The organism is Pseudomonas sp. B6002 (assembly GCF_013385985.1).
Classification (GTDB): Bacteria; Pseudomonadota; Gammaproteobacteria; order Pseudomonadales; family Pseudomonadaceae; genus Aquipseudomonas.
In genome coordinates, this window is the sequence record NZ_JACAOY010000014.1 from 113,400 (window position 1) to 171,070 (window position 57,671).

At 62.7% G+C, this 57,671-nt stretch carries 49 protein-coding genes, 1 tRNA gene and 1 pseudogene (2 of these 51 cut by a window edge); 23 read left to right on the forward strand and 28 right to left on the reverse strand.

The features are described 5' to 3' along the window. From uvrC to HX792_RS19470, 3 genes are all read left to right on the forward strand, one after another. Positions 1-296 carry the end of an excinuclease ABC subunit UvrC gene (uvrC, locus tag HX792_RS19460; protein ID WP_176997608.1) on the forward strand. Its footprint begins 1,528 nt before the window's first position, so only the last 296 of its 1,824 coding nucleotides appear in the window; the start codon falls outside the window, past its left edge; it ends in the stop codon at positions 294-296. 32 nt (positions 297-328) lie between these two features. Next, positions 329-889, forward strand: a complete 561-nt coding sequence (gene pgsA, locus HX792_RS19465; protein ID WP_105700203.1) for a CDP-diacylglycerol--glycerol-3-phosphate 3-phosphatidyltransferase — start codon at positions 329-331, stop codon at positions 887-889. Positions 890-949: 60 nt separating this feature from the next. Next, positions 950-1,025, forward strand: a tRNA-Gly gene (locus tag HX792_RS19470). Positions 1,026-1,146: 121 nt separating this feature from the next. Here the strand turns inward: HX792_RS19470 and HX792_RS19475 are convergent. After that, positions 1,147-1,887 carry a 3-oxoacyl-ACP reductase family protein gene (locus tag HX792_RS19475; RefSeq protein WP_176997609.1) on the reverse strand — a complete coding sequence of 247 codons (741 nt, stop codon included), beginning with the start codon at positions 1,885-1,887 and terminating at the stop codon, positions 1,147-1,149. 102 nt (positions 1,888-1,989) lie between these two features. Here HX792_RS19475 and HX792_RS19480 point away from each other — a divergent pair, with 102 nt between their 5' ends. The 3 genes from HX792_RS19480 to HX792_RS19490 all read left to right on the forward strand — a co-directional run bounded on the left by HX792_RS19480 (position 1,990) and on the right by HX792_RS19490 (position 3,505). Then, a complete protein-coding gene (locus HX792_RS19480) occupies positions 1,990-2,592 on the forward strand; it encodes a TetR/AcrR family transcriptional regulator (protein ID WP_176997610.1) in 603 nt (200 codons plus the stop codon). An 82-nt stretch (positions 2,593-2,674) separates the two neighbouring features. Next, positions 2,675-2,977, forward strand: a complete 303-nt coding sequence (locus HX792_RS19485) for a toxin-antitoxin system YwqK family antitoxin (protein WP_176997611.1) — start codon at positions 2,675-2,677, stop codon at positions 2,975-2,977. Positions 2,978-3,076: 99 nt separating this feature from the next. Further along, positions 3,077-3,505 (forward strand): tetratricopeptide repeat protein, encoded by a 429-nt coding sequence (locus HX792_RS19490; protein ID WP_176997612.1) that lies wholly within the window; start codon positions 3,077-3,079, stop codon positions 3,503-3,505. 109 nt (positions 3,506-3,614) lie between these two features. On the opposite strand, the gene HX792_RS19495 is transcribed toward HX792_RS19490, so the two are convergent. Then, positions 3,615-4,529, reverse strand: coding sequence for a LysR family transcriptional regulator (locus HX792_RS19495; protein ID WP_176997613.1), 915 nt, complete (start codon positions 4,527-4,529; stop codon positions 3,615-3,617). 135 nt (positions 4,530-4,664) lie between these two features. Between HX792_RS19495 and HX792_RS19500 the strand changes: the two genes are divergently transcribed. Genes HX792_RS19500 through HX792_RS19510 form a run of 3 tightly spaced genes read left to right on the forward strand, consistent with a single transcriptional unit; the run spans position 4,665 to position 8,746 of the window. Then, entirely contained in the window at positions 4,665-5,759 is a 1,095-nt protein-coding gene (locus HX792_RS19500; protein WP_371319370.1) for an HlyD family secretion protein, read from the forward strand. Beyond that, positions 5,749-7,302 (forward strand): MDR family MFS transporter, encoded by a 1,554-nt coding sequence (locus HX792_RS19505; protein ID WP_176997614.1) that lies wholly within the window; start codon positions 5,749-5,751, stop codon positions 7,300-7,302. Before HX792_RS19500 ends, HX792_RS19505 begins: the two co-directional genes overlap by 11 nt. A gap of 1 nt (position 7,303) precedes the next feature. Further along, positions 7,304-8,746 (forward strand): efflux transporter outer membrane subunit, encoded by a 1,443-nt coding sequence (locus HX792_RS19510; RefSeq protein WP_176997615.1) that lies wholly within the window; start codon positions 7,304-7,306, stop codon positions 8,744-8,746. On the opposite strand, the gene HX792_RS19515 is transcribed toward HX792_RS19510, so the two are convergent. From HX792_RS19515 to HX792_RS19635, 25 genes are all read right to left on the reverse strand, one after another. Further along, positions 8,667-10,040, reverse strand: a complete 1,374-nt coding sequence (locus HX792_RS19515; protein WP_176997616.1) for an ATP-binding protein — start codon at positions 10,038-10,040, stop codon at positions 8,667-8,669. The two genes, HX792_RS19510 and HX792_RS19515, sit on opposite strands and share 80 nt — an antisense overlap. After that, positions 10,016-10,681 (reverse strand): response regulator transcription factor, encoded by a 666-nt coding sequence (locus HX792_RS19520; protein WP_176997617.1) that lies wholly within the window; start codon positions 10,679-10,681, stop codon positions 10,016-10,018. Before HX792_RS19520 ends, HX792_RS19515 begins: the two co-directional genes overlap by 25 nt. A 75-nt stretch (positions 10,682-10,756) precedes the next feature. Beyond that, complete coding sequence (locus tag HX792_RS19525; protein WP_176997618.1) at positions 10,757-11,179, reverse strand: hypothetical protein; 423 nt, start codon at positions 11,177-11,179, stop codon at positions 10,757-10,759. Positions 11,180-11,202: 23 nt separating this feature from the next. After that, positions 11,203-11,967 (reverse strand): hypothetical protein, encoded by a 765-nt coding sequence (locus tag HX792_RS19530; protein ID WP_176997619.1) that lies wholly within the window; start codon positions 11,965-11,967, stop codon positions 11,203-11,205. Positions 11,968-12,027: 60 nt separating this feature from the next. Next, positions 12,028-13,083, reverse strand: a complete 1,056-nt coding sequence (locus HX792_RS19535) for an ABC transporter ATP-binding protein (RefSeq protein ID WP_176997620.1) — start codon at positions 13,081-13,083, stop codon at positions 12,028-12,030. Continuing rightward, on the reverse strand, positions 13,080-14,672 hold the full coding sequence (locus HX792_RS19540) for an ABC transporter permease (RefSeq protein ID WP_371319371.1): 1,593 nt from the start codon (positions 14,670-14,672) through the stop codon (positions 13,080-13,082). The genes HX792_RS19535 and HX792_RS19540 overlap by 4 nt, the downstream gene beginning before the upstream one ends. Further along, a complete protein-coding gene (locus HX792_RS19545; RefSeq protein ID WP_176997621.1) occupies positions 14,673-15,686 on the reverse strand; it encodes an iron ABC transporter substrate-binding protein in 1,014 nt (337 codons plus the stop codon). A gap of 252 nt (positions 15,687-15,938) precedes the next feature. Continuing rightward, a complete protein-coding gene (locus tag HX792_RS19550) occupies positions 15,939-17,612 on the reverse strand; it encodes an ABC transporter ATP-binding protein (RefSeq protein ID WP_176997622.1) in 1,674 nt (557 codons plus the stop codon). Further along, complete coding sequence (locus HX792_RS19555; RefSeq protein ID WP_176997623.1) at positions 17,609-18,490, reverse strand: ABC transporter permease; 882 nt, start codon at positions 18,488-18,490, stop codon at positions 17,609-17,611. Before HX792_RS19555 ends, HX792_RS19550 begins: the two co-directional genes overlap by 4 nt. Before the next feature lie 3 nt (positions 18,491-18,493). Next, positions 18,494-19,444, reverse strand: coding sequence for an ABC transporter permease (locus HX792_RS19560; RefSeq protein WP_176997624.1), 951 nt, complete (start codon positions 19,442-19,444; stop codon positions 18,494-18,496). Continuing rightward, positions 19,441-21,072: an ABC transporter substrate-binding protein gene (locus HX792_RS19565; RefSeq protein ID WP_176997625.1), complete on the reverse strand. Its 1,632-nt coding sequence runs from the start codon at positions 21,070-21,072 to the stop codon at positions 19,441-19,443. Before HX792_RS19565 ends, HX792_RS19560 begins: the two co-directional genes overlap by 4 nt. Positions 21,073-21,099: 27 nt before the next feature. Then, positions 21,100-23,532: a TonB-dependent siderophore receptor gene (locus HX792_RS19570; RefSeq protein ID WP_176997626.1), complete on the reverse strand. Its 2,433-nt coding sequence runs from the start codon at positions 23,530-23,532 to the stop codon at positions 21,100-21,102. A 320-nt stretch (positions 23,533-23,852) separates the two neighbouring features. Further along, positions 23,853-24,902: a hypothetical protein gene (locus HX792_RS19575; protein WP_176997627.1), complete on the reverse strand. Its 1,050-nt coding sequence runs from the start codon at positions 24,900-24,902 to the stop codon at positions 23,853-23,855. Between the two features lie 12 nt (positions 24,903-24,914). Beyond that, positions 24,915-26,723 (reverse strand): hypothetical protein, encoded by a 1,809-nt coding sequence (locus tag HX792_RS19580; RefSeq protein WP_176997628.1) that lies wholly within the window; start codon positions 26,721-26,723, stop codon positions 24,915-24,917. Between the two features lie 3 nt (positions 26,724-26,726). Beyond that, positions 26,727-27,977 carry a hypothetical protein gene (locus tag HX792_RS19585; RefSeq protein ID WP_176997629.1) on the reverse strand — a complete coding sequence of 417 codons (1,251 nt, stop codon included), beginning with the start codon at positions 27,975-27,977 and terminating at the stop codon, positions 26,727-26,729. 26 nt (positions 27,978-28,003) lie between these two features. Continuing rightward, positions 28,004-28,921, reverse strand: a complete 918-nt coding sequence (locus HX792_RS19590) for a hypothetical protein (protein WP_176997630.1) — start codon at positions 28,919-28,921, stop codon at positions 28,004-28,006. Positions 28,922-28,983: 62 nt separating this feature from the next. Then, positions 28,984-31,347 carry a hypothetical protein gene (locus tag HX792_RS19595; protein WP_176997631.1) on the reverse strand — a complete coding sequence of 788 codons (2,364 nt, stop codon included), beginning with the start codon at positions 31,345-31,347 and terminating at the stop codon, positions 28,984-28,986. Positions 31,348-31,357: 10 nt separating this feature from the next. Beyond that, entirely contained in the window at positions 31,358-32,497 is a 1,140-nt protein-coding gene (locus HX792_RS19600) for a hypothetical protein (RefSeq protein WP_176997632.1), read from the reverse strand. Then, positions 32,467-33,912, reverse strand: coding sequence for an alkaline phosphatase family protein (locus HX792_RS19605; RefSeq protein WP_176997633.1), 1,446 nt, complete (start codon positions 33,910-33,912; stop codon positions 32,467-32,469). The genes HX792_RS19600 and HX792_RS19605 overlap by 31 nt, the downstream gene beginning before the upstream one ends. Next, the gene (gene eboE, locus HX792_RS19610; protein ID WP_176997634.1) at positions 33,902-35,122 is read right to left on the reverse strand and encodes a metabolite traffic protein EboE; all 1,221 of its coding nucleotides are present in this window, start codon (positions 35,120-35,122) and stop codon (positions 33,902-33,904) included. The genes HX792_RS19605 and eboE overlap by 11 nt, the downstream gene beginning before the upstream one ends. Continuing rightward, the gene (locus HX792_RS19615; protein WP_176997635.1) at positions 35,119-36,003 is read right to left on the reverse strand and encodes a TatD family hydrolase; all 885 of its coding nucleotides are present in this window, start codon (positions 36,001-36,003) and stop codon (positions 35,119-35,121) included. The genes eboE and HX792_RS19615 overlap by 4 nt, the downstream gene beginning before the upstream one ends. A 39-nt stretch (positions 36,004-36,042) precedes the next feature. Next, positions 36,043-36,726 carry an EboA domain-containing protein gene (locus HX792_RS19620; protein WP_176997636.1) on the reverse strand — a complete coding sequence of 228 codons (684 nt, stop codon included), beginning with the start codon at positions 36,724-36,726 and terminating at the stop codon, positions 36,043-36,045. Beyond that, on the reverse strand, positions 36,723-37,607 hold the full coding sequence (locus HX792_RS19625; protein WP_176997637.1) for a UbiA family prenyltransferase: 885 nt from the start codon (positions 37,605-37,607) through the stop codon (positions 36,723-36,725). Before HX792_RS19625 ends, HX792_RS19620 begins: the two co-directional genes overlap by 4 nt. Then, positions 37,604-39,475 carry a 3-dehydroquinate synthase gene (locus HX792_RS19630; protein ID WP_176997638.1) on the reverse strand — a complete coding sequence of 624 codons (1,872 nt, stop codon included), beginning with the start codon at positions 39,473-39,475 and terminating at the stop codon, positions 37,604-37,606. Before HX792_RS19630 ends, HX792_RS19625 begins: the two co-directional genes overlap by 4 nt. Positions 39,476-39,964: 489 nt before the next feature. After that, on the reverse strand, positions 39,965-40,909 hold the full coding sequence (locus HX792_RS19635; RefSeq protein ID WP_176997639.1) for a LysR family transcriptional regulator: 945 nt from the start codon (positions 40,907-40,909) through the stop codon (positions 39,965-39,967). A 109-nt stretch (positions 40,910-41,018) separates the two neighbouring features. On the opposite strand from HX792_RS19635, the gene HX792_RS19640 reads away from it, so the two are divergent. Beyond that, positions 41,019-42,518: a CoA-acylating methylmalonate-semialdehyde dehydrogenase gene (locus tag HX792_RS19640; RefSeq protein ID WP_176997640.1), complete on the forward strand. Its 1,500-nt coding sequence runs from the start codon at positions 41,019-41,021 to the stop codon at positions 42,516-42,518. 84 nt (positions 42,519-42,602) lie between these two features. On the opposite strand, the gene HX792_RS19645 is transcribed toward HX792_RS19640, so the two are convergent. Next, on the reverse strand, positions 42,603-43,529 hold the full coding sequence (locus HX792_RS19645) for a GlxA family transcriptional regulator (protein ID WP_176997641.1): 927 nt from the start codon (positions 43,527-43,529) through the stop codon (positions 42,603-42,605). A gap of 122 nt (positions 43,530-43,651) precedes the next feature. Between HX792_RS19645 and HX792_RS19650 the strand changes: the two genes are divergently transcribed. The 13 genes and pseudogenes from HX792_RS19650 to HX792_RS19705 all read left to right on the forward strand — a co-directional run. After that, positions 43,652-44,446, forward strand: a complete 795-nt coding sequence (locus HX792_RS19650; RefSeq protein WP_176997642.1) for an SDR family oxidoreductase — start codon at positions 43,652-43,654, stop codon at positions 44,444-44,446. 284 nt (positions 44,447-44,730) lie between these two features. Continuing rightward, positions 44,731-45,357 carry a response regulator transcription factor gene (locus tag HX792_RS19655; RefSeq protein WP_176997643.1) on the forward strand — a complete coding sequence of 209 codons (627 nt, stop codon included), beginning with the start codon at positions 44,731-44,733 and terminating at the stop codon, positions 45,355-45,357. A 172-nt stretch (positions 45,358-45,529) separates the two neighbouring features. After that, on the forward strand, positions 45,530-46,594 hold the full coding sequence (locus HX792_RS19660; RefSeq protein ID WP_176997644.1) for a fimbrial protein: 1,065 nt from the start codon (positions 45,530-45,532) through the stop codon (positions 46,592-46,594). An 82-nt stretch (positions 46,595-46,676) separates the two neighbouring features. After that, the gene (locus HX792_RS19665; RefSeq protein ID WP_176997645.1) at positions 46,677-47,735 is read left to right on the forward strand and encodes a fimbrial protein; all 1,059 of its coding nucleotides are present in this window, start codon (positions 46,677-46,679) and stop codon (positions 47,733-47,735) included. A gap of 155 nt (positions 47,736-47,890) precedes the next feature. Next, positions 47,891-48,955, forward strand: a complete 1,065-nt coding sequence (locus HX792_RS19670) for a fimbrial protein (RefSeq protein ID WP_176997646.1) — start codon at positions 47,891-47,893, stop codon at positions 48,953-48,955. Positions 48,956-49,214: 259 nt separating this feature from the next. Further along, positions 49,215-49,763: a fimbrial protein gene (locus tag HX792_RS19675; protein ID WP_176997647.1), complete on the forward strand. Its 549-nt coding sequence runs from the start codon at positions 49,215-49,217 to the stop codon at positions 49,761-49,763. Between the two features lie 54 nt (positions 49,764-49,817). Continuing rightward, positions 49,818-50,558 (forward strand): molecular chaperone, encoded by a 741-nt coding sequence (locus tag HX792_RS19680; RefSeq protein ID WP_176997648.1) that lies wholly within the window; start codon positions 49,818-49,820, stop codon positions 50,556-50,558. A 75-nt stretch (positions 50,559-50,633) separates the two neighbouring features. Further along, a complete protein-coding gene (locus tag HX792_RS19685; RefSeq protein ID WP_176997649.1) occupies positions 50,634-53,144 on the forward strand; it encodes a fimbria/pilus outer membrane usher protein in 2,511 nt (836 codons plus the stop codon). A gap of 309 nt (positions 53,145-53,453) precedes the next feature. Next, positions 53,454-53,987, forward strand: a complete 534-nt coding sequence (locus HX792_RS19690) for a fimbrial protein (RefSeq protein ID WP_176997650.1) — start codon at positions 53,454-53,456, stop codon at positions 53,985-53,987. A 337-nt stretch (positions 53,988-54,324) separates the two neighbouring features. Continuing rightward, positions 54,325-56,460 (forward strand): annotated as a pseudogene (locus tag HX792_RS19695) (fimbria/pilus outer membrane usher protein); the annotation flags it as partial. Positions 56,461-56,591: 131 nt separating this feature from the next. Further along, the gene (locus HX792_RS30395; protein WP_371319374.1) at positions 56,592-56,777 is read left to right on the forward strand and encodes a hypothetical protein; all 186 of its coding nucleotides are present in this window, start codon (positions 56,592-56,594) and stop codon (positions 56,775-56,777) included. Between the two features lie 30 nt (positions 56,778-56,807). Beyond that, positions 56,808-57,533 (forward strand): molecular chaperone, encoded by a 726-nt coding sequence (locus tag HX792_RS19700; protein ID WP_176997651.1) that lies wholly within the window; start codon positions 56,808-56,810, stop codon positions 57,531-57,533. Continuing rightward, a protein-coding gene (locus HX792_RS19705; protein ID WP_371319372.1) for a fimbrial protein crosses the window boundary here: on the forward strand, positions 57,530-57,671 show its 5' end (the start). Its footprint extends 878 nt past the window's final position; only the first 142 of its 1,020 coding nucleotides appear in the window; it begins with the start codon at positions 57,530-57,532; its stop codon lies off the right edge, out of view. The genes HX792_RS19700 and HX792_RS19705 overlap by 4 nt, the downstream gene beginning before the upstream one ends.

Here is a 57,671-nt window from a genome sequence, read left to right on the forward strand (position 1 = left end):
CCGCCCATGAGTTCACTTTGAAGGGCGACTCACCGGCGCTGCATTTGATCCAGCAGATCCGCGACGAAGCCCACCGCTTCGCCATTACCGGCCACCGCGCCCGACGTGGCAAAACCCGGCGAACCTCAACCCTGGAAGGGGTGGCGGGGGTAGGGCCGACACGGCGGCGTGACTTGCTTAAACATTTTGGTGGCTTGCAGGAGCTATCCCGTGCCAGCATTGACGAAATAGCCAAAGCACCCGGTATCAGTAAAAAGCTCGCTGAGTTGATTTATGCCAATCTGCACAGCGAATAGAATGCCTTTCCACCTCGTAGCCAGTTGTGCCGATGAATATCCCTAATCTGATCACCGTTCTACGCGTCCTGCTTATTCCGATTTTCATTTTGCTGTTCTATTTGCCTTACGAATGGAGCTATGCCGCCTCCAGTTCGGTCTTTGCATTTGCCGCGGCGACCGATTGGCTCGACGGCTACCTGGCACGCCGCCTGGAGCAGAGCACGCCGTTCGGTGCGTTCCTGGACCCGGTGGCCGACAAACTCATGGTCGCTGTCGCCCTGGTGTTGCTGGTGCAGGAACACGGCAACCTGTGGTTGACCCTGCCGGCTGCCGTGATCATCGGCCGCGAGATCGTCGTCTCGGCCCTGCGCGAATGGATGGCCGAAATCGGCGCCCGCGCCCACGTGGCCGTGTCCAACCTGGGCAAGTGGAAAACCGCTGCGCAAATGCTGGCACTGGTGATCCTGCTGGCCAACCCGTCGGACTTCTCCTTCTGGGTCCTGATTGGCTACGCGCTGCTGCTGATCGCGGCCGGCCTGACACTGTGGTCCATGCTCCAATATCTGCGCGCTGCCTGGCCTCACCTGCGCACCACCGTTGAAAAGAAATAAAACTTTTTTGAATCAAGCGGTTGACGAGTTCTGAGATTTCTATAGAATGCGCATCACCAAGCGGGAATAGCTCAGTTGGTAGAGCACGACCTTGCCAAGGTCGGGGTCGCGAGTTCGAGTCTCGTTTCCCGCTCCAAGCATTACGAAAAAAGCCACTCTAACGAGTGGCTTTTTTTTGCCTGCGATTTATGGAAGGAGACGCTTTGGCGTCTTTTTTTGTTTTCGTGGAAATCTCTGACACACAGCGCGCATCGGCCTCAAGCGTTCACGCCACCATCGACCAGCAAACCTGCACCGGTGATCTGCCGGGCGCCAGGGCCGGCAAGGAAGGTGACCGCCGCCGCAACGTCTTCGCTGGTGCCGTAGTGGCCCAGCGCGATGCCGGCCTTGCTCGCAGCCGCTTTCTCGCTGTCGGCGGGGTTCATGTCGGTGTCGGTGGGGCCTGGGTGAACAATATTGACCGTAATGCCGCGCGGCCCTAGGTCGCGGGCCAGGCCTTGGGTGAAGGCGATCAGTGCGGATTTGCTCATGGAGTAAATGCTCAGGCCGGCTGCGGGAACCTGCTCGGCCAGGCAACTGCCCAGGTTGATGATACGACCGCCGTCCGGCAGGTGCGCCAAGGCAGCCTGGCTGGCGAGGATGACGGACTTGATGTTGACGTCGATCACCGCATCAAGCGTGGCCAAGTTCAGGGTTTCCAGCGTGCCGTACTGAAAAATGCCGGCGTTGTTGACCAGTATGTCCAACCCGCCGAGCGCCTCTGCAGCCTGGTCTACCGAGTTCTTCACCGCTTGCGCGTCGGCGCTGTCGGCCTGCAAGGCGAAGGCCTTGCGCCCGGCCGCCTTGATTTGTGCCACAACGGCTTCAGCCTTTTCCCGCGAGCGTTCGTAAGTAATCACCACGTCGGCCCCTTCTGCTGCCAGTGCCAGTGCAATCGCCTTGCCGATACCACGGCTTGCGCCCGTTACCAGGGCGCGTTTTCCGTTGAGAGTGGTCATGTGAACTGCCTTTCTGTGTTGATCGTTATATAAATATGCTGAGGTTGTTCCAGGGCTGTCAATCAATTACTGTGGTGATCGATACAGAAATAGGAGTTATCCATGTCTACCCGAGGTCGTCCACGCAATTTCGACCGTGATCAAGCGCTTGATGCCGCGATGACGCTGTTCTGGGAAAAAGGCTACAGCGCAACGTCGATTTCAGAGCTGTGCAGCGCGATGGACATCGGCTCCCCAAGCCTGTACGCCGCGTTCACCAGCAAGGAGGCGCTGTACGTCGAGGCGGTGACGCGCTATCGGGAGGTCGTCACCCCGTCGATCTGGAAACCGGTGTATGAGGTTTCGCCTGTGCGTGAGGCGGTTGAGCAGTTCCTGATGGAGTCCGCTGACGTGCTCACATTGAAAGGCCGGCCGGGTGGCTGCATGGTGACCCTGTCAAATGTCGGCAGTGAAGGGCCGCAATCCCTTGGCTGCTGGGTACAGGATCTGCGTCAAACAGGCGTGATGAAACTTGAAGAGCGAATCGCCGAGGCTGTTACCGAGGGAGAGTTGCCCGCCGACACCGATGTTCAGACCTTCGCCAGGTTCATCATTGGCGTACAGCAGGGCATGTCGGTGCAGGCTCGGGATGGGGCCTCTCGCGAAAGTTTGCAGCACGTGGTGCGGTTGGCGATGACGGTCTGGCCAGTGTGTATTGAAGGCTGAGCTAAGGTACAGGGCGCCGGCAATTTTTTTTAACAGGCAGGCTCTTCACGACTGAGTTGTATGAACCGGGAGCGTTTCAGCCATGGACAAAAAAATGAATGATTTAGACATTGCAGAAATCCCTTATGAGAGTGGAGTGATTCATTTCAGATACTCCCGCTACCTGGCAAACGATGGTAGCCGCTGGGTTCGCCACGGACTGTTCAGGGCCTTCCATGAAAATGGCAGCCTGGCTTCAGAGGGGACTTATGTAGACGGCGTCGAACAGGGAAATTGGATTGACTATCACGAAAACGGTGCAGTCGCCGCGAAAGGAGCTTATGACAAGGGACTGGAAGTAGGAGAGTGGGCGTTCTGGGGCGCTGATGGGATGCGGCAGTGTTGACGGTGTGATTGCAGTACATACGGTCTGGTTAAGTTGATGTGATCAAAAGCAATCTGGCGTTAGCGTTGGTTTCCTGTGATTTTCTAAAGGGATTTGGATATGAGCACTCAACTTGATAGCGCCCTGCACGAGCAAATAAAACAGCATTCACGCGTGGGTGACGCGTTGGCTGAACAAGGAAGGTACGAGGCTGCAATCGCCGAATACAACACTGCGTGGCAGTGGGTGCCTGAGCCAAAAAACGACTGGGAAGCTTCAACCTGGATTCTGGCGGCAATAGCCGACGCCTGTTTTCTGTCGGGCTACAAGGGGTCTGCGCGTGATGCGTTGCAGTATGCGATGACCTGTCCTGGTGCCATCGGTAACCCCTTTCTGCACCTGCGGCTTGGGCAGGTTTATCTCGATGAAGGGCAAGAGGACCGTGCGGCAGACGAGTTGATGCGGGCCTACATGGGCGCTGGAGCAGACATTTTTGCCAATGAAAGTCCGCACTACTTCAACTTTCTAAAAACACGCGCCACTTTGTAAACAAGTACACCCCGCCCCCATCCTGTAGTGAGCGGACTCGCCCCGCGCCGCGGTGTACCTGACGCCCAAGGTTCATCTGACACACCGCGGCGCGGGGCTAGCCCGCTCACTACAAGCCTTCGGGGTTGGCATCCTGTTGCTGTAGCGCATCGGCCAGGAAGTCGAGGAACACCCGTACCCGTGGCGGCAGGTGGCGGCGGCTGGGGAACACGGCGTTGAGAAACAGGTAGTCGTTGGCGTAAGGCTCCAGCAGGGCGATCAGGCGACCGTCGCGCAGGTCGTCCTGAATATCCCACAACGCCTTGAGCACTATGCCGCTGCCGCCCACCGCCCAATCATGGATCACCTCGGCGTTGTTGCTGAGCAGGGTGCCCTTGATCTGCACCTCCAGCCCATGGCCGTTTTCCTGGAAGGTCCAGCGATCAAAGATACGCCGGCCACGCACCAGGCGCAGGCAGTCGTGGTGCAGCAGGTCCTGGGGCGTCTGCGGCGTGCCGTGCTGCGCCAGGTAGTCAGGTGACGCGCACACCACGCGGCGGCTGGACAGCAAGCGGCGGCTGACCATGCCGGTGTCGCTGGGGTTGTCGGTCAACAGGCCTACATCCAAGTCGTCACCCGCTACGTCGGCGGGTGAATCGGAGAGCAGCAGTTCTACGGTGATACGCGGGTAGCGCTTGGAAAACTCGGCAATCAGCGGTGCAATTCGCCGTCGGCCGATTTCCAGGGGCGCACCTACGCGGATATGCCCGTGGGGCGTCTCCAGCCGTGTGCCCACTTCGGCCACCGCCGCGTCCAGCTCGTCGAGAATGAACAGCCCGCGCTCGTGCAGCAGCGCACCTTCTTCCGTCAGGCTGAAATGCCGCGAACCCCGGTTGATCAGCCGCACGCCCAAGCGGCTTTCCAGACCCGACAGGCGCCGGCTCACGGCAGGCAGTGAACTGTGCAGGCGCCGTGCCGCCTCCGACAGGCTGCCCGCCGCCACGATGCGCACGAACAACCGCAGGTCACTGATCTCGTTCGCCATACTTCCTTCCTTTTTTTGCAAGGATGCCTTGATTTTTTAACGGCTACCCAGCCGCTCGCATCCTCATCAGACTGCCACCAACCCCGCTCTTAGCCAAGCCTTGAGCCCGATTCTGTTCATCTAGCGAGCCTCACCGTGAGCCATCTCAATTCTCACTCCGAAGACACTTCTGTTTCCACTGGACGCAAACAATGGGCGCGCCTTGCGCTGTTTCTGGTCGCTCTCGTGATCATCGCCCTGGTGCTGCTTCAAGGGTTTTATTACTGGCGCGATGGGCGCTTTATCGAAAGCACCGACGACGCCTACCTCAAGGCCGATTCCACCGTGATCGCGCCCAAGGTCGGCGGTTACATCAGCGCACTGCTGGTCAACGACAACCAGCCGGTCAAGGCCGGCCAACTGTTGGCGACCATTGACGACCGCGACCTGCACAACGCCCTCGACGACGCCCGTGCCAACGTCGCGGCGGCAACGGCGGCCGTTGCGCAACTGGACGCCCAGGTCATCGCGCAGGCTTCGCTGATTCGCCAGGCCGATGCTCGCGTGGCTGCCGCCTCGGCGACGTTGAGCCTGTCGCGGCGCAACGACACGCGGCGCCAGGCAATGGCGCGGGTCGGCTTTGGGTCCAACGAGCAGGCCGATAACGCCACCACCGACGCCAAGGCGCAGAGCGCCAATCTGGAGGGGTTGCAAGCTGCTGCGCTGAGCGCCCGCCAGCACGTGGATGTTCTTGCCCGTCAGCGAGAACGTGCAGTGGCGCGCCGAGACGCTGCCCAAGCCCAGCGTAACCAGGCCGAACTAAACCTGAGCTACACCCGCGTGGTGGCGCCGGTGGACGGCACCGTCGCGGCACGCAGCGTGCGCAGCGGGCAGTTGGTGCAACCGGGCACACAGTTGATGGCGCTGGTGCCGCTGGCACAGGTGTATGTGGTCGCCAACTTCAAGGAAACCCAACTGCTCAATGTGCACCCCGGTGAGTCGGTGCGGGTCAGCGTCGACACCTTTCCCGACCACGACCTGAGCGCCACCGTCGACACCCTGGCCCCGGCCAGCGGCGCGGAATTCAGCTTGCTGCCACCGGACAACGCCACGGGTAATTTCACCAAGATCGTGCAGCGCATCCCGGTGAAGATCGTTTTCAGCGACGCGGGTGAACTGGCCGGGCGCCTGCGCCCGGGCATGTCCGTGACCGCCGCCATCGATACCCGGGCGCCACGCCATGAACCATGATCCTGTGAGCCTGCGCACCTGGGTGGCGGTGGTCGGCGCCGCGCTCGGCGCGTTCCTGGCGATCCTCAACATCCAGATCGTCAGCTCGTCCTTGAGCGATATCCAGGGCGCCATCGGTGCCGGCTCCGATGAAGGCGGCTGGATCACCACCGCCTACCTGGTCGCGGAAATCATCGTGATCCCCATGAGCGGCTGGCTGGCGCGGGTCTTCTCGACGCGCACGTACTTGCTGACCAACACCGTGCTGTTTTTGATCCTCACGGTGGCCTGCGCCTTTGCCAAGAACCTGGGGCAGATGATCGTGGTGCGCGCCATGCAGGGCTTCGCCGGGGGCGTGCTGATTCCCTTGGCGTTCTCCATCATCATGACGCGCCTGCCGCCGTCCAAGCATGCGATCGGCCTGTCGATCTATTCGGTCTCGGCGATCTTCGCCCCGTCCATCGGGCCGGTGATCGGCGGCTACTTCAACCAGACCTTCGGCTGGCAGTCGATCTTCTACGTCAACCTGCTGCCCGGCTCGATCATGCTCGGCCTGTTGTGGTTTGCCCTGGACGCCGAACCGCGCCAGCTACACCTGCTGCGCACGGGGGACTGGTGGGGCATTCTCAGCATTGCGATTGGCCTGGGTTGCCTTGAAACGGTGCTGGAAGAGGGCGAGAAGGATGACTGGTTCGGCTCGCCCTTCATCGTGCGCCTCAGCCTGATCGCGGCGGTGGCCCTGGGCGTGTTTGTGTGCGTGCAACTGCGCCGGCGCAATCCGCTGCTGCAATTGCGCCTACTGGCGCGGCGCAACTTCGGCCTGGGTACCTTGGCCAACTTCTTCTTTGGCCTGTCGATGTACACCTGGGTGTACATCATTCCCCTGTATTTGGCGCGTATCCATGGCTACAACTCCGAGCAGGTCGGCTATGTATTGATCTGGATCGGCATCCCGCAATTGCTCATGCTGCCGCTGGTGCCCGCGCTGATGCGGCGCTTCGACCCACGCAAGCTGGTGGCGGTGGGGTATTTGATCCTGATCGCGGGCAGCTTGCTGGCCACGAACCTGTCGATGAGTTTTGCCGGCCCGCAGTTCATTGCCTCCAGCTTGATCCGCGCCCTGGGCCAGGTGCTGGTGATGACGCCACTGTCGGCCATCGCCGTGGCGGGGATCGAGCGCGAACACGCAGGCTCCGCCGCCGCGCTGTTCAACATGACCCGCAACCTCGGTGGCGCCATCGGCATCGCAGTGTTGCAGACCTTCATGAGCAACAGCGGCAAATACCATTCCGACGTAATCACCCCGCAGGTGTCGTTGCTCAATGACGCTACCCGGCAACGGCTCGATGCGTTGACCCAGTGGTTTCTTGCGCGCGGCATCAGCGACCCGGAACTGGCCCGCCATCAGGCCATCGTCGACGTCGGCCGATTGATCCGCCGCGAGGCGTCGATCCTCGCGTTCAGCGACACCATCATTTTGCAGAGTGCATTGCTGGGGCTTGCCTTCCTCGCCGTGCTTTTGCTGAAAAAAACCAGAACCGGCAACACCGGTGAGGCGCACTGACATGAATACTTCCTTCACACCCTTCACCCTGTTGCTGATAAGCCTGGCGCTGGCCGGCTGCACGGTCGGCCCGGATTACTCGGCGCCCCAGCCACCCGAAGAGCAACACTACCTCGCCAACTCGCGCCAGGAGGTGCAACTCAACAGCGGCCAGGTGCTGCGTGAAGACTGGTGGACCTTGCTGGGCTCCCCCGACCTCAACCGCACCGTCGACCGCGCCCTGGCGCAGAACGGCGCGCTGGTGATCGCCCGCGCCAACCTGGCCAAAGCCCGGGAAGGCGTGGCGATGGCCGACGGTGGGCGGTTACCGCAGGTCGATGTCGGCGCCAGCGCGGGTCGGACCAAGGTCGGCGCCACGGCGTTCGGGCCTCAGGCCGAGGACTTTCCGTTGTTCTCGGCCTATGGCGGCGGGCTGCGCGCCACCTATGACCTGGACCTGTTCGGCGGCGAGCGGCGCCAGGTTGAAATGGCCTCGGCCAATGTGCAGGTGGAGCAACAGGCACTGAATGCAGCGCGCCTGGAAGTCGCCGGCAACAGCGTGGGCGCCGTGCTGCGCATGGCCGTGCTGAACGGGCAGGTCCAGGCCGTCTCCTCGGTGATCGAGGCCGATCAGCAGACCCTCGACCGCGTGCAACAGGCGGCCAAGGCCGGTGTGGCTTCAACCTTGGACGTGAGTTTGGCGCAAAGCCAGCTTGACCGAGACCGCGCACGCCTGCCGGTGCTGGCCCAGGCACTGGCGGTCAATCGCGGCGTGTTGACCACCCTGGTCGGCGCCACCGAAACGCGCTGGACCGCACCGGACTTCGATTTGGCCTCCCTCCAGCTGCCTGAACAGGTCCCCGTGGCGGTGCCCTCTGAGCTGATACGCCTGCGCCCGGATATCCGCGCTGCCGAGGCCCGTTTGCAGGCAGCCAACGCCTGGGTCGGAGTGACCACGGCAGACCTGTACCCGCACCTGACCCTGAGCGCCAGCCTGAGTGACGAAGCCTTGTTTTCCGGCCCCGCCAGCTCTGCCTGGAGCCTGCTCGGCGGGCTGGCCGGCCCGGTGTTCCATGGCGGCACGTTATCGGCGCGCCAACGGGCGGCCGAAGATGCCTACCAGGGCGCATTCGCGGCCTATCAGCAGACGGTATTGCGCGCGTTTCAGCAGGTCGCTGTCAGCCTGCACGGCCTGCAAAACGCCGCGGATGAAGCGCGTGCCGAGCAACAGGCCCTCGACTCGGCCACTGCTGCGCTGCGCCTGACCCAACAGGCGTATCAAGTAGGCAGCGCTGGCCTGCTGCAAGTGGTGCAGGCCCAGCGCACCCAACAACTGGCGCAGGTGCAATGGGTGCAAGCCCGTGGCAAGCGGTACCAGGAGACCGTCAATCTGTTCCTGGCGATGGGCGGTGGGCAGGGAGCCACACCGTCACACACAACCCCCGCTGCGCCCCCTCATCGCTGAACGCCAACGCCACCCGTGCCCCCGTGCGGTCGGCGATGGCCTTGACGATCGACAGCCCCAACCCGGAACCCGCTTCGTCGGTGCCCAGGCTGCGGTAGAACGGGTCGAACACGCGCGCCTGTTCCTCCTCGGAAATGCCGGGCCCCGAGTCCTTGACCAGCAGTTGCACGGCGCCCGAAACCTCGGCCACCGACAGGTCGATACAGCCGCCCGGCGGGGTGTAGCGAATGGCGTTATCCACCAGGTTCTTCACCAGCGTGAACAGGTCCATGGGGTTGAACAGCACCTGCACGTCTTGAAGGCTGACCACGCCAATGTCGATCTGCTTGCGCTCGGCCAACGGCAGCAGGTCTTCCAGCACCTGCCGATAGACCTCATGCACCGACAGGCTGGACTGGGGGCGCTGCGCCGCCGACTGAGCGGTGGCCAGGCTGAGCAATTGGTCGATCAATGCACGGCTACGCTCAATGCCGCGGGACAGGGGTAAAAAGCGCTCGCGGGTGGCGGCAGACATGGCGGTGGCCGCCAACCGGTCGGCCTGCAGGGCCAGGGCGGTCATGGGTGAGCGCAGTTCGTGGGCGGCATCGGCGACAAAGCGGCGCTGGCTGTCCATGGACTGCTCGACGCGCGCCAGCAAGCGGTTGATCGCCACCACAAACGGGCGGACTTCGGTGGGCAGGTGGTGCTCATCAATCGGGTGCAGCGCCTGTTCGGCACGTCCGTCGATTTCCGCCGCCAGCACGCCGATCGGGCGGAACAGCTTGCGCACCAGATCGCCGACCACCAGCAACAGCACCGGGAACAGGATCAGGAACGGCAACAAACTGCGCCACGCGCTTTCGCGGGCGTCCTTGTCTCGGGCGTCCTGCTCCTGGGCTACGGCAATCCGCTTGCCTTGCGTGGTGGTGTGCACCAACACGCGGAACGCTTCACCTGCGACGGTCACTGTGGACAGGCCATCGGCAAGCGTGGTCGGAAAGGGCAGGGGCAGCGCTTCATCGGTGGTGCCCGTGGCGTGTTGACCATCGCCCAGGTATTGAATGATCACCCGCGACTCTTCGTCGTCGCCCTTGATGGCGGTGCCGGGGTGGGGGTATTGCAGGCTCATCTGCTGGCGGTCAAACAGCAGGGCCACTTGGCGCAAGGTGTCGTCCTGCTGTTCATGGGTTTCTTCAAAGGCCGAGACAAACGCAAACACACTGGCCAGCAACGCCACCAACAGAATCGCCAGGGACAGCGTCACCGACAGCCGTAGTTGTACCGATTCACTCAAGCGTTTTTTGAAACCATCCATCCCATGCCCCTGACGTTCTTGATCACATGGCTGCCCAACTTGCGCCGCAAGGCGTGAATCAGGAACTCGATTGCATTGCTTTCCACTTCGTTGCCCCAGCCATACAGACGGTCTTCCAGTTCACTGCGCGAGAGGATCGCGCCGGGGCGTATCAGCAAGGCCTGCAGCAGGGCAAATTCCCGGCTCGACAGCGCCACGCCGCGCTGCTCTTCGGTGCTCGCCTGTTTGGTCAGCAGGTCCAGGGACACCACGCCATTGCCCAGCAACGACAACGCGCTGCCGCCTTTGCGCCGCAGCACCGCACGGATGCGCGCGAGCAGTTCCGCGATGTCGAAGGGCTTGAGCAGGAAGTCATCGGCACCGGCGTCGAGGCCGCGCAGGCGGTCATCGAGGCTGTCGCGGGCGGTGATGATCAGCAGCGGAACCGGGTTGTTGCGCGAGCGGATAGTGTCGAGTACTTCCAGGCCGTCCTTGCCGGGCAGGCCCAGGTCCAGCAGCACCAGGTCGTAGGGGTGGGTGTCGAGGGCGGCCAGGCCCGTGAGGCCGTTCTTGACCCAGTCGGCGGCGTAGCTCGCATCGCTGAGCGCGCGCTGGATCGCATCGCCAATCATCGGGTCGTCTTCGACCAGCAGTATCCGCATATCGCACTCCGCAGAAATTGCACACGCGGCGAGGTGATCGCCGCGTGTGTATTGAAGCACCTGTACCGGCAAGCGTCAGCCTTTCATCTGGTCGAAAGCCTTGAGCAAGTCATCCATTGCGGCCTTGCAGTCGGCCTGGATCGGGTTGCCGTCACGCAGCGCCGAGAGTGCGCGGTCGATGGCTTTGTCCAGCACATGCCAGTCGCTGGCGGCACGCGGCTTGATGCCGGCTTCGGCGGCGTCCCAGGTGGTTTCCAGGTCCTTGATACGGGTCTTGGCTCCTGCCAGGTCATTCCTGGCGACGAGGACCGAGACATCCACGGCGATGTTGCGGAACGCCGACAGGTCGCCCAGTTGGGATGCCTGGCTTTGGCTGGTGGTCGGGTCGGTGCCGGCCTTCGGTTTGTCGGCGGGTTTGGAGCAGCCGGTGGCGATGCCCAGCATCAGAATGGCGGAGGCGATGGCAACGCGGCGAATCAGGTTGTGAAAAGGGCGCATGAGAGTTTCCTTGGGGTGAGTATTCAGTGGGAAAGGGTTTTGCGGTTGCCGACGCTGACCTGTGCGACGGCCACCAACAGCACGATGACGCAGAGGAACAGCGCGCTGGTCCAGTTGGCGCCCATGCCCAGGCCGCCGTAGGTCTTGGCTTGGGTGAGCAGGTCGCCGAGGGACGCGCCCAGGGGCCGGGTGAGGATGTAAGCCACCCAGAAGGTCAGCACGCTGTTGACGCCCAGGCGCCAAGCCACCAGCGTGGCGGCGATCAAACCGGCGAAAATCACCGCGCCGAGGGTGAAACCCAGGCCCAGTGCTTCGGTGGCCAGGTCTCCGGCGGCGGTGCCCAGGGCAAAGGTGCAGAGCACCGTCGTCCAATAGAACCACTCGCGGCGCGGCGTGACGATGTCGCGGATCGACAGGCTGCGTTCGGTGCGGTACCAGACGCTGAAGTTGAGTGCGAGCAACACCGAGAATATCGCCGTGCTGGCGTACAGGCTGACGTCGAGTTTGTCGGTGAGGATGTCGGTGATCTGCGTGCCGACGATGCTCACCAGCACCACGGTCAGCCAGTAGATCCACGGGGTGTAGGCCTTGGTGCGCAGTTGCCAGAACAACGCGATGGCGAGCAGCGCAGCCATGCCGAGGCTGGTGGGGCCGGCGCCGAAGCCGGCATCGACGGCGAGGTAATCCGCGCCGGTTTCGCCCACGGTGGTGGACAAAATCTTGATCACCCAGAAGGACAGCGTCACCTCGGGTACTTTGTTCAGCCAACGGGCTGCTGTGGCATTCATCGGGTTACCTCTCCTGGACGGCGCGGCGGTCGGCGCAGGAGAGAAGGTAAGCCCCGAAACTTAGCTGGGACTGAGGGCCGGCGCTTTTTTCAACACATGGGCCATGCCCACGGTGGTGAGGTGCACCACGCTCCCCATGGGTGGCGCCTGCAGGCCGGAGCTGCGTACCAAAATCGCATGGTCATGCCCGTGCAGCTCGACGGTCAGCGTGCAGGTATTGCCGCCGAACTCACGTTCGGTCACCACGCCTCGGCAGCCAGCGCCATCGGTGGTGCTCAACAGCAGTTGTTCCGGGCGCAGCATGATCCGTGTGGTGGCGTGGTTGAGCTTGCTGTCCACGGCCACACGTCCCAGGTCGCAGTGAGCCCAGCCGTCTTCAACCCGGGCGGGCAGGATCACGGCGTCGCCAAGAAACAACGCGGTCTGCTCATCGACCGGGTATTGGTACAGGTCCATCGGATGGCCAGACTGCACCAGCCGGCCCTGGCGCATCACCGCCAACTGGTCGGCAAATGACAGCGCTTCGCTTTGATCGTGGGTCACCAGAATCGTGGTGATGCCAGCCTCGCTCAGCAACCGCGCGACCATCTTGCGCATCGCCGAGCGCAGCCCGGTGTCCAGTGCGGAAAAGGGCTCATCCAGCAGCATCAGGCGCGGTTGTTGCGCGAGTGCCCGGGCCAGGGCCACACGCTGTTGCTGGCCACCGGAGAGTTCGTGGGGCCAGCGCCGCGCCATGGCGGCGTCGAGGGCCACGCTGTCCATCAGTTCGGCGATACGTTCGGTGCGTGATGAATGGTTGGCGGGCAGGCCGAAGCCGATATTGTCGGCCACGGTCATGTGCGGAAACAGCGCGCCATCCTGGGGTACATAGCCGATCTGGCGCTGGTGGGCCGGCACGGCGTGGGTGGCGTCCACCAGCACCTGGCCGTTGAGCGTGAGGCTGCCGCTGTCGGGGAATTCAAAGCCGGCAATCATCCGCAGCAAGGTGGTCTTGCCGGAACCGGAGGGCCCGACGATCACCGTGCGGCTGCCGGTGGGCACCGACAGGCTGACATCCGCCAGGGCGCGTTGAGTACCGAAGGATTTGCAGAGTGCGTTCAGTTCGAGAGCGTTCATCGGCCGGCCGTGCGTTTGGATTGGTGATAGAGAAGGCCGGTCAACGGCAGTGACAGCAGGATCATGATCAGCGCATAGGGCGCGGCCGCTGCGTAATCGATCTCGCTGGTCATTGCCCAGAAACCGGTGGCCAGGGTGCGCGTGCCGTTGGGGGCCAACAACAGGGTGGCCGTCAGTTCATTGGTGATGGCCAAAAACACTAGCGCCGCGCCTGCAGCCGCAGACGGTGCGGCCAGGCGCATGGTGATCAGCCACAGCGCCCGGCCCGGCGAGCGGCCCAGGCTGCGCGCCATGTTCTCCAGCTCCACTGGCGCCTGGGCGATACCGGCGCGCAGGCTCACCAGCGCCCGTGGCAGGAACATCAGCAGGTAGGCGAGCAACACGGTGATCGTGGTCTGGTAGATCGGCCGCGCAAAATGGATGGTCACGGTGACCAACGCCAGGGCCACCACGATGCCGGGCAACGAGCTGGTGATGTAGTTGCAGCCTTCCAGGATGCGCTGAAGGCGCCCCGGTGCGCGGATCGACAGCCAGGCAATCGGCACCGCCGCGCAGGTGGTCAACAGCGCGCCGGCCAGCCCCAACACTACCGTTTGCTCCAGCGCCGGCAGCAATTCGCCGAGTTGCCAGACCTCGCGGCCACCGGCGATCAGCCATTGGCCCAGGGTGACCAGCGGCACGCCCAGGGCCAGCGCGCAGGTCGCCCCTTGCAGGGTGAGGGCGAGCAGGGTGGTGCGGGTATCCAGCCGCACAATGCGCTGTTCGCGGGCACTGCCGGAGCCCACCCGTGCATAGCGGGCATGGCCGCGTGCGGCGGACTCAACGGTGAGCATCGCCAGGCAACACAGCGCCAGCACCGCCGCCAGCATATTCGCTGCCGGCCCGTTAAACGTGGACTTGAACTGATCGAAGATCGCGGTGGTGAAGGTGTCAAAGCGGATCATCGCGTACAGGCCGTATTCGGCCAGCAGGTGCAGGCCCACCAGCAGCGCACCGCCGCAGATCGCCAGGCGCAACTGGGGCAGCACCACGCGAAAAAACACTGCCCACGGCTTGAGGCCCAGGGACTCGGCCACGTCTTCAATCGCGGGATCAAGCCGGCGCAAGGTCGCCGCCACCGGCAGGTACAAAAACGGGAAATAGGCTATGACCGACACCAGCACGCCGGCCGGCAGACCGTGGATCGACGGCACCAGGCTGACCCAGGCGTAACTGTGCACGAACGCCGGCACCGCCAACGGCGCCACTGCCAGCAAAGACCAGAAGCGCCGGCCTGGCAGGTTCGTGCGTTCGGTCAACCACGCCAGTGCGACGCCCAGCACAATGCACAACGGCAGGGTAAAGAGCACCAGCAGCACGGTGTTCGCCAGCAGTTCGCCGACCCGAGGGCGCCACACCAGCGCCTCGATCTGCGCCCAGCCGATCTGCCACGACACGCCGATCACAAATGCAATCGGCAGCAACGCCAGCAGCGACACCAACACCGACAAACCGGTAACCCACGTGCCCCCACGGCTTTTGAACAAGCCGTGGGGGCGTTTGCGTGGCGCTGCCTGTGCAACGCCGGGCAGGGATGATTCAGGCAGCAATCAGAGCAGTCCGGCCTGGGTCATCAATTCCACCGCTTTCTTGCTGTTGAGCTTGGACGCGTCGACCTTCGGCGCCTCCAGCTGCGACAGCGGGGTCAGCTTGGGGTTGGACTGGGCGTTCTGGCCCACGGCGTATTCAAATGAGTTGCCGTCCTTGAGGATCGCCTGGCCGTCTTTGCCGGTGATCCACTTGACGAAGGCCTGGGCCTCTTCCGGGTGTTTGCTCGACGCCAGCACGCCGGCACCGGAGGTGCTCACGAAGGCGCCCGGGTCTTGGTGCTTGAAGTAGTGCAGCTGGGTGTTCTTGCTGTTTTCGCCGGTCTTGGATTGGTCGACGAAGCTGTAGTAGTGGTAGATCACGCCGCTGTCGACCTGGCCGGCGTTGACCGCCTTGAGCACGGCACTGTTGCCGCGATAGATGCTCGCATTGGTCTTCATTGCCTTGAGCCAGTCAAGGGTGGCGGCTTCGCCTTTGAGCTCCAGCACGGCGGCGACAATCGCCTGGAAGTCAGCACCGGCCGGCGAGGCGGCCCAGCGGCCTTTCCAGCTGGGGGAGGCGAGGTCCAGCAGGGACTTGGGCAAGTCGGCTTCTTTAAGTTTGCTTGGGTTGTACACAAACACCGTGGAGCGCGCGGCGATGCCGACCCACTTGCCATGGGCCGGGCGGTAAGCCGCGTCCACTTGCTCCAGGGTGGTCGGCGCCAGCGGCGAGAACAGCCCGGCGTTGTCCACCAACACCATGGCCGGGGAGTTTTCGGTGAGGAACACGTCGGCCGGGGACGCCGCGCCTTCCTGCACGATCTGGTTGCCCATCTCGGTGTCATCGCCATTGCGGATGGTCACCGGGATCCCGGTCTCCTGGGTAAACCCTTCGATCCACGCCTTGGTGAGGCTTTCGTGCTGGGCGTTGTACACCACGATGCCCGGCGTGTCGGCGGCATACACATGCCCGGCGCTGACCAACGCGGTGGCGAGCAGGGTTCTTTTGACGAAGGAAGAGAGACGGGTGGTCATGCGGTGGGCGCTCCGGTTTTTATGAAATGCACGGGAAATCCGCGAGAGGTCGGTTGAGACTAGACCAATAGGAATCATTTGCATGTTGAGGCGGGGCGAATGTAGAGGCGCGAATGAGAAAAAAACGTCAAACCGATGTGATGAATTCAGCGAAAGCGACACCACACGATCTGTGTAGGAGCCGGCTTGCCGGCGATGGCGCCCTTGAGGCATGCGCTCATCTGAAGGGCCTCATCGCCGGCAAGCCGGCTCCTACACGGCGATGGCGTTAAGGCGAGGGTGGAGGGGTGGCAATCGTTCTTCGATCGGGGCAGGGCGCCTCCCAGGTATCGCGTCAATCAACTCACGGGTATACGCGCTGGTGGCATGGCTGAAAATCTGCTCCACCGACCCCTGTTCAACCACCTGGCCCTGGCGCAGCACCAGCACCCGATGCGCAAAGTTGGCAACCACCGACAGGTCGTGGGACACCAGCACGTACGCCATGCCCATCTCCCGTTGAAGTTCTTCCAGCAGGTCAAGAATGCGCGCCTGCACCGATACATCCAACGCGCTCACTGGTTCATCGAGCAGCAGCAGGTCGGGCTTGAGCGCCAGTGCGCGGGCGATGGCGACTCGTTGGCATTGGCCTCCGGACAACTCGCGGGGCAGGCGGTCGAGAAAGCTGACGGGCAGGTGCACGCGGTCGATCAGTTCGCGCGCGGCCTGTTCCAGAGCCGCGCCCTTTAACCGCCCAAACGACACCAGCGGTTCCACAATGCTGTCGAACACGGTGAAACGCGGGTCAAGGGCGGCAAACGGGTTTTGTTGCACCAGCTGGATACGCTGGCGCAGTGGGCGAAAGTCGCGCCAGCTCAGCTCGGTCACATCCTGCTGTTCGAACAGGACTCGGCCCCGGGTCGGTTTCTCCAGGCCCAGGGCGATGCGCAGCGCGGTGCTTTTGCCCGAGCCGGATTCGCCAACGATGGCCAGGGTCTGGCCGGGGTACACGTCCAGGCTGAGGTTCTCCAGGGCCTGGAAGGTCGCGGTTTCGCCCTTGACCTTGGGTAGGCTGAACGTCTTGGCCACGTTGCGCAGGCTCAGGATCGGCGCCTGGATATGAGGCACGCTGGGCAACGGCTCGCGGCGCCTGGCGAAGGCCGGCGCAGCGGCGATCAGCGCGCGGGTGTAGTCGTGGCGGGGCGTTTGCAGGATCTGGCGCGGCGGCCCTTGCTCCACCAACTCGCCTTGCTGCATCACCAGTATCCGGTCGGCGCGATCAGTCGCCACGCCCAGGTCATGGGTGATGATCAACAAGGAAATCCCGCGCTCACTCACCAGGCGTTGCAGGTGATCGAGGATCTTGCGTTGCACGGTGACGTCCAGTGCACTGGTGGGTTCGTCGGCGATGATCAGGCGCGGGTTGCCGGCCAGGGCGATGGCGATCAGCACCCGCTGGCGCATGCCGCCGGACAACTCGTGAGGGTATTGGCGGGCGCGCAGCACCGGCTTGTCGATACCCACCTGTTGCAGCAGCTCGACGACGTCGGCATCCACGCCGGGGTAACGCCGCCCCTTGGCCAGGATCACGGCCTCGGCAATCTGCTGGCCAATGCGCAAGGTTGGGTTGAGGCTGACCATCGGGTCCTGGGGCACCAGGCCAATGGTGCGCCCGCGTAGCTGGCGTTTCTGGCGGTCGCTGGCGCGGGTCAGGTCGTCGCCATTCACCCACAGCGCTCCGTCAGTGATGCGGGCGTTGTCCGGCAACAGGCCGAGGATCGCATTGGCCAGGGTCGACTTGCCCGAGCCGGACTCGCCGACAATCGCCACGGTCTCGCCCTGGTCCAGTGAGAACGACAGGTTGCGCACGGCCGGGTTGGCCTGACCGCCAGAGTGATAGCTCACCTCAAGCTGGCGTACATCGATCAGCGGGGGAAGGGGGCTCATCGGCGATGCTCCTCAAACGTGCGGGCAATGTGGTTAAGGCTGAAGACCACGGCCACCAGGAACAGGCCGGGCAGCAAGGACACCCAGGGTGCGGTGATCAGGAAGTGCCGGCCGTTGGCGATCAAGGTGCCCCATTCGGCCGCCGGAGGTGCTGCGCCGAAACCGAGAAAACTCAAGCCGGCCGTGGCGAGGATTGCGGCGCCGAAGTCCAGCGTCGCCAGCACCGCCACCGGTCCCCAGGCGTTGGGCAGGATGTGCCGCAGCAAGGTCCGCGCCCAACTGGCGCCGCCCAACCGGGCCGCCTCTACATAGGGCAGGGTCTTGACCCGCAACACTTCGGCGCGGGTGGTGCGCGCAAACCCCGGAATGATGCCCACCCCCACGGCGATGGCCACCGGCACGGTGCCAAAACCGATGGCCGTGACAATGGCCAAGGCCAGCAGCAGGCCGGGCAGGGCCAGCAGCACGTCGATGAAACGCATGATCACCGCGTCGACACGCCCTCCGGCAAAACCCGAGAAAATGCCCAGCCCGAGCCCGCCCACCAAGGCGATGCCCACCGCCAGGAATGCGGCCTGCACCGACAGGCTGGCGCCGTAGACCATCCGGGTAAACAGGTCGCGGCCCAGTTCATCGGTGCCGAACAGATGGGTCAGGTTCGGTGCGCGCAGCTTGTCGATTGGGGCCGTGGCGTAAGGGTCGAAGTGCGTCAGCCACTGCGGCACCACGGCCGCGACCAACGCGAATATCACGATCAGCAACGCCACGGTAAACCCCGGCCGGCGCAGCAGTGGCAGCACCACCGCGTTGGCGCGTTGCAGGCGGCTGCGGCGTTGCCAGACGTCGGTGTGCCCCAGGTTTTGCTGAAGGATAGTCATGGTTTAGGACACCTTGGGTGTATGGGAAATGCGCGGGTCGAGCCAGGGGTACAGCAAGTCCACCAGCAGGTTCACCAGCACAAAGGCGGCGGCGGACACCGCGACGATTGCCAGCACCACCGGAATGTCCTGGCGCAACACCGCTTCCTGAGCCAGGCGGCCAATGCCCGAGCGGGCGAAGATGGTTTCCACCAGCACCGCGCCGGACACGGTGTTGCCCACCTGTAGGCCGATCAGCGTGAGGATCGGCAGCGCGGCATTCTTGAACCCGTGGCGCGCCTGCACCTGGCCTCGGCTGAGGCCCTTGGCGTAGGCGGTGGTGATGTAGGACTCCTGCCACACCCCCTGGAAACTGCGCTGCAACACCTGGGCGTACACCGCCGCACTGGGAATCGCCAGGGTGATCGCCGGCAGCACCAGGCTCTCGAACCCCCGGCTGCCAGTGGCCGGAAACCAGCCCAGGCCAAATGCAAACACCTGGATCAACAGCAAGCCCATCCAGAACACCGGCACCGAAAACCCCAGCGACGGCAACCGCGCCAACGCCACTTTCAGCGGCCGCCAGCGCACATACGCCGCCAGGTAAGCCAACCCGATGCCGCCGACCAACGACAACACAATCGCCAGGCCTGCCAGGGACAGCGTCTGCGGCAGGCGTTCGGCGAGCAGTTCGGCCACCGGGCGATTCAGCGACAGCGACTGGCCGAAGTCCCCGTGCAAGGCGCCCAGCAGCAGGTTGAAGTACTGCTCGAACACGCCCTTGTCCAGGCCGTAATAGGCGCGGGCCTTGGCCAGGTCTTCCACCGACAGCGCGTCGGCTTCCATGCCCGACGCGCTGAGCATGATGGACAGCGTGTCACCCGGCAGCAGGTAGAGGATGAAGTAGGTGATGCTATAAGCCCCCCACAACACCAGCATGGCCTGGCCTACGCGGCCGATCAGGTAGCGAGTCATGGTTGGCCGACCTCGATATCACCCAGCAACGCAAAGCCCTCGGCGGTCCACTGGAAGTTTTTCACCCGGGGCGATGTCGCCGCCTGCCACACGCGCTCGTACACCGGGAACGCAGCGCCTTCGTCGATCAGCAAATCCTGCAAGTCACCGTAGGCCGCAGCACGCTGCGAGCTTTGGGTGGCGGTGATGCCGGCATCGAACAAGCCCTTGGCCTTGTCGAGCACCTGGGGCTCGTAAATATTGGTGGCCAGGGTCGCGCTGTTGGCGGTGCGCGGGTCGAGGATGGTTTGCAGGATGATCGGGTCGGCGCGGGTCATGTAATTGATCGACAGGTCATAGTTGCCCGACGAGTTGTTGGCGATCCACTCGGCACGCGTGACCACACTGAGCTTCAGGTCGATCCCGACCTTGCGCAGTTGATCCTGGATCAGCACATCGCCGGCGGTTTCGGCCGGGCTGATGTTGTAGCTCAGGCTCAGGCGCTTGCCGTTCTTCTGGCGGTAGCCGTCGGCGCCCTTGGCCCAGCCGGCCGCGTCCAGCAGTTGTTCGGCACCTTGGGGGTCGTAGGCCAGTTTGGCGCCCTGGCTTTTGAAGTAGGGTGTGGTCACGTCAAAGATGCCGTCCACCACCGGGAATTCGGCGTTGTACACGGTGCTGGCGTAGCTCTTGCGATCGATGGCTTTTTGCACGGCCAGGCGCACTTGCTTGTCGGCCAGCAGGCGTTCGCCCCGGGTGTTGGGGTACAGGTTGAGCGCCGGGCCCGGCAGCGAACGGCTCTGGATGGTCGCGCCCTTGGACTGGAACAGCTTGAGGTCGACTTCAGAGAACGGGTTGCGCGGCCACAGGATGTCGGCCTTGCCTTGCAGGAACAGGCCGTTGCGCACGCTTTCTTCGGGGATGTAGCTCACGTCCACCGCATCCAGGTGGGCTTCGCCCTGATTCTTCATGTTGGCCGACGCCCAGGCGTAGCCCTTGCGCTTGGTCAGGTGCGCGCCGACTTCGGGCGTGTAGCTGGCGAGCACAAAAGGCCCGGTGCCGATGATCTTGCCCAGGGAGCGCTCCTTGGCGCTGAGGGCATAGGAGGCAGGCGCCAGGATCGACAGGTTGGTGGTGGAGGTGGCTTGCAGGAACCCCGCGTTGGGCTTGGCCAGCACCAGTTTGACGGTGAAGTCGTCGACCACTTCGGCGTGGTCGTAGCCCGCCAGGTAAGTCGCGCCAAACGTCGCCGGCAGCTCGGTGGCCAGGGCCTTGTCGCTGTCGAAGGCGGTTTTCACCGCCTTGGCATCGAAGCGTTCGCCATTGCTGAAGGTCACGTCCGTGCGCAGGTGGAAGGTGTAGGTCAGCGCGTCGTCGCTCACCTCCCAGCTTTTGGCCAGCCAGGGGATGATCTTGCCGCTCTGCGGGTCTTGGTCGGTCAGGGACTCGGCGACATTGCGCAGCAGCACCCGGTGTTCCAGCCAGTAGACCTGGAATGGATCGACGCTGACCAACGTGGTGTTGTCGCCAAAAAACGCGATGCTCAGGGTTTTGCTGGCCTGGGCCTGTTCACCCGAAGGTGAGCAGCCCACCAGGCTCAGTGCCAGGGCGCAGGACGCCAGCAGGCGGCTCGGTACAGTGGATCTCGTCAAAGGGATGCCCTCACGTGGCGATTGCGCTTAGAAGTCGTAGGCCAGCTTGGTGTACCAATAGCCGCCGCCCGGATAGAACGGCGGGTTGCCATACGGCGCCAGGCCCAGGTTGCTGTAGACGGCATGCCGGTCGGGGCGCACGTCGAAGATATTGGTGCCGCCGACGCTCACGGTGAGGTGGTCGACGAAGGTGTAGCTGACGTCCAGGTCGGTGATCCATTTGGCGCCGAAGCTGCGGTCGCCCGTGGGGTTGACCGCCAGGGTCTTCACCGCGCCGTAGCGGCTGGTTTGCAGGTTGACCGCCAGGTCCTCGACCTTCCAATTAGCACCCAGAATCCACTTGGTCTTGGGGGTGGCATCAGTCAGGTCGCCCTCGCGATCACGGCCCACCAAGGTGACGCCGGAGTTGGCGAGCGCGCCGGGAGTGTCGCGGGTGCCTTCGATGGTGGTCTTGTTCCAGTTGAAGCCCAGGCTCCAGCGCACTGACCCCCAGGCCTCCAGCGGCGTGGTGTGGTCGGCGACCACGTCCAGGCCCTTGGTGCGGGTGTCAAAAGCGTTGGTGTAGTAGTTGACCCAAGTGCCGCTGGGCACGCCCTGGGCGGTGAGGATGTTATTGATCACGCCGTTGCCACGGTCGTAGATATTGCTGGTCAGTGCGATGCGATCATCAATGTCGATGAGGTAGGCGTCGGCGGTGATGCTGGTACGCGGCGCCGGTTCCCAGGTCAGGCCCAGCCCCAGGTTGCGCGACTTCTCCGGCTTGAGGTCATCGCCGCCGAGGGCCTTGGCCAGGTTGCTGCCCGATGGCGTCAGGCGGGTAACGGCGGGCACCACGTTGCCGTTGGCGTCGATGGCCACCCGGTTGTCGGCGACGGTGTAGCCGATCTGCGTCAGCGACGGCGCACGAAACCCGGTGCCGACGGTGCCGCGTACGGCCACGGTGTCGGTCAGTTCATAACGCGAGTTCACTTTCAGGCCGAAGGTGTTGCCCGAGTCATCGTCGTAATGCTCGATGCGCCCGGCCACATCGAGGAACCAGCGCTCGGTCAGGTCAAAGCCCAGGTCGAGGTAACCCGCGTAATTGTTGCGGACCAGGTTGACCTCATCTTCCGGGCGAATCGTCACCGCCGCCTGCGCGCCCGAGGCGGCGGGGTAGGTGCCGGTAATGTAGGCGTCGGGTTCGCCGGCAAAAGTGCTGAAGCGCTCCCAGCGATGTTCCAGGCCGGCCGACACCTGCACCGGTGGCGTCAGGTTGAACAGGCTGTCGTAGCGGCGGGTGAAATCGAGGTTGTTCACCCACTGGTCAAAACGGAAGGTGGCCAGGTTGTCGAATTTGGTCGGCGATGCCGTGCCCAGTGACGGGTTGATGTTCAGGTCGCTGGAATGGTGCACAGTGTTGCGCCCGTAGGTGGTGCTCAGGTCCCAGTTCCAGTCGGCGAGTTCGCCCTTGCCGCCGAACAGGAATTGGTAATCCCGGTCCTTGATGTTGTTCAGCGGGAAATACCCGTTGGGGAACACCTCGGGCACCGCCGCCGTGCCGGTGGGCAGGCGGAAGTAGTTGGCGGCCTCGGCGTCGCGTTCGCCGTAGGTCGAGAACGAGTACAGCGTCACGTCCTCCAGCGGCAGTTCGGCGTTGTAGGCCAGGTTGAAGGCCTTGAGGTCGGGGTCGCCGTTCTTGATTGCCACGCGGTCCCAGGCCGCTTCCTTGGCCGGGTCGCTGAAGGCGCGCACGCTGTTGTCGGCCTTGTCGTTCCACGAGGCGGCACCGCGTTTGCGCGCGTCGACCGAGACATGGAAAAAGCCTCGGTCACCCAGTTTGAAACCCTGGTCGCCGGCCACCTTGATGGTTTCACCCTGGCCGGAATACAACTGGCCATAGCTGCTTTCCAGGTGCCCGCCGCTGGCCTCGGACTTGAGGATGATGTTGATCACCCCGGCCACGGCATCCGAACCGTACTGGGCGGCGGCGCTGTCCTTGAGCACTTCGATATGGTCCACCGCGCTGACCGGGATCAGGTCGATGTCCACGGCATTTGCGCCGCTGTTATCGATGGACCCACGCTGGCCGGTGGCCCCGTTGTGGCGGCGTTTGCCGTTGACCAGCACCAGGGTGTAGGCCGGGCCCAGGCTGCGGTTGCTCAGCGGGCGGGTCACCGAGTTATAGCCGGCAATGTTGGTGCCGAAGTTGAAGGACGGCAGCAGCTTGGCGATGGCTTCGGAGAGCTCGGCGCGGCCGGTCTTGAGCAGTTGCTCGCTGTTGATCACATCAATCGGCGCCGGGCTGTCAGCCACCGTGCGCCCCTGGCCACGCAGGCCGGTGGAGATCACGGTGACGGTGTCGAGCTTGGCGTCATCGGCGGCCGCCTCGGCAAACGGCAGCGGTGCCGCGAGCAACAGGGAGCTGGTCAGCAATGACAGGTGAAATTTACGGGCGGGAAGAGGGCGTGCGAGATCGGGCATGTCAGGAGTAATCCATCAGGATTGGCACTGGCCCTTGGTGCGGGTGCAGCTGGGAAACGGTGTGACATGAAAGTATTACTATAAGAAACCCGAGTGAAAGTCTTTTTTGGAATAAGCTAATTATTAATTAATGTGATTTTATTAATTTATAAAATCACATATTTTTATTATCGGTCGCTTGTAGTGAGCGGGCTTGCCCCGCGCGGCGGCGTATCAGACACATCACATCTACCTGACACACCGCGGCGTGGGCTGCGGTTTGCCTGGCGCCTTGTAGTGGGCTGACACACCGCCGCGCGGGTCAAGCCCGCTCACTACAATCAGAGGTCGATGCGGCGCAGTCTTCCGGTTAATGGCACAACGTTGCCATCCGGGGTTGGCAACGGCCGGCCCGTCAAACCCATGCCTTCACTCACCACCACTCCACCGGGCACCAGGCACAGGTTGGAGGGTGTATCCAGCCCGCGTGCCAGTACTTTCACGTCACCGTTGTGCAGGTCGCAGTCGAGCAGGCGCCCCGAGAATCGGGTAAAGCCACCGTGCAGGGTTTCGCCGTTCCAGTCAGGTGGCAACGGTTGTTGCAAATGGCTGCACAACTCCAGCACCAGCAGATGGCCGTTGGCACGCAATGCCAGCCCGGTGGGCAGTTGCAGGCCGCTGATCAGCACCTCGATCTGCCCGCTGGCCGGGTGTACCCGGATCACCTGGCCGGCGTGGTCGGCAAAGTCGATGCCTTTGCGGGCCGGGTCGCCGTGCAGCTCACCGGAGAACAGGCTGATCAACACGGCGTCGGTCTGCGGCTCATACACGAGGGTGACGGGTACCGCTTCCTGGCCCTTGTCCAAGTCGGGCAGTTGCACCCGCACACGCTCGTCTTCACCGTCGCCGAATTCCACCAGCTGGTTGGTATCGGGCTTGACCGCCAGCCAACTGCGCCGGGTCGGGTGGTAGCACAGCGCGTTCAGGTTGCCCCGGCTGTGGTACACCGGTTCGGGCGGGCTGTATTGCAGGTCGAGCAACTTGGAACCGCCGACGTAATCGGTCTGGCTGGCCAGGCAACGCCCGCCACCGCAGGCGATGTCCGACAGGCCCATGATTTCATCGCGCAGCATGCGCGCCTGCATGTTCATGGCGCGAAAGCCCTGGGCCAGGGGATCCCCCGGCAGGTAGGCGCCGGGCCGCTTAGGATCGGGGTGCAACGGGCTGATGCGGCCACTGAAGGTCTGGTCCGGCAAGCCTGAACCAGCCTCGGCCAGCAACAGGCTGCCGTCGACTTGCAGGCACAGGCCACGGGGGTTGAGCAGGCCTTCGGCGATCAGCGTGCTGGGGCGCAGGGTTTCGCTGGGCTGCGCCGGTATACGTAGCGTCATGGCGGTGTCCTCCTACTGCGGCGGTTGCCAAGGGGTTTGGGTGAGGTAGGCACTCAACAGGGCGCGCTGTGACGGCGACATCGAACGCACCACCGGCATGTACAGCGTGGTGCCCTTGTACACATCCGCGATGCGCGCGAGGATCGCGTTTTTCGCGCCCATGACCGCGTCCGGCTTGTTCAATGCGACGTAGCGCGACATGGCAGGGAAGGCCAGGTAGTGAAAGCGCAGGACGTTGGGGTAGACCATGTCCCAGGTGATGGTTGTGCCGGCGGGGATGCCAAAGTCGGTCTGGGCATATTTGCGAAAGCTGGTGAAGTAGCCACTGCTGTCGAGCCCGTTGGCGGTGCAGTTCAACGCGACGAAACCCGCCTGGGCTTCGCTGCCCGGCTTGAGCGCCACCGGGACACTGATCGAGCGTTGGCCGGTTTCCATTGTCAGTGTGGCGGGAAAATCGAGAAACTCGTAGTCCTGCGGGTCGGTGTACAGCGCCGGTGGCGATTGTTCAATACTGATAGCGGTGGCAGCGGGCACCGGACCGCCCAGGTAGCGAACCTGCAACGTGATCGACAGGCCGTCAGGGTAGTCTTCCAGGTAGACGTTACGCAGATCGCCGTACACCCGGTACTCCGATTCGAGGGCCTTGAGGGTCGAATCATCGACAGTATCCGGGGCGTTGACCGCCAGGGCCGACGTCTGCGCAGCTTGCTGCTGGGTGGCATTCAGGGGCAGGTCGACGATGCCGCCATACACGTAGTAGTCAACCAATGGGCTGCTCGTTGGGTCGAGCGTTGTGAGCTGAGTGGTGCCCGCGGTAATGCTGACCGGGCCGTAATTCGCATTCGGCCCGATGGGGCTGGTGATGTCGGTACGGTCAGCGCGGAAGGTTTGCTTGGGGATGAGGTTAACCATGTCGATGCTCAGCAGGCCATTGCCGGCCAGCTCCGCATAGGCGGCATTGTCCGTGTCCTGGTTGATCAATTGGCGACCGGGTTGAGAGTTCAACGGCTCATCGGCAAACGCCGGTGCCAGTGTGCCGATGACGCGGCCGATGCTCGGGTTCGGGTCATTTTTGTTGGCCGCATAATCGGCGTTCAGCTCGGCCGTGGTCATCCTGGGGCACATCTCGAACATCACGAAGCGCAGCACGATCCCCGTTGCCCCCGGTGCCTCGATGATCGATTTGAGGCCCGCGCTGTTGCGGTTCCATTGGACAATGCTAGTGAGCGGGAACGTCAGCTGGAACGTACCGCTGGCATGGAACGAGCCGGGTGCGTCCATGGTGTTTGGCTTCAGCACCCGGGTCTGCACATCGAAACTGCTGCACACGGTGTTGCAGTGAATCAGTAACTGGAGGTCGTCATCCGTGCCTATTTGCAGGCCGCCGACGAAGATCTGGGTGGTGGTGGACGCTGTCGGGTCGAGGTCTACCATCATCGGGCCGGTGAAAGGCCCCTGGCCGGTAACCGGGTCCACCGATCCAAGCAGGCCGATCGGCTGGCCAACGAGGTCGCCAGTGGTACTGACGCTGCCCGGGTTGCCCTGGGAGCTGATCAGGGCGTTTTCCATGAAGACTTGATGGTCCCCGAAGTGGTTCCAGCCGCCGAGGGTATAGCGCACCGCACTCGGGGTATCGATCATGGCGTTCAGTTCGTCATCGCTGTAAGCCTCGGCCTGGGGGGCCACGATAGAACGCGCCAGGTCAAACACCGGCCAACCGTTGTCCGCGTTTTGGGGCAGGCATGGGGTGTTGTTCGACACGCTGACGTCGGTGGTGATACCGCCCCAGAAATTCAGGCGGGGTCCGTTGAGGATACTCATGATCTATTCCTTGATCGGGGAAGGGGTGGCACCCGGTGTCTGGGCGAATTTGAACAGGTAGGAGTAGTCGGACTTGATCGCGCTCTTGGGCGGCGTCGCCATCGAATGGCACGCCATGCAACTGCTGGTGGGCTGGATGTAGCTTTCCATGGTCACGTTGGCCGACAGCGTGGGGGTGGGCGTGCCCATGGGGTTGCCGATCATGTTGGGGTTGAGTGGCCGCTGGGTGGTGATCAGCTGGTAGTACTTCAACGGGCTGTTTTTCAGGCCAGGGTCGGCGCGGTAGGTGGCGTTGACCTTGTCGGTGGCGCTATCAATGGCAGTGACACGGGTCAGCGGGTCGGGTGTCTGGAACGTGGTGCCGCTCACCGGTACGCACACCGGATGCGCGCCTTGGGTGTTCCAGTTGCACGGCGACTGGTTGACGGTGGTGGCGGCAGGGTCGTAGTAGCTGCCGTGGGTTGACGGGTCGGCCGGCACATTGTCGATTTGCTCGAAGGTCGACCACACCCACTGCGGGTAACCGACGGGCTTGGTGATGATGTGCAGCCCCACCAGCCCCAGGAGTTGCTGGGCGACCCCGTTGGGCTTGCCCTGGGCGTCGAACGTGGTCACTTGCGCGATCATGTTCAGGTAGCGGCTGGCATTGTCCTTGGACGTGAGGATGCGCCAGCTGGATTTGACCTCGATGACCCCGTTGGGGAACTTGATGCTGCTGGCGTTGGACACCACATTTGCGTTGTAGAACGTGTTGTTGACGATGTAATCGTAGGAAGTCTCGTTGGCAGCAATATCGTAATAGGTCGGGTTGCCGGCCTGGTCGATCAGCCATCCGCCCACCGCCTGGTCGACGCGCTCCTGTTGGTTAGTGTTTTTTAGTGCGGCAATGTTGATAAGGCCCAGGCTTTTGGCTCTGAGGACGCTGTCCCATGGCCCGGGGTTGGCGGCATTCGGCAAAAAGATTTCTGCGACGCTCTTGTAGGTTTGCCACACGGTATAGCCGCTGCCACCGGGTTGCTTGGTGCAGTCGGGGCTGCCGCGTTGCCCGTCCTGGGCCGGCCAGTTCAAGGCGACAAACAGCTGCCAGCTGTACTCATCGAACAGTGTCTGGCCGGCGCCGGCGGCCGGCGCGGCGGCGGGCAGTTGGCAACTCAGCGACGTGGCCAGGGCCGACGGCTGGGTCGCCTCCCTGGCCTGGGCCGGCAGGTTGGCCAGCCCCAGCAACAGCATGGAAAAACACACGAGGGTTTTCATGGCGGATCCTTCCTTTCATGTCAGGGTCAGGGTTGCATGAGCTGGTTCCATTGCGCCTTGTGGCCGTTACTTTTGCCTGCCGGGGGCACGAACAACTGGCACGGCGGCGGGTTCGATGGGCACATGGCGGCCACCTGGTCCCAGGTGTCCTTCGGGTCCGGGGTGGCGATGCGGAAGTTGGTGTAGTTCTGGCTCACGATGGGCGCGTTGGCGACACTGGTATCCCCCGAGAAAAAGAATGACTGCGGCTGCCGGTAGGGCGGGCTGCCGGTGGCTTGTTTGTTGAAGGCGTAGCCAAACAGGATCGGCCCTGCGGGTGATTTGAGGTCCATGGCATAGGCTTGCAGGCTGCCGCCCAGGTGTTTGCTGCGGTCGGCGCTGTAGGGCAGGTGCTCGATGAAGCTTTGCCGTGGCGGGTGGTTCATCGGCGAGAACATGCAGCAGGCCGGCATGTCTTTCGGGCGGTCTTGCGGGTAAGTGAGGAAGTAAGCCTTGTTGCCCAGGGACACGAAGGTGCAGGTGTAGTTGTTGTCCTTGATAGGAAAGATCGGCAGGCAGTACTTCTCGTAGTGCTCCATCATCGCGCCGAACCCGTCGCCGTCCGCCGGGATGTAGGTGGTGTCGTAGTAGCTGGTGCCCTTGGACACGGTGTAGTCGGCCGGCGTCAGGGTGGAGGGCGGGTCACTGTAGGGCGGCGGGTTTTTCTGGTAGTTGTGGATCACCCGGTACATGGTCCAGTCGCTGATCCATTGCGCGGGGAAGAAGGGATCGGACGGATCGCTGGGCGTACGTTTGGCGATGCAGTTGCCATTTTTTTTAGTGCAGCCTTCGCTGTTGTGTACCCCATTGGTGAAATACACCGCGCCGCTGTCATTGGCAGCAAATGCCGCGGGGCTGAGCAGCAGCACCAGCAGCAAGAATCGACGCAAGAAGTTGGCGTTCATATGACACTCCTGTGCAGTACCGGGTGACGCTGGCGTCACCCGGTGGTCCTGGCGTAACAGCGTTATTGGTAGTCGCTCATGCTGAGCGGCACGGGTGGGTAATTGCGTTTCACCAAGGCCTGCGCCCATAGCTCCAGCACGGCGCGACGGCTTTGCGGCATGTCGCGGGTGATGGGCATCGCCAGGGTGCTTTCCTCTTGGTATTCCTTGCTGATCAGCACGATTAGCTGGTCTATAGCGCCTTCGATCCGGGTCAGGGAATTGAGCGGCATGAACTTGTTCATGATCGGGTAGAGGTAGTAATAGGGTTTGAGGATGAAGGGGAAGATAAAGGTCTCCCAGATCACCGTGCTCGCGTCCTCGCGCTGGTAAATGGCGTTCCAGGCCGTGACGAAAGCCTTCTGCAGTTCGGGTTCCAGCGGCAGCACCCGCAGCGGTGCGAGGAAGTCGACATAGGCTTCGGCGAGCGGGAAACTGAAGGGAATACCCGGCGCCTGCTGACCTTCCTGCACGAAGAAGCGCAGGGTTGGAAAGCCCGGTGCTTGGCCCGTGACCGTCAACCGGGCAATCCCATTGGCATCGGTTTGCACAGAGGTCACGTTGTATTGCACGGCGCTGTTGAGCGGGTCGTCCAGGACGCCTTGGCGGCTGATCGGGTTGGAGAACGCCAAAGTAGGCTGCAGGGACACTGCGGCGGGTGTCTTCAAATAGGTCTGATAGGTCACCGGTTGCGTCGTGTCTGTGTTTTCGGCGGGCAGTATCGACATGAGCTGGCGGCCGGTGCCTTCGGTCAGCATCGTCGGCAGTGCGGACGTGCCCTTGAATTGGGGCAGGTTGGCAGTGTTGTTCGCGAAGTTGGAGGGATCATTGTTGAACAGCGTGAAGTCGGCCGCATTGCTGAACGTCAGGTAATAGTCGGTGGTGCACAGCATGTAGGCATTGCCGTATTCGGCGACCCATAAGGTGGTGCCGGCCGGTGCCGGCTGGCCATTGCGTTGCACCATGATCTGCAGTGTCTGGGTGGCACCGACGTCGATGAAACTGCCGCTCTCGATCACCTCGGCAGTCCATTCTTGTTGAGTGGCGGCGACTGCATTCGGGCTGCCCAGCAATTGCAGTTCCAGCGTGCCGCTTTGCAGCAGGGTCTGCGCCGCCACGGTGAAGGGTAGGTCGAGCAGGCCCGAGCGTTGGTCGAACTGCGTCTGTTGGTAATCGGCATAGCTGAAGCGGGCCAATTCGTTGAACTGCGTGCCCTGGCGGATGCCAACCGCGTAGTCGCCCGCCAGGTATTTGGCCGCCACAGGGATGGGGGCGCTTTTGTCGACCGGATAGAACGCAAACGTGTTGCCCAGATCCAGCGACAAGGTGTTGCCATGGATCTGCGCCGAGGTCACGCCGAGCTGTACCTGTTTCGGGGTGTCCCCGGGGGTGATGTGAATCGGCACTTTGGCAGCCGGCACCAGGCGCATGCCGGCAGGTGCGGTGGGGAACTCATCCTCGAACCACAAGCCCAGGGTGCCGACCGTACGGCTGTAAGCGGGGTTGAAGAAAATATCGCCGACGTTATCCAGCCCCTGCTGGTACATGGCCTGCACCTTGGCCAGGGCCTCGGGGCTTGAGGAATGAGTGTCGATGGGCGGGAAGTCATTGAGGATGCCGTTCTTGTCGTAGCACGTGAGGTACGTCGTGAAACGGAACATCAGGCCCTTGGCGTTTTGCTGCTGCATCTGTGCTTGCAGGTTTTTCAGCAGGGCCGAATCGCCCACTGCCCATGCCAGGTTTTCTTTCGGGAAACAGGTCTGCCAGGTCGTGGTGACGTAGCTCAGGCCGCCGAGGCCGGCCCATTTGAAGTTCAGCAGACGGTCGAGCATGCGATGCTCGCGGTTCAGGGTCAGGCCGCATTGCGGAGTGCCCAGCACCAGCTTGTCGAAGTACAGCGCGGTAAAGGTGTTCTGCCACGGGCTCACGTCGACAAAGCGCGCCGCTGTGGGGCCTGCGCCGCCAAAGGGATTGCCCACCAGTTGATAGGGCTGGTTGATCAAGGAATCGGTAGCGACATAGCCACCGTCGGGCAGTTCGCCGCCGCTGATCACCGATTGGGTCTGTTGGTAGCTCACCGTGCCGCAGGCGTTGTCGCCGAACAGGTTCCATTCGCCGGGGATCATCGGCGTGGTCACTTGTGGGGCATTGCCCGGTACTTGCAGCACATAGTCGGGGATCTGGTTGACCGGCAGCGGCGCAATCGTCCAGGGCAGCAGTGTGCTGGCCGCATTGAGCGGCGTAATGCCAAAAGACTCCAGGAACGGCCAGTTCATCTGCATCTTCACCGCGTCATACACCGGGAACATGTCGTTGTTATTGGCCGTTGGCGGGTTCCAGAACATGTGGCCTTTGACGTAGATCCGAGGAAAATTCAATACGCTCATGTCAGGCTCCTTAACGTTGCCACTGGGCGCGTTTGAGCGACCAGACAAAGTCCAGTTTGTGGTAACCGACGAAGTCGGCGGCCGGCAACTCGGCGGTGGGGTAGACGATGCCGCCCTGTTGCTTCAGGGCGAAATTGAAGTAGCCCTGCTTGGGCGAGTACGCCGCCGTGCCGTGGCAGGCAAAACACGACGACTCGCTCTGGAACGCCGACTCCAGTTGGGAGTTGGCCAGCAGGGTGGGGTTGGTTTCCGACTGCACGCCGATCAACTCGTACTGCGCCAATGTCGGGTTGGCGGCCTGGAAGCTGGTGTTCACCGGTTGCGCCGCCGCCGTCGGGCCGGTGCTGTTGGTCATCGGGGTGGCCGGCGTCGCGTTGGTCACCGTGTATTTGCTGTTGTTGACGTTTTCAAAGGTGGTCCAGACCCAGTTGGGGTTCAGCTTGTTGATCACGTGCAACCCGCTCAATGCGGCGTAACCCACCTGGTAGGTGCTGCCTTGCTGGTAGTAGGCCTGGGCGATGTAATAACCGTCGTTGGCCAGTTGCTGTTGATAGGTGGCGTCGCTGCCGATCCACAGCCACGCGGCCTTGAGTTCCCAGGCGGTGGAGGGGAAGTTCAGGTCACTGGTGAGCGCCGCCTGGCCGTTCACGTTGTAGACCTTCTGTTGGACGATGTAGTTGAACGTGTCCTGGCCCATCAGCAACTGAAAGCGCACCGCCTGGCCTTTCTCGGCAGCCGGCACCTGGCCGCCCATTTGCAGGATCAGCCCGTCCACCTGCTGCGTGGCGTTGAGGTTGTGAAACAGGCGGCTGGTGTTCATGCCCAGCGCTTTGGCCTGCGTGAGCACGGCGGCGGGCACCGGCACGCGCTGGGCATATGGCAGCGGTTGGGCGCCATTTTTCAGGTAGACCTGGTCTGACGGTTTCAGCGTTTCCCAGACCCGGTCCGGGCTTTGCGTGGACGCGGGCTGGTTGAGGCAGGCGAACCAGTTCCAGGCCAGTGTCTCGGGGCTCTGGGTGAACAGGGTTCGGGTGGCGTTGACGTTGCCTCCAAACTGCAAAAAGTTGCTGCAATCGAAGGTGCTGGGGGCCTGGGCCTGGGCCAATCCGGCCAGTGCACTCAGGACAGTGATTGATAAGGCTCGCCGCATGGAAGCTCCTTGGCTGTGGCCAGTTCGGTGTGTGGGCGCCCCAGGAAGTGTTCCAGGAGCAGTTGCTTGACTGCCGTCGCCGCAAGCTGCTGCGGCAACGCCAGGTCGCAATTGGTGATCAACAACGGACCGCTCTGCAGGCTGCTCGGCAGGCGGCCATGGCTGCCACGGACCAGGCGGGTGTCCAGCGGGATCAGGTCCATGTAGTAGCGAAAGCCGAGTTTTTTCTGCAGCAGACGGCGCGCGACTTTCAGCCGGGGGAAGCGGATGGCCGGGTCGACAAACAGCTCCAGCGGGTCGTAGCCGGGCTTGCGGTGGATGTCCACGGTGCGCGCAAAATCCGGGGCCTTGCGGTCATCCAGCCAGTAGTAGTAATCGAACCAAAACCCGGCGGCGGCCACCGCCACCAGCTCGCCGCTGCGCGGGTGGTCCAGGTGCCAGGCGCGCTGCTCGGTTTTATCCAGCACCTGCTCGATGCCTGGCTGGCGCTGCAACAGGGCTTTGACGCGGGGAATGTCCTGCGCCTGCTTCACATAAACATGCGCGATTTGATGATCGGCCACCGCGAACGCCGCACTGGCCCCGGCGTCGAGCAGTTCCCAACTGAGGGATTGGCGCACCTGCAACAGGCCTTCGTCGCGCAGCACACGGTTGATCGAGATCGATTGCTCGACTGCTTCAATGCCGTACTCGGAGAGCACCATCACCGCTGCCCCTTGTGCCTCGGCGAACGCCAGCAAGCGCCCGACTTCCAGGTCGATGGCGCGCACTTCATCGGCAATCGAGGGGTGGTCGGGGCCCACGCGTTGCAGGCTGTAGTCCAGGTGAGGCAGGTAGATCAATTGCAGGTGCGGCCGATTGAGCTGGAATTCGGCCATGGCGCAATCGACGATCCAGCGGCTGGAGCGAATGCCCGCCGCTGGCCCCCAGAAGCCGGGAAACGGAAACTCGCCGATCTGCTCTTCAATCTGGGCGTGCAGCTCGGGCGGCGACGAATACAGGCCGAACTGTTTGCGCCCGTCGGCGGGGTAATGGGGGCGCGGGGTGATCGCGGCGTCCACGTCGGCGTACATGTTGTACCACCAGAACAATTGGCTGCAGCGAAACCCCGGCAGCGCGCGCTTGAGGGTGTGCCAGACCTTTTCACCCTGGATCAGTGCGTTGGGTTGCAGCCAGAACTTCACCTCGGCCTGGTCGCGAAAGTACCAGCCGTTACCGACGATACCGTGGGCCGACGGCGGTGTGCCGGTGAGGATCGAGGCTTGCACCGTCGATGTGACGGCCGGGAACACCGGTTGCAAGTGGGCCATCTGCGCGGTCTTGAGCAGCTTGTTGATATGCGGCGTGGCCTCGCCGAGCAAGCCGGGCGTCAGCCCCACCACATTGATCAGCAGCAACGGTTGATCAGAGGGCATGGGCGTACGCCTCCTGCACCGGGGAACGCAGCAGGTTGCGTTGACGCAGCTGCGTCTCGACCCAGGTCAGCTCGGCGGCGATGCCCGCCAACTGGGCCGGTTCGGAGGCGGGCCGCAGCTCGGCGGGCAGCACGCCCCAGCTGTAGGTCTCCACCTCCAGCACCGGGCGAAACTCTGGATGGGCCGCCAGGTAGTCGAAGGTTTGCGCCAATGCCACCTGGCTGCCGCTGAGTTCGGGCAGCAACAAGTGTTCGCTGAACAGCGGCACGTGGAAGTGAATGCGCAGCTCGCGATAACTGTCACAACCCGCCAGGGCGGCGGGCAAGTCCGGCCAGGCGACCACTCGGCCCTGCGCATCCAGGGCTTTGACCTGATGCAGGTAGACTGCTTCGGCAAAGGTCGCCAGGGTGTCGAGTACCCGCTGGCGCCGCGCATCCCCTTGCGGCGGCAGGCGACAGATCATCGCGTTGGAGAGCTGGATCTTGCCCACCGGCACCCGGGCCTGGCGCAGGCGGTCCAGGGATTGATAGCAGTCCTCGAACATCACCGCCTGGTGGCACACGTCAAAACACAGCGCCAGGTAGGCATGGTTCGGATCCGTCACGCGCCGCTGCTGGAAGAAGGCGATGGCCTGTTCGGTGGTTTCCAGCACGCAGTCCGGCTCCATCTCCAGGCAGAACACGATCTTCTTGCCGGTTTCCCGGTGCAGGTCGGCGAGGGCGGCGGTGAGCCGGTTGAGGTGCTCGTCAGCCCGCCGTTGCAAGGCAGGCGTCCAGGTGGCGGCATAACCCAGCGGCACGCTGGAAATCACGCCCTGGCGGCAGCCGGCCGGCAAGGCGTCGGCGAGGATACGCGCCAGGTCCAGGCTGTAGGCCAGCCGTTGCGGGTCGGCCCAGTCTGGCAGGTAGACCTCGGCTTTCACCGCGCCCTGATGGAACTCACCGTAGGGAAAGCCGTTCAACGAGGTCAGGCGCACGCCACTGGTGTGCAGCAGCTTGAGGAAGTGCGCCCGTGCCGAGGCGTCGCGCAATTGCTCGGCAGCGCGGGCGCAGATCCACAGGCCGCTGTCCTGTTCCAGCAACCCGCGCAGGCTGCGCACGCCCTGGAAATGCTGCGCGATGGACGCGCTGAGCCCGGCGAGGTCACGGGTGGGGTGCACGTTGCTGCAATAGCCGACCTGGGCGGCCGTCCAGCCGCTGGCGGCACTCATTTGACCACCGGTTCCTGGCCGCGCAGGGCCGAGTTTTCCTGCCACTGTTTGCGCTGGTCGATGGGCAATGGGGTGCTGACCAGGGCCTTGTCCAGCTGGCCGCTCTGGGCGAAAAAGTCCACCGGGTTGTGGAACAGCACCTGCTCAACTTGGGCTTCGCTGAAGCCTGCGGCCAACATGGCCTGGCCGGTCTTGGGCACCTTGAGCGGGTCGCTGATGCCCCAGTCCGCCGCGCTGTTGACCACCATTTTTTCGGTGCCGTATTCCTTGAGCAGGGCCACCATGCGTTGCTCGGACATCTTGGTGTTGGGGTAGATCGAGTGGCCGCGCCAGCAGTCGCTGTCGAGTACCAGGGGCAGGGTGAGTTCGTTGAGGTGGTCGATGATCACCAGGTGCTCGGCAATCCCCACTTCGCGGACCACCGCCAGGGTGCGCTTGGTGCCGCCGATCTTGTCGCGGTGCGGTGTGTGCACCAGCACCGGCAGGTTGAATTGCTTGGCCAGCTCCAGTTGGGCAGCGAGAAACCGGTCTTCTTCGGGCGTGATGTCGTCATAGCCGATTTCGCCCACCGCCACCACGCCGTCCTTGACCAGGTAGCGCGGCAAAATCTCCAGCACTTCATTGGCAATCGACAGGTCGTTGGCCTCCTTGGGGTTGAGGCCGATGGTGCAGAAGTGGTGGATGCCGAACATGCTCGCGCGAAAGCGCTCCCAACCGAGCAGCGTGTCGAAATAGTCGACGAAACTGCCGACGCTGGTGCGCGCCTGGCCCTGCCAGAACGCAGGTTCGATCACCCCGGTGATGCCAGCGGCGGCCATGTTCTGGTAGTCATCGGTGGTGCGGCTGACCATGTGGATATGCGGATCGAAGTACTTGAGCATGGTGAATCCTCGTCAAGGGAAAAGGGCAGGCGGTGGGGCTCAATTCAGGTAGGCGTGCCATTCCGGTGGCAGGTGCAGGCCGCCCAGGCGCTGGCGTTGCGCGGGGCTGAGCAGGTGGAAGGCGATGGCGCGAGGCAGCCCGGGGGACACGGGGCGATCGGCCGCCAGTTGCTCGTCCAGCAGGTCGAGGGCGAGTTGGTTGAGGGTGACGCCCTGGCGTTGTTCCAGGCCGATCAGGCGCTCAATGTCGAGGCCCATGCCAAGTGCTTTGAGCACAAGCTGGTGAAAGGCACGCTCGGGGTAATGTCGAGATGGGTAGGCGGTGTCCAGCGCCAGGGCGGCAAACACCTGGGGGTTGCTGGTGCGCCCGGCCTGGAGCGCCAGTTCCAGGCACACACCCTCGCTGTCGAGCCAGTCGAGCGCCTTGAGGGTGGCGACTTTTTCGTGGTCGTCGCCCCACAGGAACAACTGGCGCAGCAACGCCGGACGCTCGTCGATGGGGGCTTGTTCAAGTAGCTGGGCCAGCAACACAGCACGTACCGATTCGACGGCGGTGGCCGGCAGGTGGCGCTTGCATTGGCCACTCAACAGCGCCGCCGTGGTGGCGCTCGGCTGTTGGGCCAGTTGCACTTGTGCCTGCTGCCACCACTGCAATTGGGTGGCATCCAGTTGCTCGGCCAACGTGTGGTGCTGTTCGGTGAGGCATTCGGGGCGCATGTTCATGTCGGTTTGATCCAGCGCTGAAAGTGGGGGAGCAGGAAAAACACCAGCACACACAGCAGGCTGCCCAACGGCTGGTCAGCCACCGCCAGCACCAGCGCATCGAACAGCGGCAACGCCGCCAGGCCTGCACCGATAAACGCCCGCACCTGCCGATGCCGGGGGTTGGCCAGGTGCTTGACGTAATGCCAACCCAACCAGCCCAGCCACAGCGCCAATACGGGCCAGAACCACAGGTTGTTGGAGTAGATCGCCAAGGCCAGCGGGCTGAGCATCAGCAGCAACGGCAGGCGGCTGATCAGTTGGTTGTGGTGTTCCTGGCGGGCCAGGTAGGTCAGGCCGCTGATGTACACGCCCAGCAACATCGCGCAGAGCCAGATCGGCTCCGGTGGCACCGCCAGGCTGGCGGCGGCGGTGAGGTACAGCGCCGAGCGGCAGGCGCCCATCAGCCACACGCTGTGGGCGTATTTCTTGTGCAGCAGGTTGTAGCCAAAGATGCAGCCCACCAGCAGCACCACGCCGCCGAGCAGCCAATGGGGTTGATCGATCAACTGGCTCAGGCCCAGCACCGCCACGGCGGCCAGGGTCAGCAACAGTGCCGTGGCGCGCCCCACTTGTTGGCGGCTGGCCAGGCCCAGGGTGATCGGGCGCGGGTTGTGGTGTTGTGCGTCCCAGTCGGCGTCGAGCAGGTCGTTCAACAGCATGCCGGCCAGGTACAGCAGCGACAGCGTGAACAACAACAGCAGCCACACCAGCGACGAAGGCGGCGCCAGGGCCCCGGCGCTGCTGGCGAGTAGGGCGGCGGCCAGGGTGTTGGTCCACACCGTGGGCAGGTTGGACACGCGGCCCAGAGTCAGCCAGGTTTTTACGTCGGCCTGGCTCATTTTGCGAAACCCTCATGCAGCGGCAGTGGGGGCTCGTGGCGGGTCATCAGCCGTTGCAGTGCCCACTCCATTCGTGCGTCATCGATCTCGTGCAGGTCCACCGACTGGCCGATCCGGTTGAGCATGGGGATCGACAACTGCCCGCCCAGGTGCTGGCGGAATTCCTCCAGGCCGAGCAATACCTGCGAGCGACCTTGGTTGTCCTTGAGGCCCAGTTCTGCCGGGCACAGGTTGAACCCCAGGGTGCGCAGCAGGTTCATCACCCGTTCGCTGTCGGCTTCGCTCAGCAGCCCCAGGGCATTGGCGTACAGGCCATCCAGGGCCATGCCCACGGCAACCGCCTCACCGTGGCGCAAGCGGTGGTGGCTGAGGTTCTCCAGCTTGTGCGCGGCCCAGTGCCCGTAGTCCAGCGGCCGGCCATTGCCGCGTTCGAACGGGTCACCGGCACCGGTGATGTGACCCAGGTGCAATTCGGCACAGCGGCGGATCGCGTAGCGGCTGGCGCTGTGTTCGAAGTGGGCGAGGGCGTCGGCGTGCTGCTCCATCCATTCGAAGAACGCCTGGTCCTTGATCAGCGCCACCTTGACCGCCTCGGCGAGGCCGGCGATCTGATCGCGACGCGTGAGGCTGGTGAGTAACTGGAAGTCATTGATCACGGCGGTGGCGGGGTAGAAGGCTCCCAGCAGGTTCTTCTGGCCGAAGGCGTTGATGCCGTTTTTCACGCCGATACCAGCGTCATTTTGGGCGAGTACCGTGCTGGGCAGGCGGATCAGACGGATGCCTCGGTGGAACGTGGCACAGGCGTAGCCCACGGCGTCCAGAACCGCGCCACCGCCCAGGGCCAGCACGTAGCAATGTCGATCGAGCCCGTGTTGCAACATGTCGCGGTAGAGCTGTTCGAGTACCTGCGAGGTCTTGCTCAATTCACCGGCCGGCACCGCGATAGGGGCTGTTTGCAGATGCAGGTCGTCATGGGCGGCGAAATACGCGTCGATCTGCTCACCCAACTGCGGGGCGCTTTGCAGCAACTGGGCGTCGGCAAACACCATCACCGTCACCGGGCCCGCGTGGTGGGCGGTGAGCTGGCCGTGCAGGCACGGATTGAGTGGGGCGAACAGGTGATCGGTGAACACCACCGGGTAGTCGTAGCTCACCTCGAAGCGCCCGTGCAGCGGTTGATCCCTGGCGGGTTTGCGCAGGGTCTTGAGCAGGCTGTAGCCGGCGACGAACAACAGCGGCAACACCATGCTGGCGAGCACCGTCACCAGCAGCGCGTTCTGTTCGATCAGGAAGGTGCCGATGGCCGTGTAGGCCAGCGCCAGCCCGGCGTTGGCCAGGGTGGTAATCAGCAGGAACGCCCGCAGCGGATAGCGTTGCATGCCGGCCGCGACCACCGAGGTTTCCGCCAGCACCGGCACGCCGCGCAGGCAAATCAAGGACAGCGTGCCCAAGCGATACCCCAGCTGCCCTGGCCGGCGCTGATGCAGGCCCAGGCGGCTGGACAACAACCGGAAATACCCGGCACCCAGCGCATACCCCAAGCCGGCGCCCAGGCACAGCCCGATAAAAATCACCAGGTAACCGCCCAGGCCGCCGAACAGCGCGACCGCCAGCAACGCCACCACGCTCGACGGCACCGGCAGCACCACATCCAGCGCGAGCAGGGCGACCAGCAACAAGGCGAGATTGAGTGTTTGCGCGGGTGTCGACGGTTGGTACAGGTTCAGGTGCGTGAGGAAGTCTTGGATCTGTTGTTCGAACAACAGGAAGCTGGCGATGACCAGGCCGCAAAAGCACAGCAATGACAGCCAGAAATGTTCGGCTGGCCCCTTTTTCGAGAACGCACGGTACCACTGGCTGCGCTTCATCAAAGCATCCCTTCTGAGAGTTAAGACTTAAGTTCCGTGTCTTGAGTTACAGCAGCGTCTGGTCTGTTTTCAGTGCAATAAAGTCCCTCGCCCGGCAGTCGGGTTTGATCAATAGTGGCTGATGGCTTTTACGGTATTCATGAACGTAGACGGTTGTGGTTGTTTTGCAAGCGGGTGCAGTAAGGAGTTTAAAAAGGGGCGGTTGGATGGGTGGGTGTGGTCTTAATAATCGAGTGTTTACAATTAGTTGTATGGATTTTTTGGGTGCGTCAAGAAGTCGTTGGTGTCGCGTTCGGAATGTATCGATTTAATGACGAAGTTGTGAGGTCTGGTGGATGATTTATTGCGGTTAGCTATAAGTGTTTTAAGAATGTTAGTTGTCGAGAATGATTCCGCTTAATACGACGGTTTACTGCACATTTGTCCAAGTTCAAACAACAAAACCTGTCATTGATGACAGGTTTTGTTGTTTGAACCGAAGCGTTGTATTTACGTCGGCGGGACAACACGGAAACCGCCCGACAACGCGTTCTTTAAATAGGCCACTAGAACACTCACCGCCTTCGGCACATGGGGCGAATACGGCCGAATCAAATAGATTTCATCGGCAAACACCCCCTTGAGTGTCCAGTCCTTGAGCACCTGCACCAGCTTGCCACTGGCCAGTGCGGCATGGGCGCTGAAATCCGGGAGCAGGGCGATGCCCAAGTGGTTGAGGGCCGAGTCGCGCAGGGCTTCGCTGTTGTTGGTGGCGAAGCTGCCAGCGATGGGCACGGTGAGGCGCTGCACGTTCTTGACGCCGCGCTCAAAAGTCCACGCCGGCTGGTCGGTGCCACGCGGGTAGAACAGGCAGTTATGCGCTGTAAGGTCGCCGGGTTCGCGCGGTTCGCCATGGCGCTGCAGGTATTCCCGGGTCGCCACCAGCACCGAGGCGGTGTCGCACAGTTTCCAGGCTACATGGGTTTCCGGTACCTGGAAGCCATGCCGCACGGCCAGGTCATAGCCCTCGGCTGCCAGTGAGCTAAGCGCATCGGATACGTCCAACTGGATACGCACCTGCGGGTACTGCTGCAAGAACGCAGACAGGTGCGGCACCAGCTGCTGACGGGCGAACGCCACCGGCGCCGTGAGGCGCACCAGGCCGCGAATCTCGCCTACCGAGTCACGTACCGACGAGAAACTGCGGGCGATGTGCTCGTAGGCGCTGCGCACTTCGCGGGTCAACGACAGGCCGGCATCCGTCAACCGCACGCTGCGCGTGGTACGGGTGACCAGCCGGGTACCGGTGGCTTTTTCCAGGTCGGAAATGCGCTGGCTGACCGCCGACTTGCTCACGCCCAGCCGCGCCGCCGCCGCGGTGTAGGTGCCTTGTTCTTCCAGTACCGACAGCCAGTGGATATGGGTCCACAGCCCTTCGATCTCAGCTTTTTCCATGAGGGTATTGTTCGCGTAGGTGGACAATCAGTTCTGGATTCTGCTCTGGTTCGGAACAAATCGAAAGCCTATCGTGTGTCCCATCGCTACCCACCTGGGAACCACTGCCATGACCACGACCATCGAGCACTACATCAACGACCAGCGCGTGTCCCGCGATGATCGTTATCAGGATGTCTTCAACCCGGCCACTGGCGAAAAGACCGGCCGCGTTGCACTGGCCAGCCGCCAGACCGTGTCCGAAGCCGTCGCTGCCGCCCAGGCGGCCTTCGCCGGTTGGGCCGATACCCCGCCGATCCGCCGTGCCCGCGTGCTGTTCGAATACCTGCACCTGCTGCGTGAGCGCAAGGACGACCTGGCGCGCATCATCGTCGCCGAACACGGCAAGGTCTTCACCGATGCCCAGGGTGAAGTGGACCGCGGCATCGACATCCTCGAATTTGCCTGTGGCATTCCCAACCTGCTCAAGGGGGAGTTTTCCGACCAGGTGTCTCGTGGCATGGACAACTGGACCTTGCGTCAGCCGCTGGGCGTTGTAGCGGGCGTGACGCCGTTCAACTTCCCCGTGATGGTGCCCATGTGGATGTACCCCATCGCCATTGCAGCGGGCAACACCTTCATCCTCAAGCCAAGCCCGACCGACCCGAGTGCCTCGCTGTTCATGGCCGAATTGCTGCGCGAAGCCGGCCTGCCCAAAGGCGTGTTCAACGTGGTGCAGGGCGACAAGGAGTCGGTAGACGCGCTGATCGAACACCCGGACGTCAAGGCCGTGAGCTTTGTCGGCTCCACGCCAATTGCCCAATACATCTACGAGACCGGCGCCCGCCACGGCAAACGCGTGCAAGGCCTGGGCGGTGCGAAAAACCACATGGTGGTGATGCCCGACGCCGATATCGAAAAAACCGTCGACGCCCTGATGGGCGCCGCCTACGGCAGTGCCGGCGAACGTTGCATGGCCATTTCGGTGGCAGTGCTGGTGGGGGATGTGGGTGACAAAGTCATCGCGGCCCTGACCGAACGGGCCAAGCAACTGCGCATCACTGACGGCCGCGACCTCAAAGCCGAGATGGGCCCGATCGTGTCTCGCGCCGCCCTGGAGCGCATCAGTGGCTACATCGAACAAGGCGTGCAAGCCGGCGCAAAATTGTTGCTCGATGGACGTGACTATGTGCCTGCCGAAGCCGGCCTGGAAAACGGCTTCTGGCTCGGCGCAACGTTGTTCGACCACGTCACTAAAGACATGAGCATCTACCGCGAAGAGATCTTTGGCCCGGTGCTGGCGTGCGTGCGCGCTAGCGACTTCGCCGAAGCGGTAAAGCTGGTCAACGATCACGAGTTCGGCAACGGCGTGAGTTGCTTCACCCGCGACGGCAACATCGCCCGCGAGTTTGCACGGCGCATCGAAGTGGGCATGGTCGGCATCAACGTACCGATCCCGGTGCCGATGGCCTGGCATGGTTTTGGAGGCTGGAAGAAGAGCCTGTTTGGCGACATGCATGCCTACGGGACTGAGGGTGTGCGTTTTTACACCAAACAGAAGTCGATCATGCAAAGGTGGTCGGAGAGCATTGAGCAGGGTGCGGAGTTCGCGATGCCGGTCTCCAAGTAGACCTAATGTGGGAGCGGGCTTGCCCGCGATGGCGCCCTCAAGGCATACACTCTCCCAAGGACCTCATCGCCGGCAAGCCGGCTCCTACAGGTGTGGGGTGACGCGCTTGATTGCCTGGGGGGACTGGCCGAATGCCCGCAAGAACGACCTGCGCATGCGCTCCCGTTCGCCGAACCCGCACTCCCGGGCGATGATGTCCAGGGAGTAACGACCTTCTTCCATCATGATCCGCGCCGCTTCAACCCGCAGGTGTTCGATGGCCTTGGCCGGCGATTGGCCGGTTTCTTCCTTGAAGATCCGGCTGAATTGGCGCGGGCTCAGGTGGGCGATCTCGGCCAGTTCTTCCACCGACAGTTCGGCACTCAGGTGTTCCTTGGCATAGAGCAGCGTGCTCTGGATGCGGTCGGTTTTCGGGTCGAGGTCCAATAGCGTCGAGAACTGCGATTGCCCGCCTGAGCGGCGATGGTGCACGACCATTTTCTTGGCAACACTGCGGGCGATCTCGGTGCCCAAATCCTTCTCTACAATCGCCAGCGCCAGGTCGATGCCGGCGGTCATGCCGGCCGAAGTCCACAGCGCGCCATCGATCACGAAGATACGGTCTTCTTCCATCCGCACGCCGGGGTAGGCCTCGCGAAACGCTCGGGCGTGGGCCCAATGGGTGGTCGCGCGACGGCCTTCCAGCAGGCCCGCCTGGGCGAGCACGAAGGCGCCGGTGCACACGGCGGTGATGCGCTGTGACGTGGCGTTGCGCAGGTAGCCGAGCAGCCCCGGCGACACATCATCCAGGTGGTTATTGCCGATCACGACCAGCGTGTCGTAGTGCGCGCCTTTGAACGACTGTGACTCCATGCCGAACCCCAGGGAGGAGTGCACGATGCCGCCGTGCTCGGACACCACCGTCAGCGCATAAGACGCGCCGTGCAGGTCATTCGCGGTTTCGAAAACCGCTGAAACGGCGAGCCCCAGTACCTGGAAGCCTGGGTAAATCACAAGGCCGACGGTTTTCATGGCGTGTACCGCTCTCTGGAAAAGCATGTCCTAAAAAGGTGTATATACGACATTTGTGTCGTGCAGGGAAGCCGTATTCTCAATCACCGAAGTTTGTCGGCTCACTTTCCTGGAGACACCTCATGAGTACTGCAGCGTCCAAGGGCACAGCCCTTATCACGGGTTCATCCACGGGCATCGGCGCGGTGTATGCCGACCGTTTGGCCAAACGTGGTTATGACCTGATTCTGGTAGCGCGTAACGCCGAGCGCCTGAATGCCCTGGCGGCCAGGCTGCGCGCCGACACCGGGCGGACCGTCACCACCCTGGTCGCCGACCTGAACGACAAGGCCGCGTTGGCGAAGGTCGAAGCGGTATTGCGTGAAGACGCCAGCATCACCGTGCTGGTCAACAACGCCGGTGTCGGCTCGGTGGCCTCGGTGCTCGACGGTGACGTGGAGACGATGGACGCGATGATCGGCCTGAACATCACCGCGCTCACACGCCTGACGTATGCGGTGGCGCCGGCCTTTGTGGCACGAGGCACCGGCACCCTTATCAATATCGCGTCGGTAGTGGGCATTGCGGTGGAGATGCTCAACGGTGTCTACAGTGCCTCGAAGTCCTACGTGTTGAGCTTCGGCCACGCGTTGCAACGCGACCTCGGCGACAAGGGCGTGCGCATCCAGAGCGTGCTGCCTGGCGCAACCGCCACCGAGTTCTGGGACGTGGCGGGCTATGCGCCGCAGAAAGAGAGCCCGATCACCATGTCGGCCAGTGACCTGGTAGACGCCGCATTGGCGGGGCTGGACCTGGGTGAGCGCGTCACCATTCCGGGCCTGCATGAAGGCCAGGCGTGGGACGAGTGGGAAGCCGGGCGCCGCGCGATCTCGGGCAAGTTCGGCAACGCCAAGCCTGCGGCGCGCTACCTCAAATAACCCCATCCCCCCTGTAGGAGCCGGCTTGCCGGCGATAGCGGTGGGTCAGTCATACAGAAGTCGACTGACGCGCCGCCATCGCCGGCTTGCCGGCTCCTACATTCAAGGCCGGAAGGAAAAATCCTACGGTTTGCAGGGATTGGTCCTACGCCAACGCTCCAGTCCAGTGCCCATCATTCGCCTTCCTCAATGATTGAAGGACGATCGACGTTCCTCGTGTGTTGCACCCACCGAACAGCCAAGGGGAGAGCCGACTGCCGATTTGTGTTGCAGAAAGGAAAGCTATGTCTAGCGCGTTAGTTGTGGACGACCACCCCTTTATCCGCGCCTCGGTCAAAATGCTGCTGGCCAGGGAAGGGTTCACTGATATTGCCGAAGCCGGCGATGGGGCCGAGGCGGTCCGCTGCGTGCGAGAACGGGTGCCGGACCTGATCATTCTTGAACTGACCCTCCCCACACTCGATGGGCTGGAGCTGATTGCCCAGGTCACGGGTAAGAATGGTCCCAGCAAAGCCCTTGTGTTGACCTCCCAGCCTGCGCTGCGCTACTGCGCGCGTTGCATGAAGGCGGGCGCGGCGGGGTTTGTCTCCAAGAGCAATGAGTTGGGCGAGTTGGTGAAGGCGGTCGCGGCCGTGATGAACGGCTATACATATTTTCCCGACCTGGCCAGCAACACCGTGCGGCGCAGTGACACCCAGCGTTCGGACCACGACCTGGTGCAACGCCTGTCGGACCGCGAACTGAGCATCCTGCAGCAACTGGCCTTGGGCATGACCAACAAGCAGATCGGCGATGCGTTGCTGATCAGCAACAAGACGGTCAGCACCTACAAGACTCGCCTGACCGAGAAGCTCAACGTCAAGTCGGTGGTGTACCTGGCGGACTTTGCCAAGCGTAACAACCTGGTGTGAGTGAAAACCTTGGCCTGAGGAAATTTCCTACAAGTTGGTGGGAAATCGGCTGCGTGTTGGGTGATATCGACTTCCCATAATCGCGCTTCTTCTGGCCTTGGCGCCCGACCTCGATCATCCGGCAGGCTGACGGCAACCTATGCCCACAGTCGTGCTCAGCAGGATTTCAAACATGAATTTCAGATCACGACTGCTCAGTTGCCTGGGGGCATCGTCCCTGTCGCTAGCGGCGGTGCCAGCACTGGCCGACTGCAGCTGGACATCGGGCGGTACCACGGCCAAGCCGCTGATGTTCAACGCGGGCACTTACTTCGCGCCGCGGGATATTCCGATCGGCAGTTCGTTGAACAGTCGCCCGACCGCGATCCAGACCGTCAACTTCGGTGACACGCTGCGTTGCACGGCTTCGGCGTTCTACACCACCACGCTGATCGGCCCGCTGGCCATGGGGGTGCCGGTGGACTACGCCATCGTGCCAGCCAATGCACTCTTGCAGACCAACGTGCCCGGCATTGGCCTGGCCATCTACATGACCGGCTTCACGCCAGAGTGGCGCCTGCCACCGGACAACCCGAACCGCTTTATTCCGTTCACGCTCACTTACGACGCGCCGGCGCCGGTGACAATGCCTTCCATGCGGTTTCGCTTCGCGTTGTTCAAGACCGGCGACATTGCGGCGGGCACCCACAGCGTCAACCAGGTAGTTGCCTCCGGTACATCGAACATGGGGCCGATATTCGACCTGACATTCGCCGCCAGCATCACCGTGGCCGGCTGTTCGCTGCCGGCTGCTCCCGGCAATCAGATCGACGTACCCATGGGCACCTGGGAAAAGCGCGTGTTCAGTGGCAAACACTCCACCACGCCGGCCCAGCCATTTGCCATCACCCTGACAGCGTGCATCGCCGGCACCAATTACCCCAACAACGCGGGCGGCTATTTCAACGGCAACTACGCCAATATCCAGATCGATGGCAACAACACCTCTACCATCCTGGACGCGGCCAACGGCATCTTGAGCCTGTCGAGCGATTCTACCGCCCAGGGCCTGGCCATCCAGGTACTCAGGGCTGATGACACGCCCATGAACCTGGGCCAGCCGGTACGCCTGAATCGCATCGCCGACGGCACCACCACGGTGCCGCTCAAGGCGCGCTATATCCAGACCGGCGACGGGCCGACGCCAATGCCGGGGTCTGCCAATGGTTATGCGAGTTTTTCGGTGACCTATCGCTGAACCCGTTCTGACAGTTTGTTTTACGTGCATCCCTGGGTTGCCTGGCCTCATGCCGGCACCCGTTTCCAGCAGGACATCAATCATGCATTTAAGATCACGGCTCTTGAGTTACCTGGGTACTGCGGCCCTGTTGTCTGCTGCGATCCCTTCGGTGGCCTGCACATGGAACTCTGGCAGCACGACGGCCAAGGCGCTGACCTACAACGCCGGGACAGTGTTCTCACCGCGCGATGTGCCCACCGGCACCACACTGAACAACCCTTCGCCGATCCGTGCCGTCAACTTCGGTGACGGCCTGCGATGCGGTTCGTCGTCGATCTACAACGTCAGGCTGGTCGGGCCGCTGGCCGCCGATATACCGGTGGACTACCTCAACGTGCCCGCCAATGCGTTGTTGCAGACCAACGTGCCCGGGGTTGGCCTCGCGATCTACATGACGGGCTTTGCCGCCGGCTGGCGCACCCCGGCCGACAACCCGAACCGGTTTGTGCCGCTCAACCTGACCTACGCCTCGGGGACCATCGCCGAGATGCCTTCCATCATGTTTCGCTACCTGCTGGTCAAGACCGGCGATATTCCGGCCGGCACCCACAGCATCAACCAACTGGTCGCCTCGGGTACGACCAACGCGATCCCCATGTTCGACCTGACGTTCACCGCCACCCTCACCGTGGCCGGCTGTTCGATGCCGGCCGCCCCCGGCAACCAGATCGATGTGCCGATGGGTACGTGGGAAAAGCGCGTGTTCAACGGCAAGAACTCCACCACGTCGGCAACGTCGTTTGCCATCACGTTGAGTTCGTGTATCGCGGGCAGCAACTACCCCAACAACGCCAACGGCTACTTCAATGGCAACTACGCCAACATCCAGATCGATGGCAACAAGACGTCCAGCATCGTGGATGCGGCCAACGGCATCCTGAGCCTGTCGAGCGACTCCACCGCCCAGGGCGTGGCCATCCAGGTGTTGCAAGCCAATGACACGCCGATGAACCTGGGCCAGCCGGTACGCCTCAATCGCATTGTCAGTGGCACCACTTCGGTACCGCTCAAGGCGCGCTATATCCAGACGGGTGATGGGCCGACGCCGGTGCCGGGCACCGCCAATGGTTACGCGAGTTTCACGGTGACCTACCGCTGATCGTAGGAAATTTCCTACGAATTGGCGGGAAGTCGGCTACGGGTTGGGTGATGGCGATTTTCGATAATCAGGTTTCACCCGGTTTTTATGCCTGCTCCCTCTGATGAGGCCAAAGACCGTCCATGCCTGCAGTTGCTCTTACGAGGACTTCAATCATGAAACAGAGATCCATACTCACCACCGGCTTTGCCGCCTTCGCCCTGGCGCTGGTGGCGGCGCCCGCCATGGCAGCCTGCACCTGGGACTCCAACAACGGCACGCCCAAGCAACTGACCCTGGCCGCCGGTACCGTATTTGCACCGCGTGACGTGCCGATCGGCACCACGCTCAACAACAACGCGCCGATTCGCACGGTGCCGTTCAACGACCGTCTGGTGTGTGGCCTGGTCGCGCGTTACGCCACCACGCTGGTCGGCCCCGTGGTCACCGATGTCCCGGTGGATGTGGTGCGGGTGCCCGCCAGTTCGTTGCTACAAACCAATGTGCCCGGCATCGGCCTGGCGATCTATATGACCGGTTTTGCCGCCGAGTGGAGAGGGCAGGCGGATAACCCCAGCCGCTTCATTCCGTTTGAACTCAACATGAATATTTCCTATGCCGTCAGCGGAATGACCGGGGCTTTGATGCGCTATGCCCTGGTCAAAACCGGCGATATCGCACCGGGCACCCATACCATCAATCAACTGGTGGCCACGGGGACTTCTGATCGTGGCCCGATTTTCGACCTGACCTTTACCGCCTCGGTGACGGTCGCCGGCTGTTCGATGCCAGCCGCGCCGGGTAATCAGATCGATGTGCCGATGGGCACCTGGGAAAAGCGTGTGTTCAACGGCAAGAACTCCACCACGCCCGCCCAGCCGTTCGCCGTCACGCTGGACTCGTGCATCGCGGGCAGCAATTACCCGAACAACGCCAACGGCAATTTCAATGGTAACTACGCCAACATCCAGGTCGATGGCAACAAGACCTCGACCATCCTGGATGCGGCCAATGGCGTGCTGAGCCTGTCGAGTGATTCCACCGCCCAGGGCGTGGCCATCCAGGTGTTGCAGGCCAATGACACGCCGCTGAACCTGGGCCAGCCGGTACGCCTCACGCGCATCGTCAACGGCACCACCACGGTGCCGCTCAAGGCGCGCTACATCCAGACGGCCGACGGACCTACGCCCACCCCGGGTTCGGCCAATGGTTATGCGAGCTTTTCCGTGACCTATCGCTGAGGTTTTCCAGCGCTGCAACGCCAACGCCACAGGTGCATCGCGCCTGTGGCGTTGGCGTTTCTGCAGCCCGGTGAAAGGTAGTTGTTCGTGGGAAATTTCCTACAACCACAAGGACGTTTCCTACATAGGTGTACCCCTCCAACTTCCAATAATGACACCAGACGAAACGCGCTGACCCGCAGTCGGGTAGCCCCGTCGCTCCGTCTGGATGCCTCCTGCAGGCGCACAGATAACCCCTCTCTTTACTGTGGATGTGATCATGAAAAAGTACGCTCTCAAAGGTTTGACCCTGGCCCTGGTTCTGGGCGGTGCTTCGCAAGCGGCCCTGGCCGCTGATGGCGAAATCAACTTCATCGGCAGCGTCACCGACAACACCTGCCCGGTGGTGGTATCGGACCTCAACGGTTCGGCCGGCGCGGGTGACGTGACCCTGGGCAGCGTCCCTGCCACTTCCCTGGCAAGCGCTGGCGCAGTCGCCGGTGGCGGTGCGTTCACCCTGACCATCGACACCACCGCGCCAGGTTGCAGCGTCACCGGCAAGAAAGCCGTGGTCAAGTTCTTGTCCCTGAGCGGCAACGCCGGCGCCAGCGGCCAGTGGATCGGCCTGACCCCGGATCCGGGTGTGGCCACCAACGTCGCCGTACAGATCAAGGACGCCACCGGCAAGGACGTGCAACTGGGCCTGGAGTCCTCGCCGTACCTGGACCTGACCCAACCGTTGCGCTTCACCGCCAACTACATCGCCACCGGTGCTGCGACCTCGGGCCCGGCCAACGCCAAGGCCGCGTTCACCGTCGACTACCAGTAAGCCCTGTGACACGCCCCAGCCCAGCCGGGTTGGGGCGCCAAGAGGATGACCGATATGAAACGTTTTGCGACCCCATTCAAAGCCACAGCGATGCTGGCCGTGTTGCTCGCCACGACGCTGGTTGGCACCGCAAGCCAGGCCGGTGTGATGCTCGGCGGCACGCGTATCGTGTTCGACGGCAGCAAGCGCGATGCGTCCATCAGCGTCGGCAACACCACCACACAGCCCTATGCGGTACAGACCTGGATCAACACCGAGGCTGACGACAACACCAGCGCAACGCCTTTCGTGGCCACGCCGCCCCTGTTTCGCCTGGACCCGCGCAAAGAGCAGATGGTGCGCATCCAGAAAGTCCCGGGCGCGCTGCCGGAAGACCGCGAGTCGGTGTTCTACTTCAACGCCCAGGAAATCCCGGTGGCCGGCAAGGCCGACGAGAACACCCTGAAGATCGCCATGCGCACCCGCATCAAGCTGTTCTATCGCCCGGCCAGCCTCAAGGGCAACCCGCTGGACGCACTGCCACAACTGCGCTGGAGCCTTGCGCAGGAGCAGGGCAAGACCGTGCTGGTGGTCAACAACCCGTCGGCGTTTCACGTGTCCTTCATCGGCGTGAAGGTATTGGCCGGTGCACACAGCGTGGAAGTCGACGAGCCCAAGATGGTCGCGCCGATGAGCAGCCAGCGTTATGCCTTGCCCGGCTTCAGTGGCAGCGGCGGTGAGGTGATGTTCTCCGCCATCAATGACTACGGCGGCTACAGCGAACCCACCAAAGTCGCGCTGACTCGCACGCCCTGATCCCACTTTTCTTGTCCTTGCGAAGGTGCTCCCGCGTTGCCCCGGCAACGTGATGGCAGCCCATTGAGTATTGTCATGCGAATCGATGCCCTGAACCTCGACTGGTCCTCACTACCGTTTGCCCCGCTGCGCCTGTCCGCCGCCATCCTGGCTGCGTTGATGGCCGGTGTGGCGCAGGCCGATGACGCAGTGAAGTTTGACTCAAGCTTCATGCAATCCTTTGGTGGCACCGATGCCGGGCCGAACCTGGACCTGGATGCGATTGCCAACAGCGGCAGCCTCGGCCCTGGCACCTACCCGGTGGTCATTCGCCTGAACCAGAGCTTTTTTGATCGCCGCGACATGACCTTCAGCCAGGACGAAAAAACCGGCGACGTGCGGGCGTGCCTGTCGGCAGCGTTTCTCACTGAGCTGGGGGTCAAGCTGGAGGCCTTCCAGGTGCCCGGCGAAAGCCTGCCCGAGTGCATCGACCTCGCGGCGCTGGTGGACGGCGCTGCGGTCAGCTTCGACGCCAACCACCTGGCCCTGGACATCAGCGTGCCGCAGATCGCTTTGCGCCGTGACGCGGCCGGCTACGTGGCGCCGCAGGAATGGGACAGCGGGATCAACGCTGCGATGCTCAACTATCAGTTCTCGGCGGCACAGACCCAATCCAACGCGCGGGGCAGCGGTACGCAATACAACCTCTACAGCAACGGCGGTTTCAACCTGGGCGACTGGCGCTTTCGTACCAGTTCGTCGTTCCGCCAGGACGAGGAGGGCAAGCAGGATTGGCAGCGCAGCAACACCTATGCACAACGCGACGTGACGGCCCTGAAGGGCACGCTGACCGTGGGCGAAAGTTTCACGCCGGGGGATGTGTTCGACAGCATCCCGTTTCGCGGTGTGCAGTTGGCCTCGGACATGGGCATGTTGCCGGACTCGATGCAGGGCTATGCGCCGATCATTCGCGGTATCGCGGAAACCCAGGCCAAGGTCGAAGTGCGCCAGAACGGCTACTCGCTGTACACCACCTATGTGGCACCGGGCGCGTTCGAGATCGATGACCTCAACGCCGCCTCCGGCAGTGGTGACCTGGAAATCGTGATTACCGAGGCCGACGGCCGCGAACGACGTTTCACCCAGCCTTACGCGACCCTGGGCAACATGCTGCGCGAGAAGACCTGGCGCTACAGCATGACCGTCGGCGAGTACAACTCTGTCGATGGCGGCCAGCGCCCGTCGTTTGCCCAGGCCTCGCTGGCCTATGGCTTGCCGTTCGACCTGACGCTGTACGGTGGCTTGCTCGGCGCCAATTTCTACAACGCCGGCGTGGTCGGCATGGGCAAGAGCCTGGGCAGCCTGGGTGCGGTGTCGATGGACGTGACGGCAGCCAAGACCGAAGTACCGCAGGCGTCCGGCAACCCGGCAGGCAAACAGAATGGCCAGAGTGTCAGCGTGCGCTACGGCAAGGCTTTCGAGACAGGTACCTCGGTGCGTTTTGCCGGCTATCGCTATTCCACCGAAGGCTACCGGGACTTTGACGAGGCCGTGCGCCTGCAAGAGCCCGACAGCTACTACAACCTGTCCCGGCGCTCCAAGGTCGAGGCGAGCATCAACCAGGCGCTGGGCAGTGCCGGTTCGTTTTACCTGAACGTGAGCCAGCAGAACTACTGGGGCTCGTCGCGCCAGGACAAGCAGATGCAACTGGGCTTCAGCAGCCAGTACAAGGGCGTGACCTATGGCGCCTATGCCAGCAAGACCCTGACCGACAACTACGGCCAGAACAACCAGGTGGTGTTCACCGTGTCGATGCCGATCGGCCAGACCCGCAGCACCGCCACCTACGCCGTCACACGCAACACCGACGGCAGCCTGGACCAGCGCGCGGGCCTCAGTGGGCGCGATGGCGAGATGACGTACAACGTCAACGCCAACCGTTCGGACAACGCCGGCAATAACGGCTCGGCGCTGATTGGCTACCGCGCACCCTTTGCCCAGTTGGGCGCTGGCGTCAGCGTGGGCAGTGGCTACCGCCAGACGTCGGTGAGTGCGGCAGGTTCGGTGTTGGCCCACAGCGATGGTGTCGAATTCGGGCAGAGCCTGGGTGAAACGGTAGCCCTGGTGGAAATCAAGGACACGCCGAACGTGGGTGTGCTCAACGCCCCTGGCACCTTGACCAGCAAGAAGGGCTACGCGCTGGTGCCGTATGTGATGCCGTACCGCAAGAACCGTGTGGCACTGGACACCAGCGAGCTGGACAGCCAGGTGGACATCGAGGACGGCGTGACCAATGTGGTGCCGCGTCGCGGTGCAGTGGTCAAGGCAAAATTCGCCGCCAGCCGTTCGGAAAAGGTCGTGGCCACGGTGCGCCTCGCCGACGGCGGGTTGCCACCGTTCGGCACCTCGGTGCTGGACGCCAAGGGCTTGAGTGTCGGTGTAGTCGGGCAGGCCGGGCAGATATTGATGGCGGTGGGTGAGGGCAAGGTGTTCAGCATGAAGTGGGGTGACAAGGCTGCGCAGAGCTGCACGTTCGAGCTGGATATCAGCAAGACCGAGCCGGTGGATGGGTACCGTGTGATGGCGGCGACTTGTGCGGCGCCATGAGGCGCAATAGGACAAATCTGTAAGGGGTGTCTCAGGGAAAATTCCTACAGTCCGAGCGGAACGAGCTTACATTTCAACTTCCGCATACACCGCATTATTTGTCCCGCACTACAGATGTTTGAAGTTATTGAATACCGATGATGTTGGCCGCACTTTAACTGACTGAACAACGAAAACACTCACGCTGATACTTGAGTTGTTTTAACGGATGAATGTTGTTTGGCGGGGGAACTAGTGATGCAGCAGGGTTGTGTATTAAGGCTCCAGCATCTTTGTGCCAATCCCACTATTAATCCAAGAGTTGTACTCATGAAAAAGCTTGTTGCTGTTACTGCCGCTACTGTTGTTATGGGTCTTGCTTCGTTCGCCAACGCTGCCACGCCGGCCACCGGCAACCCGGGTACCGTGCGCTTCATTGGTGAAATCGTTTCCGGCGCCTGCGGTATCGATGCCAACTCTCTGGACCAGACTGTGTCCCTGGGCCAAGTGCCGTCGAACCAGTTCAAGGCCATCGGCGATCGTTCGACCCCGACCAAGTTCGACATCGTCCTGACTGAGTGCGACACCTCCACCCAGAAGAACGCCCGCTTCACCTTCAGCGGCGTGCAAGACCCTGTGGTTCCTGGCCTGTTCGCCACCACCGGCCTGGCCCAGAACGTCGGTATCCGCCTGCAGGCCAGCGCTGGCGAAATGCTGGACAACGGCACTGAGCAAGTCGCACCGGTGGTGCTGCAAGACGGCAACAACACCGTCACCTTCGCCGCGATGTACGAAGCCACCGCCGCTTCCGTCACCACCGGTGAAGCCGACAGCGTTGCCAACTTCACCGTCGCCTACAACTGATACGTGCGCGGGTGGGTTCGCCCTTGATCTTGTAGTGAGCGGGTTTACCCCGCGCGGCAGCAGCCCGGGCCCCGAGTATCTCCAGTTGGAATGAGGTGCCTGGTCCGGCGCAGCGCGGGGTAAACCCGCTCACTACAACAGCTGATTTCCTGTAGTGAGCGGGCTTGCCCCGCGCCGCAGCAGCCGAGGCCCTGGGTATCTCCAGTTGGAATGAAGTGTCCGGTCCGGCGCGGGGCAATCCCGCAGGTTTTGTCTATCAGTGTTCGTTGTTGGTGTTGTAACACTTTGGGGCGCAAGCCCCTTTTTTATTGTCTCTTTCGGTGCTGATAAAAGGGTAATGCCCGTGTACTGCCGCACACTTATTCTGTCTTGCGTATTACTGCCTTGCACGGGTTATACCTATGCGCTGGAGTTTAATACTGAGTTTTTAAATATTGACGGTCATGACGGTGTCAGTCTCGGGCAATTTACTCATGCGCATTACACCGTGCCGGGCACCTACGTATTGGATATCGTCGTTAATCAGCGTTACTTCGGAACACGTTCCATTGAATTCAAAAGCGGTGATCAACCGCAACAAAGTTATGCCTGTTTGCCACAGTCGCTGGTCGAGACGTTCGGGCTCAAGCCCGACCTGTTCAAGCGCCTGCCACGCATTGCCGATGGCCAATGTGTTGACCTGAGCGTGATCGAAAACGCCAGCGTCACCTACGCCCAGAACCTGGGACGGCTGCTGATCAGCCTGCCCCAGGCGTCATTCGAATATGACGACCCCAATTACATCCCGCCGGCCGCCTGGAGCAAAGGGCTGGATGGCGCGTTGCTCGATTACCGGGTAATCGCCAACAGCCGCCAGACCACCGGCTCGGCGTCCAGCGGCGACTCCACCTCGTTGCAGAGCTACGGCACCGCAGGCCTGAACGTCGATGCCTGGCGGCTGCGTGCCGATTACCAGGCCCAACAGGTCACCGGTAACCAGGGCGGCGGCAACAATGGTCAGGCGTTCCAGCTGAACCGCTTGTATGCCTATCGCGCGCTGCCGTCGATCCACTCGAAACTGTCGGTGGGCGAGGACTACCTGAACTCCGACGTGTTCGACACCTTCGCCCTGCGCGGCGCGAGCCTGAGCAGTGACGACCGCATGCTGCCGCCGAACCTGCGCGGTTACGCGCCGCTGATCAGCGGCCTGGCGCGCACCAACGCCACGGTGACCGTGTCGCAGCAAGGCCGCGTGCTGTATTCCACCACGGTGACCCCGGGTGCGTTTAGCCTCCAGGACATCAACAGCAGTGTGCAAGGCACGCTGGATGTGACCGTGCGCGAAGAAGACGGCACCGAGCAGAAATTTACCGTCACCACCGCCGCTGTGCCGTTCCTCGCCCGCGAAGGCGAGTTGCGCTACAAACTCTCGGCGGGCCAGCCACGCCTGACGGGCAGGGGCGGCACCGAACCGAGCTTTGTTGCCTCCGAACTGGCCTACGGTTTGTCCCGCGACTGGACGGTGTACGGCGGCATGCTGGCGGCCACCGACTACTTGTCCAGCGCCGTGGGTGTGGGCCGCGACCTGGGGGTGTTCGGCGCGGTGTCGGCAGACGTCACCACCTCGCGCGCCAAATTACGTTGGACCGGTGAGACGGCGGTGGGCAACTCCTACCGCATCAACTATTCCAAGCATTTCGACGCCATCGGCACCGACCTGCGCTTTCTCGGCTATCGCTTTTCCGACCGCACCTTCACCAATTTTTCGCAGTTTGTCGGCGATCCGGATTCCTACGCGTTGAACTCGGGCAAACAACGCTATTCGGTGATGCTCGCCAAGCGTTTTTCGTGGCTGTCGACGAGCCTGTCCTTCGACCACTCGACCTTTTGGGACGCCGCGCCTTCGGACCGCTTCGGCCTGACGCTGGCGCGCAGTTTCACCCTGGGCAACGTCAAGAACATCAACTTCAACCTGTCGGCCTACCAGACCCGGAACGCGCAAAACAGCGATTCGCAACTCTACCTGGGCGTGAGCATTCCATTGGGCGGGCGCTCGATGATGTCGAGCAACTTCCAGCGCGGCAGTTCGGGTACATCCTCTGCCAACGTCGGCTTCAGCCACGATGACGGCGAAGGCATGAACTACCAGGTCTATGGCGGGTTGGGCGACAACAAATACGTCAACGCCTACGTGGGCCAACGTGCGTCGACCTATCGCGCCAATGCGTCGGCGACCACCGATGGCAGCACCTACCGCTCGCTCACCGGCGAACTCGACAGCTCGCTGGTGGTGACCCGTTATGGCGTGACCGCCCACGGTAATGGCTCGAATGGGGACACGCGGTTGCTGGTGTCCACCGATGGCGTACCGGACGTGACGTTCACCGGCCAGGCGCGCACCAACGCGCAGGGCTACGCGGTGATGGACGGCCTGCCGTCGTTCCAGGCGTATGAGGCGCGGGTCAATCTGGAGAAGTTGCCGCTCAAGACCGAAGTTTCCAACCCGATCCAGCGCCTGGCATTGACGGAGGGGGCCATCGGCTACGTCAGTTTCACCGCTGCCCAGGGTCACAACGCTTATGTCGAACTGATCCAGCAAGACGGCCGGTGCCTTTTGGCGCATCGGTGCAGGACAAGCACAGCCATAAGGAAGTGGGCATCGTCGGGGAGGCGGGCGTTACCTATTTGCTGGGCGCCAAGAGCGGCGCCGAACTGGTGGCGCGCTGGGACGACAGCAAGTCCTGCGCCCTTGAGGTGCTGCCCGATGCAGACGTTGTCACCAATATCGCCGCGCCGGTGCGGTGTTTGTGAACCCTCTTTCAACCCTTTTGGAGCACCCTGATGTCTCGATTGATGTTCAACCGTTTTGCCCGCCTGGTGCTGGTCTGTGTGCCATTGCTGGCGAATGCCGCCGTGGTGCCCGACCGCACCCGGGTGATTTACGAAGAGGGCGCCACCTCGGTGAGCGTCACCGTGAGCAACAAGAACCTGCAACTGCCCTTTGTGGTGCAGTCGTGGATCGAAGATGCCAGCGGCAAAAAAATCAGCTCGCCGTTCATGGTGCTGCCGCCGCTGCAACGCATCGAGCCCAATGAAAGCAGCATGCTACGCATTGTGAAGCTGCCCGAGGCCACGTTGCCCAAGGATCGCGAGTCGGTGTTCTACCTCAATATCCGCGAGATCCCGCCCAAGAGCGAGGCGGTCAACGCGATGCAGATTGCCTTGCAATCGAAGATCAAGCTGTTCTACCGCCCGGCGTCGGTCAAGCGTGAGCGCGGTGAAGACCTGGCCCAGCGGCTGAACCTGAAAATCGACCCCATCGGCAAGCAACTGTTGATCGACAACCCGTCACCGTTCCATATCACCGTGGTGGGCCTGCTGGCCGGGCCGCAGATGACCAAGCTGCCGGTGGAGACCGTGATGATCGCGCCGTTCAGCGGTGCACGGTTGCCGTTGAGCACCACCGCCCTCGGTGAGTTGCGGGTGTCGAACATGAATGATTTCGGCGGCCAGACCGACACGCTGTTCCAGTGCGCAGTCGAGGCGTGCAAGGCTGTGAAACCGTGATTATCAAGCCACTGCTCAGGGTGGGGTTGGCGCTGTTGATGCTGGGGTTTTCCAGCGCCTCGTGGGCGCTGATCTGCAAGTCGCAGTCCGACGGCGATTTTCTCAGCGAATACATCGGCCCGGTGTCGGTGCCGGACA

Bases quoted from the DNA above. Each gene is read 5' to 3' on its own strand.
- pgsA (WP_105700203.1), top strand. From the start codon at position 329: ATGAATATCCCTAATCTGATCACCGTTCTACGCGTCCTGCTTATTCCG.
- HX792_RS19475 (WP_176997609.1), bottom strand. From the start codon at position 1,887: ATGACCACTCTCAACGGAAAACGCGCCCTGGTAACGGGCGCAAGCCGT.
- HX792_RS19480 (WP_176997610.1), top strand. From the start codon at position 1,990: ATGTCTACCCGAGGTCGTCCACGCAATTTCGACCGTGATCAAGCGCTT.
- HX792_RS19485 (WP_176997611.1), top strand. From the start codon at position 2,675: ATGGACAAAAAAATGAATGATTTAGACATTGCAGAAATCCCTTATGAG.
- HX792_RS19490 (WP_176997612.1), top strand. From the start codon at position 3,077: ATGAGCACTCAACTTGATAGCGCCCTGCACGAGCAAATAAAACAGCAT.
- HX792_RS19495 (WP_176997613.1), bottom strand. From the start codon at position 4,529: ATGGCGAACGAGATCAGTGACCTGCGGTTGTTCGTGCGCATCGTGGCG.
- HX792_RS19505 (WP_176997614.1), top strand. From the start codon at position 5,749: ATGAACCATGATCCTGTGAGCCTGCGCACCTGGGTGGCGGTGGTCGGC.
- HX792_RS19510 (WP_176997615.1), top strand. From the start codon at position 7,304: ATGAATACTTCCTTCACACCCTTCACCCTGTTGCTGATAAGCCTGGCG.
- HX792_RS19515 (WP_176997616.1), bottom strand. From the start codon at position 10,040: ATGGATGGTTTCAAAAAACGCTTGAGTGAATCGGTACAACTACGGCTG.
- HX792_RS19520 (WP_176997617.1), bottom strand. From the start codon at position 10,681: ATGCGGATACTGCTGGTCGAAGACGACCCGATGATTGGCGATGCGATC.
- HX792_RS19525 (WP_176997618.1), bottom strand. From the start codon at position 11,179: ATGCGCCCTTTTCACAACCTGATTCGCCGCGTTGCCATCGCCTCCGCC.
- HX792_RS19530 (WP_176997619.1), bottom strand. From the start codon at position 11,967: ATGAATGCCACAGCAGCCCGTTGGCTGAACAAAGTACCCGAGGTGACG.
- HX792_RS19535 (WP_176997620.1), bottom strand. From the start codon at position 13,083: ATGAACGCTCTCGAACTGAACGCACTCTGCAAATCCTTCGGTACTCAA.
- HX792_RS19545 (WP_176997621.1), bottom strand. From the start codon at position 15,686: ATGACCACCCGTCTCTCTTCCTTCGTCAAAAGAACCCTGCTCGCCACC.
- HX792_RS19550 (WP_176997622.1), bottom strand. From the start codon at position 17,612: ATGAGCCCCCTTCCCCCGCTGATCGATGTACGCCAGCTTGAGGTGAGC.
- HX792_RS19555 (WP_176997623.1), bottom strand. From the start codon at position 18,490: ATGACTATCCTTCAGCAAAACCTGGGGCACACCGACGTCTGGCAACGC.
- HX792_RS19560 (WP_176997624.1), bottom strand. From the start codon at position 19,444: ATGACTCGCTACCTGATCGGCCGCGTAGGCCAGGCCATGCTGGTGTTG.
- HX792_RS19570 (WP_176997626.1), bottom strand. From the start codon at position 23,532: ATGCCCGATCTCGCACGCCCTCTTCCCGCCCGTAAATTTCACCTGTCA.
- HX792_RS19575 (WP_176997627.1), bottom strand. From the start codon at position 24,902: ATGACGCTACGTATACCGGCGCAGCCCAGCGAAACCCTGCGCCCCAGC.
- HX792_RS19580 (WP_176997628.1), bottom strand. From the start codon at position 26,723: ATGAGTATCCTCAACGGACCCCGCCTGAATTTCTGGGGCGGTATCACC.
- HX792_RS19585 (WP_176997629.1), bottom strand. From the start codon at position 27,977: ATGAAAACCCTCGTGTGTTTTTCCATGCTGTTGCTGGGGCTGGCCAAC.
- HX792_RS19590 (WP_176997630.1), bottom strand. From the start codon at position 28,921: ATGAACGCCAACTTCTTGCGTCGATTCTTGCTGCTGGTGCTGCTGCTC.
- HX792_RS19595 (WP_176997631.1), bottom strand. From the start codon at position 31,347: ATGAGCGTATTGAATTTTCCTCGGATCTACGTCAAAGGCCACATGTTC.
- HX792_RS19600 (WP_176997632.1), bottom strand. From the start codon at position 32,497: ATGCGGCGAGCCTTATCAATCACTGTCCTGAGTGCACTGGCCGGATTG.
- HX792_RS19605 (WP_176997633.1), bottom strand. From the start codon at position 33,912: ATGCCCTCTGATCAACCGTTGCTGCTGATCAATGTGGTGGGGCTGACG.
- eboE (WP_176997634.1), bottom strand. From the start codon at position 35,122: ATGAGTGCCGCCAGCGGCTGGACGGCCGCCCAGGTCGGCTATTGCAGC.
- HX792_RS19615 (WP_176997635.1), bottom strand. From the start codon at position 36,003: ATGCTCAAGTACTTCGATCCGCATATCCACATGGTCAGCCGCACCACC.
- HX792_RS19620 (WP_176997636.1), bottom strand. From the start codon at position 36,726: ATGAACATGCGCCCCGAATGCCTCACCGAACAGCACCACACGTTGGCC.
- HX792_RS19625 (WP_176997637.1), bottom strand. From the start codon at position 37,607: ATGAGCCAGGCCGACGTAAAAACCTGGCTGACTCTGGGCCGCGTGTCC.
- HX792_RS19630 (WP_176997638.1), bottom strand. From the start codon at position 39,475: ATGAAGCGCAGCCAGTGGTACCGTGCGTTCTCGAAAAAGGGGCCAGCC.
- HX792_RS19635 (WP_176997639.1), bottom strand. From the start codon at position 40,909: ATGGAAAAAGCTGAGATCGAAGGGCTGTGGACCCATATCCACTGGCTG.
- HX792_RS19640 (WP_176997640.1), top strand. From the start codon at position 41,019: ATGACCACGACCATCGAGCACTACATCAACGACCAGCGCGTGTCCCGC.
- HX792_RS19645 (WP_176997641.1), bottom strand. From the start codon at position 43,529: ATGAAAACCGTCGGCCTTGTGATTTACCCAGGCTTCCAGGTACTGGGG.
- HX792_RS19650 (WP_176997642.1), top strand. From the start codon at position 43,652: ATGAGTACTGCAGCGTCCAAGGGCACAGCCCTTATCACGGGTTCATCC.
- HX792_RS19655 (WP_176997643.1), top strand. From the start codon at position 44,731: ATGTCTAGCGCGTTAGTTGTGGACGACCACCCCTTTATCCGCGCCTCG.
- HX792_RS19660 (WP_176997644.1), top strand. From the start codon at position 45,530: ATGAATTTCAGATCACGACTGCTCAGTTGCCTGGGGGCATCGTCCCTG.
- HX792_RS19665 (WP_176997645.1), top strand. From the start codon at position 46,677: ATGCATTTAAGATCACGGCTCTTGAGTTACCTGGGTACTGCGGCCCTG.
- HX792_RS19670 (WP_176997646.1), top strand. From the start codon at position 47,891: ATGAAACAGAGATCCATACTCACCACCGGCTTTGCCGCCTTCGCCCTG.
- HX792_RS19675 (WP_176997647.1), top strand. From the start codon at position 49,215: ATGAAAAAGTACGCTCTCAAAGGTTTGACCCTGGCCCTGGTTCTGGGC.
- HX792_RS19680 (WP_176997648.1), top strand. From the start codon at position 49,818: ATGAAACGTTTTGCGACCCCATTCAAAGCCACAGCGATGCTGGCCGTG.
- HX792_RS19685 (WP_176997649.1), top strand. From the start codon at position 50,634: ATGCGAATCGATGCCCTGAACCTCGACTGGTCCTCACTACCGTTTGCC.
- HX792_RS19690 (WP_176997650.1), top strand. From the start codon at position 53,454: ATGAAAAAGCTTGTTGCTGTTACTGCCGCTACTGTTGTTATGGGTCTT.
- HX792_RS19700 (WP_176997651.1), top strand. From the start codon at position 56,808: ATGTCTCGATTGATGTTCAACCGTTTTGCCCGCCTGGTGCTGGTCTGT.